This is a genomic window from Streptomyces sp. NPDC050508, from assembly GCF_040655155.1.
Taxonomy (GTDB): domain Bacteria; phylum Actinomycetota; class Actinomycetes; order Streptomycetales; family Streptomycetaceae; genus Streptomyces.
This window is the reverse complement of sequence record NZ_JBFAJJ010000020.1, coordinates 114,019-161,187: the sequence shown is the minus strand read 5'-3', so window position 1 is coordinate 161,187 and position 47,169 is coordinate 114,019. Positions and strand designations below refer to the sequence as shown.

40 protein-coding genes and 1 pseudogene (1 of these 41 only partly in view) are annotated in these 47,169 nt (G+C 71.2%); 20 read left to right on the top strand and 21 right to left on the bottom strand.

Features of this window, described 5'->3' with window-relative positions; all coding sequences use genetic code 11:
- Positions 1-141: 141 nt before the first annotated feature.
- Positions 142-1,236 (top strand): annotated as a pseudogene (locus AB0I69_RS40490) (GNAT family N-acetyltransferase); the annotation flags it as partial.
- Here the strand turns inward: AB0I69_RS40490 and AB0I69_RS40485 are convergent.
- Complete coding sequence (locus AB0I69_RS40485) at positions 1,205-2,476, bottom strand: PLP-dependent transferase (protein WP_363100783.1); 1,272 nt, start codon at positions 2,474-2,476, stop codon at positions 1,205-1,207. The pseudogene AB0I69_RS40490 and the gene AB0I69_RS40485 overlap by 32 nt on opposite strands.
- A gap of 60 nt (positions 2,477-2,536) precedes the next feature.
- Between AB0I69_RS40485 and AB0I69_RS40480 the strand changes: the two genes are divergently transcribed.
- Both AB0I69_RS40480 and AB0I69_RS40475 read left to right on the top strand, forming a co-directional pair.
- On the top strand, positions 2,537-3,031 hold the full coding sequence (locus AB0I69_RS40480) for an Lrp/AsnC family transcriptional regulator (RefSeq protein ID WP_363100782.1): 495 nt from the start codon (positions 2,537-2,539) through the stop codon (positions 3,029-3,031).
- Positions 3,032-3,064: 33 nt separating this feature from the next.
- Entirely contained in the window at positions 3,065-4,756 is a 1,692-nt protein-coding gene (locus AB0I69_RS40475; protein WP_363100781.1) for a DUF885 domain-containing protein, read from the top strand.
- 96 nt (positions 4,757-4,852) lie between these two features.
- On the opposite strand, the gene AB0I69_RS40470 is transcribed toward AB0I69_RS40475, so the two are convergent.
- Together AB0I69_RS40470 and AB0I69_RS40465 are read right to left on the bottom strand one after the other, a co-directional pair.
- Complete coding sequence (locus AB0I69_RS40470; protein WP_363100780.1) at positions 4,853-5,371, bottom strand: immunity 21 family protein; 519 nt, start codon at positions 5,369-5,371, stop codon at positions 4,853-4,855.
- Between the two features lie 118 nt (positions 5,372-5,489).
- Positions 5,490-5,987, bottom strand: a complete 498-nt coding sequence (locus AB0I69_RS40465) for a rhodanese-like domain-containing protein (RefSeq protein WP_363100779.1) — start codon at positions 5,985-5,987, stop codon at positions 5,490-5,492.
- A 125-nt stretch (positions 5,988-6,112) separates the two neighbouring features.
- Between AB0I69_RS40465 and AB0I69_RS40460 the strand changes: the two genes are divergently transcribed.
- Complete coding sequence (locus AB0I69_RS40460; protein ID WP_363100778.1) at positions 6,113-6,559, top strand: Lrp/AsnC family transcriptional regulator; 447 nt, start codon at positions 6,113-6,115, stop codon at positions 6,557-6,559.
- 11 nt (positions 6,560-6,570) lie between these two features.
- Here AB0I69_RS40460 and AB0I69_RS40455 read toward each other — a convergent pair whose 3' ends face one another.
- Complete coding sequence (locus AB0I69_RS40455; RefSeq protein ID WP_363100777.1) at positions 6,571-9,561, bottom strand: SMC family ATPase; 2,991 nt, start codon at positions 9,559-9,561, stop codon at positions 6,571-6,573.
- Between the two features lie 34 nt (positions 9,562-9,595).
- Entirely contained in the window at positions 9,596-10,759 is a 1,164-nt protein-coding gene (locus AB0I69_RS40450; RefSeq protein WP_363100776.1) for an exonuclease SbcCD subunit D, read from the bottom strand.
- A gap of 586 nt (positions 10,760-11,345) precedes the next feature.
- Here AB0I69_RS40450 and AB0I69_RS40445 point away from each other — a divergent pair.
- Positions 11,346-12,323 carry a hypothetical protein gene (locus AB0I69_RS40445; RefSeq protein WP_363100775.1) on the top strand — a complete coding sequence of 326 codons (978 nt, stop codon included), beginning with the start codon at positions 11,346-11,348 and terminating at the stop codon, positions 12,321-12,323.
- An 8-nt stretch (positions 12,324-12,331) separates the two neighbouring features.
- On the opposite strand, the gene AB0I69_RS40440 is transcribed toward AB0I69_RS40445, so the two are convergent.
- A complete protein-coding gene (locus AB0I69_RS40440; protein WP_363100774.1) occupies positions 12,332-13,726 on the bottom strand; it encodes an MATE family efflux transporter in 1,395 nt (464 codons plus the stop codon).
- Positions 13,727-13,808: 82 nt separating this feature from the next.
- Here AB0I69_RS40440 and AB0I69_RS40435 point away from each other — a divergent pair, with 82 nt between their 5' ends.
- On the top strand, positions 13,809-14,528 hold the full coding sequence (locus AB0I69_RS40435; protein ID WP_363100773.1) for an IclR family transcriptional regulator: 720 nt from the start codon (positions 13,809-13,811) through the stop codon (positions 14,526-14,528).
- 187 nt (positions 14,529-14,715) lie between these two features.
- The gene (locus tag AB0I69_RS40430) at positions 14,716-16,626 is read left to right on the top strand and encodes a protein kinase (protein WP_363100772.1); all 1,911 of its coding nucleotides are present in this window, start codon (positions 14,716-14,718) and stop codon (positions 16,624-16,626) included.
- A 24-nt stretch (positions 16,627-16,650) separates the two neighbouring features.
- Here the strand turns inward: AB0I69_RS40430 and AB0I69_RS40425 are convergent, their stop codons facing one another.
- Positions 16,651-17,277 carry a YigZ family protein gene (locus AB0I69_RS40425; protein ID WP_363100771.1) on the bottom strand — a complete coding sequence of 209 codons (627 nt, stop codon included), beginning with the start codon at positions 17,275-17,277 and terminating at the stop codon, positions 16,651-16,653.
- Positions 17,278-17,286: 9 nt separating this feature from the next.
- The gene (locus tag AB0I69_RS40420) at positions 17,287-17,580 is read right to left on the bottom strand and encodes a hypothetical protein (protein WP_363100770.1); all 294 of its coding nucleotides are present in this window, start codon (positions 17,578-17,580) and stop codon (positions 17,287-17,289) included.
- A 122-nt stretch (positions 17,581-17,702) separates the two neighbouring features.
- Here AB0I69_RS40420 and AB0I69_RS40415 point away from each other — a divergent pair, with 122 nt between their 5' ends.
- The gene (locus AB0I69_RS40415) at positions 17,703-19,688 is read left to right on the top strand and encodes an amino acid transporter (RefSeq protein ID WP_363100769.1); all 1,986 of its coding nucleotides are present in this window, start codon (positions 17,703-17,705) and stop codon (positions 19,686-19,688) included.
- Between the two features lie 20 nt (positions 19,689-19,708).
- On the opposite strand, the gene AB0I69_RS40410 is transcribed toward AB0I69_RS40415, so the two are convergent.
- The 5 genes from AB0I69_RS40410 to AB0I69_RS40390 form a co-directional block, all read right to left on the bottom strand.
- Complete coding sequence (locus tag AB0I69_RS40410) at positions 19,709-20,374, bottom strand: hypothetical protein (protein WP_363100768.1); 666 nt, start codon at positions 20,372-20,374, stop codon at positions 19,709-19,711.
- Positions 20,375-20,386: 12 nt separating this feature from the next.
- On the bottom strand, positions 20,387-20,929 hold the full coding sequence (locus AB0I69_RS40405) for a histidine phosphatase family protein (RefSeq protein ID WP_363100767.1): 543 nt from the start codon (positions 20,927-20,929) through the stop codon (positions 20,387-20,389).
- Entirely contained in the window at positions 20,926-21,690 is a 765-nt protein-coding gene (locus tag AB0I69_RS40400; protein WP_363100766.1) for a hypothetical protein, read from the bottom strand. Before AB0I69_RS40400 ends, AB0I69_RS40405 begins: the two co-directional genes overlap by 4 nt.
- A 31-nt stretch (positions 21,691-21,721) precedes the next feature.
- Positions 21,722-22,054: a DUF190 domain-containing protein gene (locus AB0I69_RS40395; RefSeq protein ID WP_363100765.1), complete on the bottom strand. Its 333-nt coding sequence runs from the start codon at positions 22,052-22,054 to the stop codon at positions 21,722-21,724.
- 78 nt (positions 22,055-22,132) lie between these two features.
- Positions 22,133-23,011 carry an alpha/beta hydrolase gene (locus AB0I69_RS40390; RefSeq protein ID WP_363100764.1) on the bottom strand — a complete coding sequence of 293 codons (879 nt, stop codon included), beginning with the start codon at positions 23,009-23,011 and terminating at the stop codon, positions 22,133-22,135.
- A 118-nt stretch (positions 23,012-23,129) separates the two neighbouring features.
- On the opposite strand from AB0I69_RS40390, the gene AB0I69_RS40385 reads away from it, so the two are divergent.
- Complete coding sequence (locus tag AB0I69_RS40385) at positions 23,130-25,121, top strand: AfsR/SARP family transcriptional regulator (protein ID WP_363100786.1); 1,992 nt, start codon at positions 23,130-23,132, stop codon at positions 25,119-25,121.
- Positions 25,122-25,130: 9 nt separating this feature from the next.
- Here AB0I69_RS40385 and AB0I69_RS40380 read toward each other — a convergent pair whose 3' ends face one another.
- Positions 25,131-27,089 (bottom strand): hypothetical protein, encoded by a 1,959-nt coding sequence (locus AB0I69_RS40380; protein ID WP_363100763.1) that lies wholly within the window; start codon positions 27,087-27,089, stop codon positions 25,131-25,133.
- Positions 27,090-27,280: 191 nt separating this feature from the next.
- On the opposite strand from AB0I69_RS40380, the gene AB0I69_RS40375 reads away from it, so the two are divergent.
- The 5 genes from AB0I69_RS40375 (at position 27,281) to AB0I69_RS40355 (ending at position 33,882) form a co-directional block, all read left to right on the top strand.
- The gene (locus AB0I69_RS40375) at positions 27,281-28,303 is read left to right on the top strand and encodes a LacI family DNA-binding transcriptional regulator (RefSeq protein WP_363100762.1); all 1,023 of its coding nucleotides are present in this window, start codon (positions 27,281-27,283) and stop codon (positions 28,301-28,303) included.
- A gap of 140 nt (positions 28,304-28,443) precedes the next feature.
- Positions 28,444-30,288 carry a right-handed parallel beta-helix repeat-containing protein gene (locus tag AB0I69_RS40370; RefSeq protein WP_363100761.1) on the top strand — a complete coding sequence of 615 codons (1,845 nt, stop codon included), beginning with the start codon at positions 28,444-28,446 and terminating at the stop codon, positions 30,286-30,288.
- An 81-nt stretch (positions 30,289-30,369) separates the two neighbouring features.
- Positions 30,370-30,789, top strand: a complete 420-nt coding sequence (locus AB0I69_RS40365; RefSeq protein ID WP_363100760.1) for a CoA-binding protein — start codon at positions 30,370-30,372, stop codon at positions 30,787-30,789.
- Between the two features lie 147 nt (positions 30,790-30,936).
- Positions 30,937-32,574 (top strand): APC family permease, encoded by a 1,638-nt coding sequence (locus AB0I69_RS40360; protein WP_363100759.1) that lies wholly within the window; start codon positions 30,937-30,939, stop codon positions 32,572-32,574.
- Between the two features lie 84 nt (positions 32,575-32,658).
- Positions 32,659-33,882 (top strand): 4-hydroxybenzoate 3-monooxygenase, encoded by a 1,224-nt coding sequence (locus AB0I69_RS40355; RefSeq protein WP_363100758.1) that lies wholly within the window; start codon positions 32,659-32,661, stop codon positions 33,880-33,882.
- Positions 33,883-33,889: 7 nt separating this feature from the next.
- On the opposite strand, the gene AB0I69_RS40350 is transcribed toward AB0I69_RS40355, so the two are convergent.
- Positions 33,890-34,249 carry a metalloregulator ArsR/SmtB family transcription factor gene (locus tag AB0I69_RS40350; RefSeq protein WP_363100757.1) on the bottom strand — a complete coding sequence of 120 codons (360 nt, stop codon included), beginning with the start codon at positions 34,247-34,249 and terminating at the stop codon, positions 33,890-33,892.
- Between the two features lie 59 nt (positions 34,250-34,308).
- Between AB0I69_RS40350 and AB0I69_RS40345 the strand changes: the two genes are divergently transcribed.
- Positions 34,309-35,385: a cation diffusion facilitator family transporter gene (locus AB0I69_RS40345; protein WP_363100756.1), complete on the top strand. Its 1,077-nt coding sequence runs from the start codon at positions 34,309-34,311 to the stop codon at positions 35,383-35,385.
- A 15-nt stretch (positions 35,386-35,400) separates the two neighbouring features.
- On the opposite strand, the gene AB0I69_RS40340 is transcribed toward AB0I69_RS40345, so the two are convergent.
- Together AB0I69_RS40340 and AB0I69_RS40335 are read right to left on the bottom strand one after the other, a co-directional pair.
- Complete coding sequence (locus AB0I69_RS40340) at positions 35,401-35,958, bottom strand: YbaK/EbsC family protein (RefSeq protein ID WP_363100755.1); 558 nt, start codon at positions 35,956-35,958, stop codon at positions 35,401-35,403.
- Between the two features lie 31 nt (positions 35,959-35,989).
- Complete coding sequence (locus AB0I69_RS40335; protein WP_363100754.1) at positions 35,990-36,574, bottom strand: XRE family transcriptional regulator; 585 nt, start codon at positions 36,572-36,574, stop codon at positions 35,990-35,992.
- 107 nt (positions 36,575-36,681) lie between these two features.
- Here AB0I69_RS40335 and AB0I69_RS40330 point away from each other — a divergent pair, with 107 nt between their 5' ends.
- The gene (locus AB0I69_RS40330) at positions 36,682-37,539 is read left to right on the top strand and encodes a DMT family transporter (protein ID WP_363100753.1); all 858 of its coding nucleotides are present in this window, start codon (positions 36,682-36,684) and stop codon (positions 37,537-37,539) included.
- A 4-nt stretch (positions 37,540-37,543) separates the two neighbouring features.
- Here the strand turns inward: AB0I69_RS40330 and AB0I69_RS40325 are convergent, their stop codons facing one another.
- The gene (locus AB0I69_RS40325; protein WP_363100752.1) at positions 37,544-38,341 is read right to left on the bottom strand and encodes an acyltransferase; all 798 of its coding nucleotides are present in this window, start codon (positions 38,339-38,341) and stop codon (positions 37,544-37,546) included.
- Positions 38,342-38,449: 108 nt separating this feature from the next.
- Here AB0I69_RS40325 and AB0I69_RS40320 point away from each other — a divergent pair, with 108 nt between their 5' ends.
- Positions 38,450-38,977: a gamma carbonic anhydrase family protein gene (locus tag AB0I69_RS40320; RefSeq protein ID WP_363100751.1), complete on the top strand. Its 528-nt coding sequence runs from the start codon at positions 38,450-38,452 to the stop codon at positions 38,975-38,977.
- A gap of 65 nt (positions 38,978-39,042) precedes the next feature.
- Here AB0I69_RS40320 and AB0I69_RS40315 read toward each other — a convergent pair whose 3' ends face one another.
- A complete protein-coding gene (locus tag AB0I69_RS40315; protein ID WP_363100750.1) occupies positions 39,043-39,687 on the bottom strand; it encodes a DedA family protein in 645 nt (214 codons plus the stop codon).
- A gap of 211 nt (positions 39,688-39,898) precedes the next feature.
- Between AB0I69_RS40315 and AB0I69_RS40310 the strand changes: the two genes are divergently transcribed.
- Genes AB0I69_RS40310 through AB0I69_RS40300 form a run of 3 tightly spaced genes read left to right on the top strand, consistent with a single transcriptional unit; the run spans position 39,899 to position 44,581 of the window.
- On the top strand, positions 39,899-41,656 hold the full coding sequence (locus AB0I69_RS40310; protein ID WP_363100749.1) for an ABC transporter ATP-binding protein: 1,758 nt from the start codon (positions 39,899-39,901) through the stop codon (positions 41,654-41,656).
- Complete coding sequence (locus tag AB0I69_RS40305) at positions 41,653-43,455, top strand: ABC transporter ATP-binding protein (RefSeq protein ID WP_363100748.1); 1,803 nt, start codon at positions 41,653-41,655, stop codon at positions 43,453-43,455. The genes AB0I69_RS40310 and AB0I69_RS40305 overlap by 4 nt, the downstream gene beginning before the upstream one ends.
- Before the next feature lie 49 nt (positions 43,456-43,504).
- Entirely contained in the window at positions 43,505-44,581 is a 1,077-nt protein-coding gene (locus tag AB0I69_RS40300; RefSeq protein WP_363100747.1) for an iron-siderophore ABC transporter substrate-binding protein, read from the top strand.
- 67 nt (positions 44,582-44,648) lie between these two features.
- Here the strand turns inward: AB0I69_RS40300 and AB0I69_RS40295 are convergent, their stop codons facing one another.
- Both AB0I69_RS40295 and AB0I69_RS40290 read right to left on the bottom strand, forming a co-directional pair.
- Entirely contained in the window at positions 44,649-44,852 is a 204-nt protein-coding gene (locus AB0I69_RS40295) for an MbtH family protein (protein ID WP_363100746.1), read from the bottom strand.
- Between the two features lie 63 nt (positions 44,853-44,915).
- Positions 44,916-47,169: the 3' portion of a non-ribosomal peptide synthase/polyketide synthase gene (locus tag AB0I69_RS40290; RefSeq protein WP_363100745.1), read on the bottom strand. It continues 19,685 nt past the right edge of the window; 2,254 of the gene's 21,939 nt are visible here — the last part of the coding sequence; its start codon lies off the right edge, out of view; it ends in the stop codon at positions 44,916-44,918.

Here is a 47,169-nt window from a genome sequence, read left to right as displayed (position 1 = left end):
TCTGCTGGCGCTGCTCTGCGTGGCGCAGTTCATGCTGATCCTGGACGTCACGGTTGTGAACGTCGCCCTGCCCGACATGGCCGCCGATCCGAATCAGGATCCGAGCAGGGATCCCCGGCGCCTGAGGCCGTCGCCGGGGTGGCCGCGCTGTGGCGGATGCGGACGACGGTGCAGGACGCGCCGGGATCGCTGGCGGCGCTGTGCACGGCGCTGGCCGGCTGCGAGGTCGACATCCTGAGTCTGCAGACGCATCCGCTGGCCGAGGGCACGGTGGACGAGTTCCTGCTGCGGGCGCCGGGCGGGGTCACGGCGTCCGAGATCACCCGGGCGGTGTCGCTGGCCGGCGGTTCGGGCACCTGGATCGAGCGGGCCGACGCCCACGACCTGGTGGACGCGCCGACCCGGGTCCTGGGCCTGGCCACACGCACGGCCCTGGACGCGGCGGAACTGCCGCTGGCGCTGCGGCAGTTGCTCGGCCGGTGCACCATCCGTTCGCTGCCCGCCGCCGTGGCGGGCAAGGGGCGCCGGCCGGAGTCGGTGCCGGTGGAGGGAGCGCTGGAGGACACCATCATGCGGCTGCGGGCGCCGGAAGGCGGAGTGATCACAGTGGAGCGGCCGTATCTGCCGTTCACGCCCACGGAGTTCGCCCGAGCGCGGGCGCTGGTCGAGCTGGACGCCCGGCTCGGTCCGCGCATCCCGCGCAGCCAGGACGTGCTGACGCTGCCCGAGGGCAACGCGATCACCGTACGGCGCGCGGACACCGGCGATCTGGACGCGGCGCGGGAGATGCACGAGCGCTGCTCCGCTCGGACGCTCGGCATGCGCTATCACGGACCGGTCGGTGACGCCGACCGCTACCTCAACCACCTGCTCTCTCCGCGGTTCGGGCGGACGCTCGCCGTGCAGACGGCGTCGGGGCGGATCGTCGGGCTCGGGCACCTGTTGTGGGACGGGGACGAGACGGAGGTGGCGCTGCTTGTCGAGGACGACTGGCAACGGCGCGGTATTGGGAGCGAGTTGTTGGGACGCCTCGTGGCGATGGCCGTCGAGGCCGGTTGCGAGAGCGTGTACGCCGTGACGCAGGCGTCCAACACGGGGATGGTTGCGGCGATGCGGGGGCTTGAGTTGCCGCTCGACTATCAGATCGAGGAGGGGACGTTGGTTGTCACCGCTCGGCTGGGTGCGGCTGTGGGAGCTGTAGAGGCTACGGAGTTCGGGAAGGCCGAAGCGCCGTAGCAGCTGCGATTTCGTCGGCGAGTGCGGGTGCGCTGTGGCTGGTCGCGCCCCGCGGCGAAGCCGCATATGAGCACAGCCCCGCGCCCCTTGGGAGGGGCGCTAGCGCCCCATCCAAGTCCGACCACAGGTCCTCTACATCCTCAAGGCCCACCGACAGCCTCAGCAAACGATCACTCACACCCGCACCCCTCCTGTCCTCCGCCTCCACCACCCGATGGCTGATCGACGCCGGGTGTTGGATCAGGCTGTCCACGCTGCCGAGGCTCACCGCCGGGGTGATGAGGCGGACGGCGGCGATGACCTCGTGGGGGTCGCCGTGGACCTCGAAGGCGATCATCGCGCCGCCGATGCGCGGGTAGTGGACGCGGGCCACGCGTGGGTCGACGGTGAGGCGGCGGGCGAGTTCGGCGGCGTTGGCGGACGCGGCCCGCACCCGTACCGGCAGGGTCGCGAGGCCGCGCAGCAGCAGATAGCCGGCCAGCGGATGCAGCACGCCGCCCGTGGCGAACCGGACTTGGCGCAGCCGTCCGGCGAACTCCTCGTCGCAGGCCACCACTCCCGCCATCACATCGCCGTGCCCGCCGAGGTATTTCGTGGCGCTGTGCAGGACGAGGCGCGCGCCGTGTTCGGCGGGGCGTTGCAGGACGGGTGTGGCGAAGGTGTTGTCCGCGAGGAGGGGGACCGAGCCGCACGCATGGGCGACGGCGCGCAGGTCGAGTTCGGCCAGGGTCGGGTTGGCCGGGGACTCGACGACGACAAGACCGGTGTCGGGGCGCAGCGCGTCGGCGATTCCGGCCGGATCGGTCCAGGTCACCTCGGAACCGAGCAGCCCGGCGGTGAGCAGGTGGTCGCTGCTGCCGTAGAGGGGTCGTACGGCCACGACGTGGCGCAGCCCGGTCGAGGCGCGCGCCAGCAGGACCGCCGTCAGGGCTGCCATGCCGCTGGCGAAGGCGACGGCGCTCTCGGTGCCTTCGAGGCGGGCGAGGGCGGTTTCGAAGCGGGCGACGGTGGGGTTGCCGAGGCGGCCGTAGACAGGCGGGCCGTCGGGTTCGGCGCCGGTGGCGGCGAAGGCGTCGATGCGGGCGGCCTCGCCACGGCTGTCGTACGACGGGTAGGTCGTCGACAGGTCGATCGGCGGGGCGTGCAGGCCCTGCCGGGCGAGGTCGTCACGGCCGGCGTGCACGGCTTCGGTGGCCAGTGCGCGCGGGACCGGGGAGTAGTGCGGGCTCGTGGTGTCCATGGCCGGAAGGATGAACATCGAGCGGGATCGATGGCCGATGGCCCGTGTTACGTTCGATGGATGACCGAATCTGTCGTACTGGATCCGGTGGATCTCCATCTGCTGCGGTTGCTGCAGAACGACGCCCGGGCGACGTATCGCGAGCTCGCGGCGCAGGTCGGGGTCGCGCCGTCGACGTGTCTTGACCGGGTGGCGAGGCTGCGCCGGGCCGGTGTGATCCTCGGGCATCAACTGCGGCTCGATCCGGCGAAGTTGGGGCGCGGGCTGGAGGCGCTGCTGTCGGTGCAGGTCAGGCCGCATCGGCGGGAGTTGGTGGGGCCGTTCGTGGAGCGGATCCGGGTGCTGCCGGAGTCGCGGACCGTGTTCCATCTGACCGGGCCCGACGACTATCTCGTCCATGTGGCCGTCGCGGACATGGCCGACCTGCAGCGGCTGGTGCTGGACGAGTTCACGTCGCAGCGTGAAGTGGCGCGGGTCGAGACCCGGTTGATCTTCCAGCAGTGGGACTGCGGGCCTTTGCTGCCGCCTGCCACGCCCGTAGCTGAATCGGGGTGACGGGGACGAGTTCCGCGTATGAGGATGGTTCTCATGTCGCAGACCAACACTCCGCTGCCCCGGCAGGTCGCCGACGCCTATGTCGACGACCTCATCGCCCTCAACCCGGTCATCGGTACGTATCTCGGCGTGAAGGAGAGTTCGAGCCGCCTGCCCGACCTCTCCCCCGCAGGTCAGGAAGGTCTCGCGGAGCTTCAGCGGGCGACCCTCGCGAAGCTCGACGAGGCCGAGCGCCGACCCGGCGCGGACAGCGATGTCGAGCGCCGGTGCGCGCGCCTGCTGCGTGAGCGGCTGACCGCCGCCCTCGGCGTGCACGACACCGAGGAGGGCCTGCGCGAGGTCGGCAACATGCACACGCCCGCGCACGCCGTGCGCGACGTGTTCACGGTGACACCGGCGCAGACCGACGAGGACTGGACGGCGATCGTCGAGCGGCTTCGCGCGGTGCCGACCGCGCTGTCCGGCTACCGCGAGTCCCTCCAACTGGGCCTGGACCGCAAGCTGTTCGCGGGTCCGCGCCCGACGGCCACCTTCATCGGCCAGCTCACCGAGTGGTCGGACACGGACGGCCAGGGGCTCGGCTGGTACGAGGACTTCGCCTCGGCCGGTCCCGACTCCCTGCGCGCCGAGCTGGACGAGGCCGCCCGCGCGGCGACCGCCGCCCTGGTGGAGCTGCGGGACTGGATGCGCGAGGTGTACGCGCCGGCGATCGAGGGCGCGCCGAACACGGTGGGCCGTGAGCGGTACGCGCGCTGGGCGCGCTACTACAACGGTACGGAGCTGGACCTCGACGAGGCGTACGCGTACGGCTGGTCCGAGTACCGTCGGCTGCTCGCCGAGATGGAGAAGGAGGCCGAGAAGATCCTGCCCGGCGCGACAACGCCGTGGGTGGCGCTCGCGCACCTGGACGAGCACGGCCGGCACATCGAGGGCGTCGACGAGGTCCGCGAGTGGCTCCAGGGTCTGATGGACAAGGCGATCGAGGAACTGGACGGCACGCACTTCGAACTCGCCGAGCGGGTAAGGCGGGTGGAGTCGCGCATCGCACCCGCGGGCAGCTCGGCGGCGCCGTACTACACGCAGCCTTCGCAGGACTTCTCCCGTCCGGGCCGCACCTGGCTGCCGACGATGGGACAGACCCGGTTCCCGGTCTACGACCTCGTCTCGACCTGGTACCACGAGGGCGTCCCCGGCCATCACCTCCAGCTCGCCCAGTGGACGCATGTCGCCGAAGACCTGTCCCGCTACCAGGCGTCCGTCGGCATGGTCAGTGCCAACGCCGAGGGCTGGGCGCTGTACGCGGAGCAACTGATGGACGAGCTGGGCTACTTGGAGGACGCGGAGGAGCGACTCGGCTTCCTCGACGGGCAGATGATGCGGGCCACCCGGATCATCGTCGACATCGGCATGCACCTGGAGCTGGAGATTCCGGCGGACTCGCCGTTCCATCCCGGTGAGCGGTGGACGCCCGAGCTGGCGCAGGAGTTCTTCGGGGCGCACAGCAGCCGTCCGGCGGACTTCGTGGAGAGCGAACTGACCCGCTACCTCACGATCCCGGGCCAGGCCATCGGCTACAAACTCGGCCAGCGGGCCTGGCTGTCGGGCCGGGAGAACGCGCGGCGGCGGCACGGCGACGCCTTCGATCTGAAAGCGTGGCACATGGCCGCGTTGTCGCAGGGTTCGCTGGGCCTGGACGACCTGGTGGACGAGTTGTCGCAGCTCTGACGCGGCGGGTGACGTGTCGGCGGCCGGGTCCGGGAGTCCGGGGCGCGGTCGCCGTCCGCGTACGGCGCCGGGTGCTGAAGTCCCGTCCGCCGTCCGTCAGTTGGAAAGTCGCCGCAGCTGGACGAGTCCGAGCCAGGTCTCCGGGCCCGGCTGGGCCTGGCCCGCGCGGACGGCGTAGCGTCCCGGCTCCAGGTCGACCTTCAGGTGCTCCGTGCCCTCGGAGTCCCGCCCGGGCCATGCCGGGTCGAACAGGACGACCGGTCCGGGTACGTCCCACTGCACCTCGTTCTCCCAGGTCGCGGTGGCGAGCGCGGCGGGCACGCCGGCCAGCACCTCGTCCTCGGAGCTCGCGGCACACCACCGTACGAACGTGCCGTGGTCCGGCAGGAAGGAGGTCGACGCGGGTTCGTCCCCCAGGACCAGGGCCGCGCTGTCCCCTACGGGCAGCAGGCCGACATAGCCGCCGACCTCGCACGCCCGGTCGTAGTCCGAGGCCAGTTCGTCGCCGTCGGCTCCCGTCCAGAACGGCAGCACCGTCTCCGGTACCGCTATGAGCGGCCCGCCGCCCGACTCCACCCACTGCACCGCCGTGTCCGGCTCCGCGTATCGCGCCATGGGCAGAACCTACACGCACAGCGATCCCACATGTTCATGGTTCGAGGGACCTGCGCGTCTGCGGTCGCTGTGTGAACTCACCTACTGGGGTGCCGAGTTGAAGGACACCGTGCGGAAATCAGCAGCCGCAGTCGCCCGCCCGCACCGGCGCCGTCAACGAATCGACCGCATGCCTCTCACGCCCCTCCCACGTCTCGAACTCGAAGCCCTCACGCACCCAGTACTCGAAGCCGCCGAGCATCTCCTTGACCTGGTAGCCGAGTTCGGCGAGCGCGAGGGCAGCGCGGGTGGCGCCGTTGCAGCCCGGGCCCCAGCAATACGTCACGACCGGCACGGACTTGTCGAGGATGCGCTCGGCCTGCTCGGGGACGAGTGCGGTGGGGAGGTGGACCGCTCCGGGGACGCGGCCCTGGTCCCAGGACTCGGTGGAGCGGGAGTCGAGGACGACGAAGCCGGGGTCGCCGTCCGTCGCGAGCGCGGCGGCGACGTCGGAGACATCGGCGTGGAAGGCGAGGCTTGCGCGGAAGTGGGCGGCGGCCGTCGAAGGAGCGGCGGGGGCGACCCGTAGAACAGGGTTGACGGCTGGAACAGGGTTGACGGCGGTGCTGCTGCTCATGGTCCGGCCTTTCACCGAGGGTGTGCGGTACGGCCAGAAATCTACGGTCCGCGATCGAGTCCCTGAAGGGGTGATTCCCGGCGTACCCCTTGATCGGCCGGTGATTCCCCTGCTATTCATCGGCCATGACCACGTATTCCCCGGACGCCACCGACTGGCGCATCCTCGATGTCCTGCAGCGGGAGGGCCGGGCCAGTTTCGCCGAGTTGGCCCGTGCCGTCTCCATGTCCGCGAGCGCGGTCACCGAGCGGGTGCGGCGGCTGGAGGAGGCGGGGGTGATCCAGGGGTACGCGGCCGTCGTGGACCCGGAGCGGCTGGGGCTGCCGATCCTGGCGTTCGTGCGGCTGCGCTATCCGAACGGCAACTACAAGCCCTTCCACGACCTGGTCGCGGCGACGCCGGAGATCCTGGAGGCGCATCACATCACGGGCGACGACTGCTTCATGATCAAGGTCGCGGCCCGCTCGATGCGCCACCTGGAGGAGGTGTCGGGGAAGATCGGCGCCCTGGGATCGGTCACCACCAGCGTCGTCTACTCCTCACCGCTCCCCCGCCGCCCGCTGGGTCACTGACCTCACGGGCGTCAGTGCCCGCGCTGCCGTACGGCCGACCCGTCCCTCCCCTTCACGACCTCCAGCTGCGCGTGGATGCGCCGCCGCAGGTCGGCGACATGGCTGACGATGCCGACGCTGCGGTCCCGTTCGCGCAGGGAGTCGAGGACGTCGAGGACCTCGTCGAGGGTCTGCTCGTCGAGGCTGCCGAAGCCCTCGTCGATGAAGAGGGTGTCGAGGCGGACCCCGCCGGCCTCGTCGGTGACGACGTCCGCGAGCCCGAGCGCGAGGGCGAGCGACGCGAAGAACGTCTCACCGCCGGACAGCGTCGCCGTGTCCCGCTCCCGCCCCGTCCACGCGTCGACGACATGCAGCCCGAGTCCGCTGCGCCCGCGCCCGGCCCGGTCGTCGGAGTGGACGAGGGTGTAGCGGCCGGACGACATGCGCTGCAACCGTACGGTCGCGGCGGCGGCCACCTGTTCCAGGCGGGCGGCGAGGACGTACGACTCCAGGCGCATCCGGCGTTCGTTGTCGGCCGAGGTGCCCGCGGTGAGGGCGGCGAGGCGGGCCACCCGGTCGTACTCCTCGCGCAGCGGGGCCAGTTGACGTGCTCCGGCGGCCGACCGGGCGGAGAGCCGGTCGAGTTCGGCGCAGCGCCGGGCCGCCGCGTCGCGCGCGGAGGCCGCCTCACGTGTCCGCTGCACGGCCGCGGTCGCGGTGCGCTCGGCCGTGTCCAGGTCGGCGGGCGGCTGCTGGGCGGCTGCCGCGGTGTCGGTCTCCGCCAGGACGGCCCGTACGGCGGCCTCCTCGGACTGCCAGGCGTCCAGGCGCCGTTGGAGTTCGCGATGGGCGGTGTCGTCCAGCAGGGCGGCGGCCGCGGCCTGCGGGGTGTCGAAGCCGGCCCGGAAGGCGGCGTCGGCGAGCCTGGCGTCGGCGTCCTTGAGGCGCTGCGCGGTGTCCTCGGCGCCACGGACGGCCTCGGCCGCGTCGGTGAGCAGCGCGGCCTGCCGTTCCAGCTGGGCGGCGCGCGTGGCCACGCTGTCGGCGGTGCCCCGGGTGTGCGCCAACTCCTCTTCCAGGGAGGTGCGTTCACGGTCCAGGGTGTCGCGCAGGGCCGTGCGGGAGGCGGCTCTGAGGGCGGCCTGCTGCTGGACGGTGGTCCGCCGCTCGTGCTCCTGCTCGGCCCGCCGCAGTTCCTCGGTCGCGGGGTGCAGCCAGGACGCGTCCCGGCGCGCCTGCTCGTACAGCCGCTCCAACTCCGCGAATTCGTCGGCGAGTTGATCGGTCGGCGTGTCACCCCCCTCGGCGGTGGCGGCGGCGAGCGCTTCCCTTACGACGCCCAGGCGGCGCTCGGCCTCGGTGCGCTGTTCCTCGGTGCGCTGGTGGGCGGCGAGGGCCTGTTCCTCGGCGGCGCGGTCGACGTGTTCGGCGGACTTGCGGGCGGGCGCGGGGTGTTCGGAGGCTCCGCAGACGGCGCAGGGCTCGCCGTCGGTGAGGTGGGCGGCGAGTTCGGCGGCGATGCCGTTCAGCCGCTGTTCCTTGAGGTCGAGCCAGTGGGTGCGGGCCTCGACGGCGCTTTCGGCGAGGGCGAGCACCTGCCGCTGGGCGTCCTCCGTGTCACCGGCGAACTGGTCCCGCTGCCGGGCGGCCCCGAGGCGTCGCTCGGCGGGTTCACGGCGCACGGCGAGCTGGTCGGCCCGGTTGGCGGCCTCCTGGGCCGACTCGATCCGCGTCCGCAGGTCCGCGCGGGTCGCGTCCCACTCGGCGAGCCAGGCCTCGGCCTCCTGCCGTACGTCCTCGTCGGCGCGTTCCTGCCGGTCCAAGTCGGCCCGCTCGACGGCGAGTTCGGCGATCCGCTGCTCGGCGCGGCGGGCCGACTCCAGGCCGCCCAGCTCCTCGGCGGCCCGGCGGGCGGCGGCGGCGAGGCCGGCCGCTCCGGCGCCCGCGAAGGTCTCCGGCAGCGGGTCACGCGCGCGTGCCTCGGCGCGGGCGGCCTCCCGGTGCTCGTGGTCGGCGGCGTCCCGCAGCTCCAGCGCCGGCGCCACCGCCTCCGCCTTGCGGGCCCGTTCCATGCGCGCCTGCGCCTGCCGGTAGCCCTCGACCCGCTCCTCCATGAGCGCGGCCCGCTCGCTCGCCTGCGTGAACCGCTGTTGCAGGCGCGCCAGTTCGCGGACGTCGGCCAGCGTTCGGTCGGCGGCGGCCTGGGCGGACTCGGCGGCCGTGAGCCCACTGTGCGCGATGGCCAGTTGTTCGCGTGCGGTGCTGCGCGCGACGGCCGCCGCGGTCAACACCTCGTCGGCGAGGCCCGGTTCACCCGGAGCGAGGTCCGGCAGCTCCATGGCGTTCCCGGCGGCCTGCTGCATGCGGTGCGCGTCGGCGAGCAACTCGGCGTCGCCCTGGCGGACTTGGGCCTCGGTGGCGCGTCGCCGCTCGGCGAGCCGTTTCTCGACCTCGGCGAAGCGGTGCGTGTCGAAGAGCCGGCCGAGCAGCTTGCCGCGTGCCTCGGCGTCGGAGCGCAGGAACCGCGCGAACTCGCCCTGGGGCAGCAGCACGACCTGGCAGAACTGCTCCCGGCTCATCCCGAGCAGCTGGGTGATCTCCTCGCCGATCTCCTGGTGCGAGCGGCTGAGGTCCTTCCAGACGCCTGCCGTCGCGTCGTACTCGCGCAGCCAGCTCTGCGCCTTGTCCAGAGTGCTGCCGGTGCCGCGCTTCTTGGGGCGCGCCCAGGGCGGCTGCCGGGTGAGCTCCAACCGCCGCCCGGCGACGGTCAGTTCGAGCCTGACCTCGGTGCGCGTACCGGCCGCCGCGTGGTCGCTGCGCAGGGTGAGGCCCTGGCCGCTCTGGCGGACGCCGGGGACAGAGCCGTAGAGCGCGTAGCAGACGGCGTCGAGGACGGAGGTCTTGCCGGCGCCGGTCGGTCCGTGCAGGAGGAAGAGGCCGGCGGACGACAGTTCGTCGAAGTCGACGGTCTGGGAGCCGCCGAAGGGACCGAAGGCGGTGATGTCGAGCCTGTGCAGTCTCACCGGCCGCCACTCCCTTCACGAGCACGCCACCCGCTCACGGCGCCACCTCCCGTACCACCGCGTCCGCGCGCACCGCGTCGAACGCGGCCTGCAGCACGGTCTGTTCGTCCTCGTCGGGCCCGGCGCCGCGCACATGGGCCACGAAGTCGTCGGCGATCTCCTGGTCGCTGCGGCCCGCGAGGCGCCGGGCGTAGGACACGTCGGGGTCGTCGGGAGCCCGCTCGGGGTCGAAGACGAGGCTGAGCGTGTGCGGGAAGCGCTCGGTGAGCCGGGCCATGGGGTCGGCCGGGCGCACCGGGTCGGTGAGGGTCGCCTCGACCCACGCCTCCTCGTGCGGTGCGAGGTCCGGATCGTCGAGGAGTTCCTCCAACGTGCCCCGGATCCGGGCCAGTTCGCGCGGCACCGGGCAGTCGACGCGCTCGGCGGTGACGGACCCGTCGGCGTCCAGGTCGACGAGCCACATGCTCTTGCGGTGCTCGGCCTCGGAGAAGGAGTAGGGCAGCGGGGAGCCCGAGTAGCGCACGCGCCCGGTGATCGTCTGGGAGCCGTGCAGGTGCCCCAGTGCCACGTAGTCGACCCCGTCGAAGACACCGGCCGGTACGGCGGCGACACCGCCGACGGTGATGTCGCGCTCGCTGTCGCTGGCCTCGCCGCCGGTGACGAAGGCATGCGCGAGGACCACGGAACGGGTGCCGGGCGCGCGGGTGGCGAGGTCGGCACGGACCCGGTCCATGGCGGCGGCGAGCACCGCTTTATGCCCGGCCTTCTCCACCTCGAACTCGGCCTTCACCAGGGCGGGTTCGAGATACGGCAGCCCGTAGAAGGCGACGTCCCCGAACGTGTCCGGAATGACCACGGGGGTCCCGCAGGCCGACGGTTCGGTCCGCAGGTGGATGCCGGCGCGGTCGATCAGACCGGCGCCCACACCGAGGCGGCGGGCCGAGTCGTGGTTCCCGGAGATCATCACCGTGGGCACGCCCAGGTCCGCGAGCCGGTGCAGGGTGTCGTCGAACAGTTCGACGGCGGCCAGCGGCGGCACCGCCCGGTCGTACACGTCTCCCGACACGACCACCGCGTCCACGGCGCGCTCGCGCACGGTGGTGTCGAGATGGCCCACGAAGTCGGCCTGGGCGTCGAGCATGTTCACGCGGTGGAACGCCCGGCCCAGGTGCCAGTCGGAAGTGTGCAGAATTCTCATGTAATCGCGTCGACCTGCACGTTTCCCCCTGTGATGTCCCTGGAACCAGCACCGACCAGCACGGAAACGCCGATCGGCACCCACCACGCTAGCGCCTGTCGGCACCTGATTCCCCACAGACCTCACACCGCAGCCCGGCACCGGCCGGCAGACCCCTACGGATATCCGTCACTCCATCGCCTGAAATGTCCCTGAATTCCGCTGTGGGGTCCGGGACCAGCCGGCCAGCAGGTTCAGGCGTTCCGTCGGACCTGGTCCGAGCCGGGAAGGTCCGTGCCGTCGGCGGCTCGTTCTTCTCGCAGCGCTACGGCATGGGTGTGCTGACGGTCCGCTCAACTCCGGCTGGCTCTCGGGCCGTTCGGATCCGACCGCCGGGCATCGCAGCGCCGCCGCCCGCTCGCCTCCCTGGCCGGACTTCCGTCGGCTGCCTCGCGCGAGCTGTATGCCTTACCGACAGCGGTCGACGCGTGCTGCGCTTCACATCGCAGAAGACCCGGGCGTTCACCGAGTCGCCGGCGACCGGCCCGAGCCGGTCGCCTGAAAAGCGTTCGTCGCCCTTCGTCCAGCGGCACTAGCCTCGCAGGTCATGGGAGCACGCGCGCAGTACGTGGTGGTCGAGGACGGGGCCTGGCAGCGGTACTACTCGCACTGGGCCGCCGGCCGGGTGGTCGACGATCTGCTGCCCGGTCCGGCCGCGGCGACCCGCTGCTTCCGCGCCAACCGGGAGATCGACGAATGGCTCGACGACGTGTGGTGCGAGGGCGCCGCACTCGTCGACCACGACCGCCGGATCCTGCTCTGGTTCGCCTTCGCGGACAGCTGGGCCGACCACATGGCCGCCCGTGCCGTACTGGCCCGGATCTGGCCCGGATGGGACGTCCGCTTCGCGCACGACGGCATGGGTGACCTGACCCACCACCTGGGGCTCGGCCGGGACCTGACCCGCCCGCCGGGCTGGTTCGAGATCTTCGAGCCTGCCGGGTTCGCGGACACCGAGTGCACCGAGCCCAGCACCGTCGTCTCCCTGCGCCTGCCCGACGGAAGCGTGCGCGCGTGGGGCAGTGACTGGGAACCCATCGAGCACCTCGCCGCCGGCCCCGGCCTGATCGACCGGATCGTCGCCTCGCCGGCCACCCCTGTGCCCACCGACATGCCCTCCGGCGGCGTCCATTTCGACCCGCGGGCCCGCACCGTCTCGCTCTGGGCAGTGGAGACCGTGGCCGGCATCCACGACTGGCCGTTGCCGCGCTGGCACAACTGGAGCCTGGACTTCCGCGGCGACGACCACACCCGGCAGGCCAAGCTGCTCCCCGCGGACTTCCCCTTCCCGCAACCCCCGCTCACGGCCGCACTGCGTCGGCTCGGCGACGGCCTGAGCACCCCGCTCCCCGACAACGGCCCGCTCCTTGCCCGTGCCATGGCTGCGCCCGGTCCGGAGGGCACCGCCCCCGTGGTCAACCCCGCTGCACTGACGCCGCACGAACCGGCCGACCCCAGCCCGGCCGAACTGACCGCGCTGCGTACGACCCTCGATGCGCTCATCGCCGGGGCGGAGGTCGACTGACCACCACTTCATGGGCTCCCCGTGGACGGTGTGAACCGCCTGGGGTCCTTGACGTACCGGCGTACGGCGAACGCGGTGTAGGCGAGGCCGACGAACCAGCCGACCGGCACCGCCCAGATGATGCCGTCCAGACCCAGTGGTCCCTTCAGGAGGGACGCCGTGGGGACCCGGACGACCAGGAACGACAGCATCGTGCACACCAGGGGGAAGACGGTCCGGCCGATGCCGTTCAGGAAGCCGTGGACGACCGCCATCGCCGAGTAGAGGAGGAAGAACGGATAGGTCATGACGATGTAGGAGCCGACGATCGCGCGGACCGACGCGTCGGTGGTGAACGCGCCGGCGATGCCGTGCCGCAGCAGGATCACCGACAGGGACTCCACCACCGTCACCCACAGGCAGATCCGCAGCGCTTCGAGCAGTACCCGCCGGGCCCGCTCGGCGTCGCCGGCGCCCGTGTGCCGGGCCACGAAGACGGTCACCGCGCCGGACAGGTCCAGGTAGAAGCGTCCGGCGAGGGCCTCCAGCCGGGCGGCGATGCTGAAGGCCGCTATCGCCGCCGTGCCGAACGGGGCGATCAGTGACGTCAGGACCATGGTGCCGAGGGAGAGCATGACGTGCTGGATGCCGACCGGGAAGCCGAGGCGCAGCGAGGAGCCCGCCTGCCGGGCCAGGTCGGAGAAGTTGCTGCGGTAGCGGTGGATGCCGTGCCGTCGGGCGACCAGTACGAGTCCGGCGACGAAGGCGAGCGAGGCGGCCGTCACCGTCCCGAGGGCCGCGCCGCGCAGCCCCAGTCCGAGCACGGCCACGAAGGTCCAGGCGAGGACGATGTTGAGCAGGCTGCTGAACACCATGATGTACATGACCGTGCGGGAGTCGCCGAGCCCCCGGAGGAAGCCGCCCAGGGCGCCGATGCCGAACATGCCGACGAATCCGAGGGACAGGGTCCGCAGATACGTCGCGCTTCCGGCGGCCACGCTGCCGTGGATGCCCATCGCGTCGAGGAAGAAGCCGGTGGCGGCGAAGACCAGTCCGACGCACAGCGCGGCCCAGACCACGGTGAAGGCCGCGAGGCCGATGACGGCGTCCTGCTGCCGCTCGGCACGGCCGGATCCGGTCATCCTCGCGAACCGGATGGCGAACCCGCCGACCAGTCCGAGGAAGACGGCGTTGACGAGGTAGAAGATCGGCTGCGCGGCACCGACGGCGGCCAGCCCGTCGATGCCGACGCAGTGGCCCACGATGATGCTGTCGGCCAACAGGTAGGACTGCTGGACGTAGTTGGCGACCGACATCGGAAGGCTGAATCCGAGAATCGCCCGCCGCTCGGAGTGGTCCTTCCCTTCCGGCCGTTGCGGCTCCTGCGGCTGTTCCGGTTGGCTCTTCAGTGCGTCCTCGGTCATCCGGCCCCCACCGTGTCTCGATCCCTCCGGCACCTCAAGTACCCGACTGCACAAGGGTATTGATGCATGGCACACTCACCTCATGCCAGGTCCCATCCAGTCCCTGTCCCGAGGCGCCGCGCTGCTGCGGCTGTTGGCCACCGGTGAGGGACGGTTCGGTCTCTCCGGCATCGCGTCCTCGCTGGGACTGCCGAAGGGAACGGTGTACGGCATCCTGCGCACCCTTCAGCAGGAGGGGCTCGTCGAGCAGGATCCGGTGTCCGGCAAGTACGGGTTGGGCGCCGAGTTGGCACGGCTGGGCGGCAGTTACCTCCAGACGCACGAGTTACGGACCCACGCCCTGGCCTGGGCCGACGACCTGGCCCGGGGTACCGGAGAGGCGGTGCACGTGGGCGTGCCGCACCGGTCGGGCGTACTGATCGTCCATCACGTCGTGCGGCCCGACAACTCCCGGCAGGTCCTGGAGACCGGCACGGTCGTGTCGTGCGAGGGCACCGCTCTGGGCGCGGTGCTGGAGGCCAACGCGCCGGAACCGTGCGGCAGTTCGGCGGAGCCCGGCAACAGCCCGGAGGCCGTGCGGGACCGCGGCTGGGCCTGCGTCCTCGACCCCGCCCGGGACGGTACGGCGTCGATAGCGGTACCGATCCGCGACAGGCGGAAGGCCGCCGTCGCGGCGGTGAGCGTCACGGGATCGGCCGACCGCGTCTGCACGGACGGCAGGGTGCGCGACGCGCTGGTCTCCGCGGTCAGGACCTGCGCCCGTTCGATCTCGCACAGCCTGGGCGACGTGGATCACCGATAGGGCGGCCGGGAACCGGGCTCACACTCCCAAGCAGGGCAGTAGTCGGTGGTGGGAAACACCCAACTCCCTTATCGCACACACGTGCTGCGCTAATCTCACGTCACACGCACCACGCGAGAGACACAGGGTTCCCATGCCAGTCGAGTTCCGCGGTCGGTCCGCATCATTGGCCTATGCGGCGGCGGGGATGGAACCGCCTCCCGTCGTCCAGTTGCGGAAGAGCGACCCCCGACAGGCGGGCCCCTACCGGTTGTTGTCGGTGCTCGGCAGTGGCGGGATGGGCCGGGTCTATCTGGGCCGCGACACCACCGGCGGCACGGGCCCGGCCGCCGTGAAGGTGATCCGGCCCGAGTACGCGGAGGACCCGCTGTTCCGCAAGCGCTTCGAGCGCGAGGTCGGCGCCCTGGACCGGATCCAAGGGGCGCACATCGTACGGCTGTTGGGCAGCGGCTGTGACGAGGACCTGGTCTGGGTCGCCACCGAGTACATACCGGGGCCCACGCTCTCCGAGCTGGTCGACGCGCGCGGGCCGGTCGACGCGGCGAGGGCCTGGCGGCTGCTGGCCGACGTGGGACGCGCGATCGAGGCGATCTGGCGCGCGGGGATCGTGCATCGCGACCTCAAGCCGTCCAACGTCATCCTGGGTGCCGACGGCGCCCGCGTCATCGACTTCGGTGTCGTCCAGGCCGGCGACGGCACCTCGATCACCGCCACGGGCCAGAACGTGGGCACTCCCGCCTACATGTCCCCGGAGCAGGTCCGCGGCCAGGAGGTGACCGCCGCCTCCGACGTCTTCTCGCTCGCCTCCACGCTCACCTACGCCGTCGCCGGGGAGGCGCCGTTCGGCGAGGGCACGGGAGTCGACGTGCTGCACCGGGTGGCGTTCGATCCGCCCCGGGAGGAAGTCCTCGACAAGGTCGCGGGCATCGACGCGGAGTTGGCCGCGTTCATCCGCACCTGCCTGGACAAGGACCCCGAGCTGCGGCCGTTACCCGAGGCGGTGTTCAGGACGGCCATCGGGCATCAGCTGTCCGCACCGGTCGGCAGCCCGCCACGAGTCTCCCCCGGGCGCAGGCCCTCCCCCGCCGAGCGACCCGCGGCCGGACCCGCCGCGGCACCCCCGGCCGCGCCTGCCGCGCCCGTCACCCCCGGGAAACACGCGAACACGCCCGGAAAACGCGGGAAGTTGATCGCAGGGTCGGTCGCCGCGGCGGCCGTCCTGGTCGCCGCCGGCATCACCGCGACGCTGCTGCTGCACCACGACGACACCGGGACGACGGCTGGTTCCGGGCCGGACACGTCCTCGGCTGCCGCTGCCGTACCGGAGAACTCGCCCTCGGCGCCGAACAGTTCGCCCAGCACGGCCACGACCGTACCCGCGGCCAAGGGCGGGGCGGCGCAGAGCCCGTCGAGTGCGTCGGTCTCCCACGACCCCGCGAAGCTCGACATCCGGAACTCCTCCTGTGCCGCCGAGCTCGCCTCGGGCGCCCACGGCGACTGTGTGAAGGCGCTCCAACTCCTCCTCGCCGGTTATGGGTTCCACATCGCGGTCGACGGCGAGTTCGGGGCGGCGACGGTCGACGCGGTGAAGGCGTTCCAGACCGAGGCCGGAACCGCCGTGAACGGCACGGTCGACGCGCAGACCAAGAAGCTGCTGTACAGCACGGCACGTGGACCGGTCCAGGCCGGTTCGGTGACCGTCACCGAGAGCGTCAACGCCGTCGGTGTCGCCCGGTGCCTCGACGCCCACGTCAGCGCCGTACAGGTGTGGGGGTGCAATGGCACGGCGCCCCAGAAGTGGGCGCTGTTCCGCGTGCCCGGGCACAACTCCCAGTATCTGGTGGTCAATCAGGGCAGCCACGACTGCCTGGACGCGGACGCCGACACGGTCGGCCAGAACTTCTCGAAGATCCGGGCCAGGAGCTGCGACGGGCTGAGCGCGCAGCGGTGGGAACTGGGCGGCGCCGGGACCCTGGTCAGCGCCCCGGACGGTTTCTGTCTGGACGCGGAGGCTTCCGAATCGGGCAAGGACGGTCAGCCGGTCCAGACCTTCGGCTGCGCGGGCAGCTCCAACCAGGTCTGGAACTGGCCCTCCTGACAGACCATCAGGAATCGTCGGGACTCATGCGTCCCCGTACGCCTCGCCGCCCAGTTCCAGCCCCGCCGTCCCCGCCGTGGCATCGGCCAGCCAGCCCCGGAAGGCGTCCACCTCGGCGTCCGGCAGGCCGATCTCGATGGTGACCTCCTCGCCGTAGCGGACGTCCCGTACCTCGCGGCCGGTGGCGCGCAGGTCGTTCTGTACCTTGCCGGCCCGCTGGTGGTCGACGGTCACCGTGGCGAGGCGGAAGCGGCGGCGGGTGATCGTGCCGAGGGTGTCGAGGGCTTCGCCGACCGAGCCGCCGTAGGCCCTGATGAGGCCGCCCGCGCCGAGCTTCACGCCGCCGTAGTAGCGGGTGACGACGGCGACGACGTACCGCATGTCGCGGCGCAGCAGCATCTGGAGCATGGGGACGCCCGCGGTGCCGCCGGGTTCGCCGTCGTCGCTCGCCTTCTGGATCGCGGCGTCGGCGCCGATGACGTAGGCGAAGCAGTTGTGGGTGGCGTCCGTGTGCTCCTTGCGGATGCGGGCGACGAAGGCCTGGGCCTCCTGTTCGGTGGCCGCCGGGGCGAGGGCGCACAGGAAGCGGGAGCGGTTGACCTCGGTCTCGTGCACGCCCGGGCGGGCCACTGTGCGGTACTCGTCCTGCATCCGGCCAGCCTAGTTCGCCGTCAACGGTCCGAGGGCCGCCCAGTAGTCGACGATGCTGTCCTCCGGACCGTTCGCGAAACGCTTCACCAGGCGCCGCACCGGCCACACGACAGACCCGTCGGGGAGACGGAGCCGGATGTTGATCTCGCCTCGCGGATCATCGTCGTCCGCTTCCCGGCGCCCGCCCAGGGCGATCCGGACCGTCTCACCCGCATAGCAGCCGAAGGCGAACAGCCGAGCCCCCAGGTCGGTGGCGAGAAGCCCGCCTTCCACTGCGGTCCCCTTGTCACTGTGTTCGCTCACCCAACTCCGGAACGGACCGTGGGTCGCCCCCGGTCCGGGTGCGGGTGACGATGTGATGGATACTCGCTCCTCGTTGCCCCGGGCACCCGGGCACGACCGTCCGATCGCAGGGGGTTCTCGGCATGACCGGCGCGCAGGTGGATCCGACGGAGAGCGCGGGGTCCGGGGGTCCCGAGTCCGCCGCGGAGCGCTGCCGGGCCTGGCTGCTGGACGGGCTGAGTGAGCAGAGCGCCCGGCATCCGGGTCCGCACGCCACCCCGGACCCGGAGCACGAGGGGCACCGGTGGTGGCGGGTCATGTGTCTGACCGGCGTCGACTACTTCTCCACGCTGGGCTATCAGCCGGGCATCGCCGCGCTCGCCGCCGGGCTGCTGTCCCCGCTTGCGACGGTCGTACTGATCGGGCTGACGCTGCTCGGGGCGTTGCCGGTCTACCGGCGGGTGGCGCACGAGTCTCCGCACGGCGAAGGGTCGATCGCCATGCTGGAGCGGCTGCTGCCGTGGTGGTCGGGGAAGATCTTCGTCCTGGTGCTGCTGGGCTTCGCGGCGACGGACTTCATGATCACGGTCACCCTGTCGGCGGCGGACGCGGCGGCGCATGTGGTGGAGAACCCGTTCGCGCCGGGCTGGCTGCACGGCGAGAACACCTGGATCACGCTGGTGCTGGTCGGCGCGCTGGGCGCGGTCTTCCTGAAGGGGTTCCGGGAGGCCATCGGGATCGCGGTGGTGCTGGTGGGCGTGTATCTCTCGCTCAACGTGGTGGTGCTCGCGGTGTCCGCCTGGGAGGTGCTGAGCCATCCGGTGAAGATCGGCGACTGGACCGACGCGATGACGGCCGCGCACTCCTCGCCGCTCGCGATGGTCGGCGTGGCGCTGCTCGTGTTCCCGAAACTCGCGCTCGGCATGTCCGGCTTCGAGACGGGTGTGGCGGTGATGCCGCAGGTGAAGGGTGATCCGACGGACACGTACGCGAAGCCGACGGGCCGTATCCGGGAGACCCGCAGGCTGCTCACCACGGCGGCCGTGATCATGTCCGGTTTCCTGCTGCTGTCCAGCCTGGCGACGACGATCCTGATCCCGCAGAGCGCGTTCAAGACGGGCGGCCCGGCGAACGGGCGCGCGCTCGCCTATCTCGCGCACGAGCATCTGGGCCAGGTCTTCGGCACGTTCTACGACGTCTCGACGATCGCGATCCTCTGGTTCGCGGGCGCCTCCGCGCTCGCCGGGCTGCTGAACCTCGTACCGCGTTATCTGCCGCGCTACGGCATGGCGCCGGAGTGGACGCGAGCCGTACGCCCCCTGGTGCTGGTCTTCATGGTGACGGCCGTCCTGATCACCCTGTGGTTCCACGCGAGCGTCGACGCGCAGAGCGGCGCATACGCCACCGGCGTCCTGGTGCTGATGCTCTCCGCGGCCTTCGCGTCCACGGTCACCGTGCACAAGCGGGGCCACCGGAAGGCGACGCTCGGGTTCGGCACGATCACCGCGGTGTTCGCGTACACGCTGGTCACGAATGTCATCGAGCGACCCGACGGCATCAAGATCGCGGGGATCTTCATCGTGCTGATCCTGGTGACGTCGTTCGGTTCGCGGGTGCACCGCGCCTTCGAACTGCGCGCCGCCCAGGTCACGTTCGACGACACGGCGGCCCGTTTCATCGACGAGGCGGCACGCAGCGGCCCGCTGCGGCTGATCGCGAACGAGCCGCAGGAGCACAGCCGTCGGGAGTACCGCGCCAAGGAGTTCAGCCAGCGCGATCACACCCACATGCCGGACCGTGGACCCGTGCTGTTCCTGGAGGTGATCGTCCGTGACTCCTCCGACTTCTCGGCGGACATCGCCGTGCAAGGTGACAAGAAGTACGGGGTACGTCGGCTCCGGGTCGAGGGTCCCACGGTGCCCAACTCGATCGCCGCGGTCCTGCTGGCCCTGCGGGACCGCACCGGCGAGGTCCCGCACGCCTATTTCGACTGGACCGAGGGCAACCCGGTCAGCCTCCTGATCCGTTTCCTGGTGTTCGGCGACGGCGAGGTCGCGCCGGTCACCCGCGAGGTACTGCGCCGCGCGGAGCCGGACCGGCACCGGCGGCCTCGCGTCCACGTCGGCTGACCGGGACTCGGACCGGGAGGTCAGGTGGTGGTGCCGGGGGCCGGGTTCCGGCCGACGAGGTAGATCCGCTCGCGGAGTTCCGTCTCGGCCCGGTCCAGGTCGGCTCTCAGGTCGAACCAGACCCGGTCCTTGCGTGTGCCGGGCTGGTCGAGTCGGACGGCGACCCAGGTGAACACACCCTGGAGGATGTCCCGGCCGCGTCCGGGGCTGGTCACGGAGAGCGCGAAGGGCAGGGCCATGCCGGCCCGGGTGACGATCATGTGCCTCTCGTCGTCCGGTGGGGTACGGCCACCGGTGAGGTAGCGCGGAACGTCGATGACCTTGATCCACTCCAGGACCGCCCCCGGGACCTGTTCTTCCAGGATCCCCGCGATGGAGTCGCGCACCGCGACGGCGGGCCGCTCACCGAGCCAGCCCAGCCAGTGCTCGGAATCCGTGAGCTTGGCGAAGTCGTCCTGGGGAGGGCCGTGGTTCGGATTCTCCACGAATTCACCGGTCAGCTTCCCGTCCTCGCCGACCCGCCAGACACCCAGGACCGCTTCCCCCGGGACGTAGCCGTTCGGGTCGCCGACGAGATCGGGATCGATCATCGCGACCGACCCGCCCGGGTTCGCGGCCGCCTCGGCGACGAGCCCGGGCGGAGGGGACTGCAGGATGCGGCGCCGCTCGGCGGACATGTCCCCCATGCAACCAGCCCTTCACTTCTTCTTGCCTCTCGGAACGGTCAGGCCCGTCAGCAGGGCCGTGCCCGGGGCGAGGTCCTGCCAGGTGCTGCCGTGCCAGGCCAGGACCGCGATCGCCGAGGTCGGGAACTTCACCCGGACCTCGTCCAGCGCGTCGTCGAGGCTGTCACCGGCGAGTTCGAGGACCAGCTCCTCCAGGCCGGGGTTGTGCCCGACGACGAGCAACGTCTCCACCTCGGGCGGCACTTGGTGAATGGCGTCGAGAAGGTCCGCTACGTCGGCCGCGTACAGCCGTGGTTCGTAGCGCACCGGCGGTGGAGTGCCCCACTCGGCGGAGGCCAACTCCCAGGTCTGGCGGGCCCGTACGGCCGTGGAGCAGAGCGCGAGGTCGGGCAGGGAGTCGGACTCGGCGAGCGCGATACCGGCCGCCGGGGCGTCCCGGCGGCCTCGTGGGGCCAAGTAACGCTGATGGTCGGGAACGCCTTCGGGCCAGGCCGACTTGGCGTGCCGCAGCACGACCAGGCGGCGCAGCGGGCGGGCCCCGGAACGGGCGCTCATGCCAACGACCCGATGTCACGGGTGAGTTCGAGCCCGAGGAGCCGGTCGGCGTAGGCGTACGTCTCGAAGCGGGCACCGTCCGGCAGGTCGGACCAGGTCTCCACGCGGCCCAACACCCCCAGGACATCAGGCACGTTGAGGTCCGTCTCCCAGGCGGTCCGCAGTTCGGCGCGCGCCTCGTCGGGGACCGGCCGCGAGGGCCGCCGCGCCCAGTCGGCGACCGACCCGCGCCAGTGCGCCAGAGTCCGCCGCGCCTCGTCGAGCGCGTCCGCGTCGAGCCGTACCGGCAGGTCCCGGGGGTGCGAGAGCAGGGCGAGGCGCAGCGCGCCCGGGTCGGAGAGGTCCGGGACGACAGCCGTGGGCGACTCGACGGGGGCTACGGCGACCAGGACTCCCCCGGTTGTCGCGGCGTCCCCGGCCGCCACGTGGAGGACCTGGGCCTCGCCGAGTCCGGAGCCGAGGTCTCCGCCGTCCTCGAAGGGCCGTATGCCCAAGGTCCTTGCGGCGGTGCGGAGTTCGGCCTGCTCGTGCTCGCCGGTGAGCAGCGCCCACACGGGGGTGCCGCCGAGTTCCAGGGCGCGTACGAGGAGGTCGGCGACGAGGAGTACGCGTAGTGCGGTGGGGTCGAGGCCCGACGCGTGCGCCTCGACCCTGGTCAGGCCACGGCGGGCGGGGGCGGCGTCGACGGACTCGCCGGTTCGGGCGTCGATGATGCGCAGCACGGCCTGAGCGTAGGCGGGCGCAGCGCCGTACGCATGCATGTTCGCTCTGTACCGGCTGAAGTGGCGCGATTCACCCGGGTCTGTCCGGGACATGGATCCGCACCCGGTCCAGGACCGCGACGGCCGCGGTCTCCCCCAACACGTCGGCCACGTGCGACAGAAAGGCACGCAGCCGCCGTTCCTCGTCCACGATGATCACGACGCACGGGCCGTGGCCGCCGAGGTGCGAGTGCCTGGAGTCGGCGGAGCCGAAGCCGGTCACGCCGTGGAAGACGCTCGCTCCGGCGAGGCCCTCGCGGTGGGCCCGGTGGACGAGTTCGGCGTAGGCCGGCCTGTGGTGCCACACCGCCGCCGCGGCGAGATGGACGGTGAGGCGTGCGGCGAGCGGGTCGGGCGCGGGCATCGGGAACCCCCTGCCGTGGGGACTGTCCCGACGGTACTGCGCCCGCGCCCGCAAGGGCCCGGCACGGGATCCGCGGATTCAGCCGGCGACGAGGTCCCGGAGTGTCCTGGCCACGGTGGCGGGTGCCTCCTCCGCCATGAAGTGGCCGCAGGTGACGGTGGTGTGCCGTAGGTCCGGTGCCCAGGCGCGCCACAGGGCCGCCGCGTCGAAGCCGAGGGCGGCGCCCCAGTCCTGCTGGAGTACGGCGACCGGCATCCGCAGCTGGTTGCCGGCGTCCTGGTCGGCCCGGTCGTGGGTGACGTCGATGCCGGCGGAGGCGCGGTAGTCGGCGACGATCGAGGGGACCGCGGCGCGGCAGGCGTCGAGGTAGGCGGTGCGGACGTCGGCGGGGATCGCCTGTGGGTCGTCGGTCCAGATGTCGAGGAAGTGGCCGAAGAAGGCGTCGGGTGCGGCGGCGATCAACTGCTCGGGCAGGCCCGGGGGTTGGGCCATCAGGTAGAGGTGGAAGCCCACGGCGGCGGTGACGCCGTGCAGCACGTCCCACATGTCCAGTGTGGGGAGCACGTCGAGGCAGGCCAGGTGAGTGATCGTCTCCGGGTGGTCGAGTCCGGCGCGGAAGGCGACCAGGGCTCCGCGATCGTGGCCCGCCAGCGCGAAGCGGTCGTGGCCCAGGGCGCGGGCGAGGGCGACGATGTCCGCGGCCATGGTGCGCTTGGCGTAGCCGGAGCCGTCGGTCTCGGCGGGCTTGTCGCTCGCGCCGTAGCCGCGCAGGTCGGGGCAGATCACGGTGTGGTCGGCCGCGAGGTCGGCGGCGACATGGCGCCACATGAGGTGGGTCTGCGGGAAGCCGTGCAGCAGCACGATCGGGCTGCCCGCACCGGAGACGGCCGCGTTCAGGGACACGCCGTCCGCGACGGGGACGCGGTGGTAGGTGAAGCCGGGGATGACAGACGGCACGGTGCGCTCTTCCTTCGTACGTGCGTGAGTGATGCCGTCGAGCCTGCCGCGCGCCGATGAGCAACGAGTGAGCGCGCTACCGTGACCTGGGGCGATGCTCCGGAAAGGGTGGTCGGCGATGGAGGTGGCGTTCGGGGTGCTGGGGCCGGTGACGGCCTGGGACGGTGCCGGGGACGTGATCGCTCTGAAGGGGCCGCGGCACCGGGCCGTGCTGGCCCGGCTGCTCGTCGCCCGGCGTCGGGTCGTCCCGGTCGGGCGGCTGGTCGAGGATCTGTGGGCGGGCCAGGAGGAGCCGCCCGTCGACGCGGTGAGCGCGGTGCGCACCTTCGTGGCCGCGCTGCGTCGCGCGCTGGAGCCGGAGCGACCGCCGCGGGCTCCGGCCCGGCTGCTGGTCACCGAGGGTCCGGGGTATGCGCTGCGCGCAGGGTCGGAGGCCGTGGACGCGTGGCGGTTCGAACGGGCGGTGACCGCCGCCGGAACCCTGCCGGACCCGCACGCACTCGCCCAGTTGGAGGAGGCGCTGAGCTGGTGGCGCGGTCCGGCCTACGCAGACTTCGGCGAGGAGAGCTGGGCCCGCGCGGAACGCTCCCGCCTCGCCGAGCTGCGGCTGCACGCCGTCGAACGCCGGGCCGAGGCCCAACTCGCCCTGGGACAGGCCGCGGAGGCGGTACCGGACCTGGACGCGCACGTGGCCGAGCACCCGTGGCGCGAGGACGCCTGGCGACTGCTGGCGCTGGCCCTCTACCGCACCGGCCGCCAGGGCGACGCGCTCGCGGTACTGCGCCGGGCACGCACCCTCCTCGTGGAACAGCTGGGGGCGGACCCGGGCCCGGCCCTGCGCCGCCTGGAGGCGGACGTCCTCGCCCACGCCCCGCATCTGGACCCCGGCCCTCTACGAGATGCGAGCGGTCCGGCCGAGCGCGTGTGGGCGCAGGCGGCCGCCGCCTACGACCGGACCGTGCCGTCCGGCGCCCGTGCGCGGCTGGAGTCGACGGTGGGCCTGCTGCGCGATCTCGCGGTGACCGGGGGCAGCGGCTTGGAGGCGGCCCGCCGGCACCGTCCGACGACGATCACGGCGGCGGCGGAACTGGGCGACACGGAGCTCACCGCCCGCGTGATCGGCGCCTACGACGTCCCCGCGATCTGGACCCGCGCCGATGACCCGCGACAGGCGGCGGACACGGTGGCCGCCGCCGAGCGTACCCTTGCCGCACTCCCGCCGGACGCCCATCTCGCCACGCGCGCCCGCCTGTTGGCCACGATCGCCCTGGAGTCACGCGGCACCCGCTCGGCATGCGGACCCCAGGCAGCCCGCCAGGCGGAGGAGATCGCCCGCCGGTTGAACGACCCCGCACTGCTGGCCTTCGCCCTCAACGGCACGTTCATGCAGACCTTCCACCGCGCAGGCCTGGCCCCGCAACGGGACGGGATCGGCGCCGAGTTGGTCGCCCTGTCCGCCCGGCACGGCATGGTCACGTACGAAGTGCTCGGACATCTCGTCCGGCTCCAGTCCCGCAGCGCGCTCGCGGACTTCACCGGAGCCGACGCTCACGCGACGGCGGCCGACCACCTGGCGGACCGTCATGAACTCCCGCTGGTAGGCGTGTTCACGACCTGGTACCGGGTCCTACGGCTCACCGCGACCGGCAACCCTCAGCCGACCGAGGCGGCAACTGCCTACCGGGACGCGGCACTTCGGCTGGACGGAGCCGGTATGCCCGGGCTGGAGGGCGGGCTGCTGCCGCTGGCCCTGTTGTGCCTGCGGCTGCGGCACGGGCGGCCCGCCCCGAGCGACGAGCACATCGACTGGGGACCGTACGAACCGTGGGCCCGGCCCCTGGTGTTGCTGGCCCGCGACCGCCCCACCGAGGCCCGGGCGGCGCTGCGTTCGCTCCCGGACCCGCCCCGCGACCTGCTGTTCGAGGCCCTGTGGTGCCTGGCCGCCCGCGCGGCATTCGCCGTTGACGACCGGGAGACGATGGAGCGCGCTCACGCCGAACTGACGCCCGCCGCGGCCGAGTTGGCCGGGGCGGGCAGTGGCCTGCTCACCCTGGGCCCGGTCGCGCGCCACCTCGACGACCTCGCCGCGGCGCTACGACACCCTCGGTGAGCCTGCGCGTCAGTCGCTCACCTGCACCACCGCGGTCGCCCCCGCCCGCACCGTCGGCGTCGCGTACGTGTAGGTCACGCCGTTGACCACCTCGGTGCGCACGCGCTGCGGAACGCCGTTGACCTTGATCTTCTTGTGGACGCCGGGGAAACGGGCTTCCCAACTGTAGGAGCCCTTGCGGGCGTTGTTCGTCAGCGTGGTCTTCGTGGCACCGTCGTGCCGCACGGTGACCGTGCCCGTGCCGATGGGGACGTCCGCCACCTGGAGCCACTTCATGCCGGACGGCAGCTGCGACTGGGTGGTCACCTTGTGGGCGGGCGCGTCCGGCGTGATGCCCATCAGGCCCTGAACGGTCTGACTGACCAGGGTGAACGACACCTCGGGGTAGTCGCCGTCGGGTCCCTGGCTGGAGTTGACGTGCTGGATCTCCCGCTCGCCGTAGATCTTCCGCATCCACTGCCAGGCGGTGTCGGCGCGGTTGTTCTTGAAGAACATGTCGGGCAGGTACGTCGTCGACTCGATGTTGGGCGAGCCGTCCGGGCCCAGCTCCTGTGCCTCGATGTAGTCGAGGTAGGCGTCGTTGCGCGGGCCGGGGTCGATGATCTGCTTCATCGGCATGAAGACGCTGTTCTCCTTGCCCCAGCCGGTGACCGGGGTGCCGGACAGGGTGTACGCGCGGACCATGTCGGCGCCGCTTCCGGTGCCGCTCCAGTCGTCGTTGAAGTACGTCTTCAGGTCGGCGGCCTTCTTGTCGTACGTCTTGGCAAGTTCGGTGTCGCCCTTGCCGCGTGCGAGGACGGCCATCGCCAGGTACGCCTGGTACTCGGAGGCGATGCCGTCCCCGGCCTCGGCCAGGCCGTCGCCGTCCTGTTCGTTGTAGCTGGCGGCGCCCGCGAAGATGCCCTGGCCCGTGCCCTCGGCGACCTTCACCTTGCCGTTGTCCTTGGCCGAGTTGTGCAGGTCGATGAACTGCTCGGTGGCGTGCCGGTAGAAGTCCCACAGCACCGGGTCGTCGACGTATCTGCGGTCGCCTGTCCACAGGTACGCCTGGGCCGCCTTCTCGACGAGTTCGAAGGTGGCCGGCACCTCGCGGACGAAATTGTCCGGGCTCTTGTAGTCGATGCTCAGGTAGGTCTTGGCGTCGAAGTTGAGGGACCACACCGGGAAGTACTTGTGCTCGGCGGTGGCCGATGCCGCGTACGAGCGGAGCATCGTCTCGTTCTCGGCGTCGAGCCCGATGAGATGGGCGCCGGCGAGCTGGTGGGTCATGTCACGGGAGTAGTAGGCGCTGCGGTTGGCGTATCCGGCCCAGTAGGTGGGCTCGTACGACGCGGTGCCGGTGCCGCCGGTCTGGTATTCGTCGACGTTGACCGGGCCTACGGTGCCAGGGAGTTGGACCCAGCTGTTGGCCTTCTTCTGGGCCCAGTCGAACATCGCGACGACCTCGGGGTCGGACGAGGTGACCTTGGGGTCGGCGGGCGCGGCGGGTGAGATCATCAGGTCGTCGGCGTTGACCCAGGCGGTGCCGGAGCCGAATTCGATCTGGAGCCGGTCGCCGGTCTTCAACGTGACGTTGCTGATGGTGTAGCGGGCGTACCCGGGGTGCTGCGGCAGGGTGATGGTCTGCACGGTCTCGCCGTTGCGCCGGACCGTGTACGTGCCGCCGGTGCCGGCGCTGCCGATCCAGGCGGAGAAGTCGTAACTGCCGTCGCGGGGCGCGACGATGGTCGTTTCCCCGCTCTTGCCGGCTCCGGCGTCGAGGTAGAGGAAGCGTTCGCCGCCGTGCCTGTTGCCGGTGCCGACGCCGGCCCCCGAGGTGAAGGTCCAGCCCGTGCCACCGTTCTCGAACCCGGGGTCCGGGATGGCGAGTTGGGGGCGGGGGGCGGCGGACGCGGTGGCCGACAGAGCGGGAGCCATCGGGGCGAGCAGGGCAACAGCGGTGAGCAGCATGAGCCTTGAGGGCTTCATCGGGTCTCCCGGTCTTCGGTCACTGCGGGATGGGGCCGCGTGGTGGCCGGAAAGCTAGCAGGGGCCGAAGTGGCGATTCAATGGTCATGCGCAAGAAACATGGAAGACATGCAGTCTCGCTGCTATGTTGCGTGGGAGGTTGGACTGAAAGTTTTCGTCCAACCATTGCAAGTCGGGGTGGAGGGAAGCGGATGAAGGTCGGCATCACCGAGGTCGCGGACCGGGCGCAGGTGAGCGAGGCCACGGTCAGCCGGGTCATCAACCGGCGCCAGGGCGTGTCCCGCAGGACCCGCGAGGCCGTCGAGCAGGCGATGGCCGACCTCGGCTACGAGCGCCAGACGCGAGGGCAACTCGTCGCGGTCGTCACCGAGTTGGTCTCCAACCCGTTCTTCGCCGATGTCGCCGAGCGCATCGAGTCCGTCCTCGCCCCGCACGGCCTGAAGACGGTCCTGTGCCCCTGCTTCCCGGGCGGAGTACAGGAGTTGGACTTCGTGACCTCCCTCGCCGACCGGGGCGTGGCCGCCGTCGTCTTCCTCTCGGCCAGCAACACGATCGAGGGCGCCGACCCGCAGGCGTACGAACTGCTGCGCTCCCGCAGGATCCCGTTCGTCGGGATCAACGGCCGGTTCGAGGGGGTGAGCGAGGCGCCGGTCTTCTCCACCGACGACCTGCTGGCCGCCGAACTCGCCGTCGACCACCTCCACCGGCTCGGGCACCGCCGTATCGGCATGGCGTCGGGCCCGGTCGGCAACCGCCCGGCCGACCTGCGTGTCAGCGGCTTCGTCAACTCGCTCGCCAGGCGTGGTGTCGAGGACGCCGAACAGTGGGTGGTCCGACAGTCCTACACCGTGGAGGGCGGCCAGTCCGCCGCGATCTCGCTGCTCGGCCGCGGCGCCACGGCGATCGTCGCCGCCAGCGACTACATGGCGCTGGGCGCGATCCGCGGCGCGCGCCGACAGGGGTACGACGTCCCGGGGGACGTGTCGGTCGTCGGCTACGACGGCTCCATGATCATGGACTTCGTCGATCCGCCGCTCACCACGGTCCGCCAGCCGGCCGACCGGCTGGCCTCGGAGGCGGGCCGCAGCGTCCTCGCCCTGGTCGGCAACCGCGATGTCCCGGTCGGGGAACTCCTCTTCGACCCCGAACTGGTGATCCGCGCGAGCACGGCATCGCCGAAGCAATCAACTCCCCCGATTCGTCCGGACCATTGACCCAGAGGTCGGATCTAAGGACACTCCAGTCGGAGATCCGACCGGGCGATCGGCGGCAACTCCCCCTATTCATCGGGTGTTTTGTGACTCATGAATGCTCCGGAGGGGCTATGTCTCGGTCTCGGTTCATATTTGTCGGGGTGGCGCTCGCGCTGCTCGTGGGCGGCGGCGGTCCTGTCGCCGCGGCGCAGAGAGCGACGCCGGTCGCGGTGGTCGACGTGGACGCGTACGGCGCCGACCCCTCGGGCCGGACGGACTCGACGCCCGCCGTCGTCGCGGCTATACGGCACGCCAAGAGCGTCGATCACGGCCGGCCGGTCAGGATCGTCTTCTCCAAGGGGACCTATCAGCTCTACCCCGAGCGGGCCGAGACGCGGGAGCTGTACGTCTCCAACACCGTTGGCGCCGACCAGCGTTACCGGGACAAGAAGATCGGGCTGCTCATCGAGGACATGCACGACGTCACCGTCGACGGCGGCGGGGCGAAGCTCGTCTACCACGGTCTGCAGACGGCGTTCGCGTCGATCCGCTCGACCAATGTGACGTTCCAGAACTTCTCGTTCGACTACGCGGCCCCCGAGGTCATCGACGCGACCGTCGCGACCGCCGGTGTCACCGACGGCGCCGACGCGCACGCCTACCGCGTCCTGAAGATCCCGGCCGGCAGCCCGTACGAGGTGAACGGCACGCACATCACCTGGCTCGGCGAGAAGAGCCCGGCCACCGGACAGCCGTACTGGTCGGGCACGGACGGACTGCAGTACACCCAGATCCACGACCCCAAGGCACAGAAGACCTGGCGCGGGGACAACCCGCTCTTCAACAACGTCTCCTCCGTCACCGATCTTGGCGACCGCCGGATCCGGATCGACTACATGACCGCGACGCAGCCGTCGGACGCCGGGCTCGTCTACCAGATGCGCCTGATCGAGCGGACGGAACCGGGCGCCTTCATCTGGCAGTCCAAGAACGTCACGATGCGCTCGATGAACGCCTACTACCTCCAATCCTTCGGTGTGGTGGGGCAGTTCAGCGAGAACATCTCCATCGACAAGGTGAACTTCGCGCCCGATCCGAAGTCCGGCCGGTCGACGGCGTCGTTCGCGGACTTCGTGCAGATGTCCGGCGTCAAGGGCAGGGTCTCCATCACCCGGAGCCTCTTCGACGGCCCGCACGACGACCCGATCAACATCCACGGCACGTATCTCGAAGTCGTAGGACAGCCGGGCCCGAACACCCTCACCCTCGCCTACGAACACCCGCAGACCGCGGGCTTCCCGCAGTTCGCGCCCGGTGACGAGGTCGAGTTCACGACGCAGCGCACGATGACTCCGGTGGCGGACCCGCATGCGAAGGTCACGGCGGTGGACGGCCCCAGCGGCATGGACCACACCAAGTCCCTCACCACCATGAACGTCACCTTCGACCGGCCGGTGCCCGCCGGGGTCGAGATCGGCGGCACGGTCGTCGAGAACATCACGGCCACCCCGTCGGTCGTCATCACCGGCAACACGTTCCGCAACGTGCCGACGCGCGGAATCCTGGTCACCACCCGCAAGCCCGTCCTGATCGCCGGCAACCGCTTCGACGCGATGTCCATGGCCAGCATCTACGTCTCCGCCGACGCCTACCAGTGGTACGAGTCCGGCCCGGTCGCCGACCTCACGATCCGCGACAACTCCTTCACGCGCCCCACCGGCCCCGTCATCTTCGTCGAGCCGACCAACCAGGTGGTCGACCCGGCGAACCCGGTGCACCACAACATCAAGGTCGAGCACAACTCCTTCGACATCAGCGACGTGACGGTCGTCAACGCCAAGAGCGTCGGCGGCTTCACCTTCACCGGCAACACGGTCCGCCGCCTCGCCGGACCGGGCGAACCGCCGTACACCTCCCCGCTGTTCGTCTTCCACGGCAGCACGGGCATCAAGATCGCCGACAACCACTACGACAAGGGCCTCAACACGTCCGTGGTCGAGGACTGAGGAACGGACTGAGGAATCACGGCACTCCGCCCACTGTTGTCGCACACAGCAGCGGGCGGACGATCCCTAAGGAGGCCGAGCGTGTACGGCGACTCAGCAACGATCCGCAAGATCCTCACCGAGCTGGGCGACACCTGGGCGATCGTGGGCCTGTCGGCGAACGAACGGCGTGCGGCACACGGCGTCGCCGACGTCCTCCAGCTCTACGGCAAGCGCATCGTGCCCGTCCATCCGAAGGCGGAGACGGTGCACGGCGAGCAGGGCTACGCCTCCCTCTCCGACATCCCCTTCGAGGTGGACGTCGTCGATGTGTTCGTCAACAGCGACCTCGCCGGAGCGGTCGCCGACGAGGCGGTCGCCAAGGGCGCGAAGGCCGTCTGGTTCCAGCTCGGCGTGATCGACGAGACCGCGTACGAGCGGACCCGGGCGGCGGGCCTGGAGATGGTGATGGACCGCTGCCCGGCGATCGAGATCCCGAGGCTCGGCCGCAGCTCCGGCTGACAGGGTAAGAAATCTGTGAACATGCCAAAGAAGCCCTAGAAGTCGAGTCAAATTTCAGGCAACAGACTTCTGTAAATATTCATTCATTCCTAGCCTGAGGCCTCTTGCCCGTTAAGCATGCGTGCTGACTTCGAGAGGCCCCTTGACATGGTGAGTGTTGACGAACTCGTCCCGGAGGCCTCCAAGGATCCGAGCGGGTTGCGGCGGGACGTCGGCCTGATCGGGCTGACATGGGCATCGGTCGGTTCGATCATCGGCTCCGGATGGCTGTACGGCGCGCACGACGCCGCCATCCAGGCCGGTCCCTCGGCGATCATCTCGTGGGTGATCGGTGCGGTCGCGATCGTACTGCTGGCCCTGGTGCACGCCGAGCTCGGCGGCATGTTCCCGGTGGCGGGCGGTACGGCCCGCTACCCGCACTACGCGTTCGGCGGACTGGCCGGCATGTCGTTCGGCTGGTTCTCCTGGCTCCAGGCCGCGACCGTGGCGCCGATCGAGGTCGAGGCCATGATCGGCTACGCCGGTCACTGGTCGTGGGCCAAGCACTTCCAGCACCACGACAAGACCCTGACGACCAGCGGTCTGCTGGTGGCGGTCGTGCTCATGGCGGTCTTCGTCGGTGTGAACTTCTTCGGTGTACGGGTGCTGGCGCACACCAACAGCGCCGCGACCTGGTGGAAGATCGCCGTTCCGCTGGGCGCGATCTTCGTCGTCGCCGTGGGCAACTTCCACCCGGCCAACTTCCACTCGGAGAGCTTCGCGCCGTTCGGCGCCAAGGGCGTGCTCACCGCGATCAGCACCAGCGGCATCATCTTCGCGCTGCTCGGCTTCGAGCAGGCCATCCAGCTGGCGGGCGAGAGCCGCAACCCCAAGCGGGACCTGCCGCGCGCCACGCTCGGCTCGGTCGCGATCGGTGCCGTCATCTACGTCCTGCTCCAGGTGGTGTTCATCGCCGCACTGCCGCACGCCGCCTTCGCGAACGGCTGGGCCCACCTCGCGTTCAAGGGCGACAGCGGCCCGTGGGCCGGCCTCGCGACCGTGGTGGGCCTCGGCTGGCTGGCCGTGGTCCTCTACGTCGACGCGATCATCTCCCCCGGCGGCACCGGCCTGATCTACACCACGGCCACCTCGCGGGTCTCCTACGGCCTGGCGAAGAACGGTTACGCCCCCAAGATCTTCGCGAAGACCGACAAGCGCGGTGTGCCGTGGTTCGGCCTCATCATGTCCTTCGTGACCGGCGTGATCTGCTTCCTGCCGTTCCCCAGCTGGCACAAGCTGGTGGGTTTCATCACCTCGGCGAGCGTGCTGATGTACGCGGGCGCCCCGCTGGCCTACGGCGTCTTCGCCGACAAGCTGCCGCGCCTGGAGCGCCCGTACCGGCTGCCGGCCGGCAAGGTGATCTCCCCGCTGTCGTTCGTGGTCGCCAACCTGATCATCTACTGGGCCGGCTGGGACACCCTGTGGCGGCTCGGCATCGCCATCATCCTCGGCTACCTGCTGCTCGGCTCCTACGCCTGGTACGCCACGGCCGGCGGGCGGCCCGACGCACCCCGGCTGGACTTCCGCGCCGCGCAGTGGCTGCCGGTCTACCTGCTGGGCATGGGCGTGATCTCCTGGCAGGGCGGCTTCGGCGGCCAGGGCAACATCCCGCTGTGGTGGGACATCCTGCTCATCGCCGTCTTCTCGATCGGCATCTACTACTGGGCCAGGGCGACGTCGTCCACGGTCGAGGACATCGAGCGCAGCATCGACGAGGTCGTGGTCACGGACGCGCCCGCGCACTGACCCGAACCGTCCCCAGCGAAATCCGAACCGGCCGCCGTCCAGGTGGCCGGTTTTCGGTTGTCCGGACACCGTCATAATGGCCGGGTGACCTTCACCTCCCCCCACCCCAACTCCGCGTCCCCACAACGCTTTCCGGTTGTCGTCGTGGGCGCCGGTCCCGCCGGGCTCACCGTCGGCAACATCCTGCGCGCGGCCGGGATCGACTGCCTGGTGCTGGAGACCGAGACCAGGGAGTTCATCGAGCGGCGGCCCCGGGCCGGCGTCATCGAGGAGTGGGCCGTGCGCGGGCTGGAGCAACGGGGGCTCGCCGAGAACCTGTTGGCGCGTGCGCAGCGGCACACCGAGTGCGAGTTCCGCTTCGGCGGGCAGCGGCACCGGCTGCCGTACACCGATCTGACGGGGCATCACCACTTCGTCTATCCGCAGCCGTTGCTGGTGACCGACCTGGTGCGGGAGTACGCGGACGTGCGGGGCGGCGAGATCCGTTTCGGCGTCCAGGACGTCGAGCTGCACGACCTCGACACCGACCGCCCGGCGGTGTCGTACACCGACCCGGAGACCGGTCAACGGCAGCTCGTGCACTGCGACTTCGTGGCGGGCTGCGACGGCGCGCGCGGGGTGACCCGGGCCGCGCTGCCGCCGGAGCGGGCCCGTGTCGCGCGGCACGACTACGGCATCGGCTGGCTCGCGCTGCTGGCCGAGGCGCCGCCGTCCTCGGACTGCGTGCTGTTCGGCGTCCATCCGCGCGGGTTCGCCGGGCACATGGCGCGCAGTCCCGAAGTCACCCGCTACTACCTGGAGTGCCCGCCCGGCGACGACCCCGACAACTGGTCGCACGACCGCGTCTGGTCCGAGCTCCAGCACCGGCTCGCCGCGACCGGCGCCCCGCCGCTCACCGAGGGCCGGCTGATCGAGAAACGCGTGCTCGACATGCACAACTACGTGGTCGAACCGATGGTTTTCGGCCGCCTCTTCCTCGCGGGCGACGCAGCCCATCTCACCGCGCCGATCGCCGCGAAGGGCATGAACCTCGCCCTGCACGACGCGTTCCTGCTCGGCGACGCACTCGTCGCGTATGCCACGAAGGGCGACTCCGCGGGCCTGGGCGGCTATTCGGAGGCCTGTCTGGGCCGCGTGTGGGAGTACCAGGAGTTCTCCCAGTGGCTCTCCGAGGTGTACCACGGCGCCTCGTCCGGCGACCCGTACCGCGCGGGCACCACCCTCGCCCGGCTGCGCCGCGTCTTCGCGTCCCCTTCCGCCGGGCTCGCGTTCGCGGAGTCGTACCTGGGCAAGGACCCCGCCTGCTGACGAACCGTCAGGCGTGCGGCGGGCGGTCGGTGAGCCGGTGGTCCGCCACGTTCAACGCCTCGTCGACCAGCCGTCGTAGATGACCGTCGCTCAGTGAGTAGATCACCCGACGGCCCTCCTTGCGCGTGGTCACCAGTCCCGCGAGGCGCAGCCTCGCCAGGTGCTGGCTGACGGCCGGGCGGGCCGCTTCGCACGCCTCCGTGAGCGTGCTGACGTCGGACTCCCCTGCCGTCAGCGCGTGCAGGAGAGTCAGCCGCGTGCGGTCGCCGAGGAGCGCGAGGAGTTCGGCGGCCAGCGCGAACTGCTCCTCGCCGGGGGTACGCGGGTGCGCATCATGCGCAGTTGATAGGTGCATGCGTGCGCTCATACGCACATAATGGCCCTGTGGGCGCCGTACGTCCACCCACGCACCGGAAGGGGACCAACGTGAGCGGCCAGCACCACCACGAGCACGAGCACGCACACCCGCACGACGACCACGGACACGACCACCCGCATCCCCATGACCACTCCCCCAAGGGAATCCGTCGCCGCCTCGGCCACCTCCTCACCCCCCACTCCCACGAGACCGCCGACAAGCTCGACTCCGCGCTGGAGTCCTCGGCCCGTGGCATGCGCGCGCTCTGGGTTTCGCTCGCGGTGCTGGGTGCGACGGCGCTGGTGCAGGCGGTCGTGGTGGTCATGTCCGGGTCTGTGGCGCTGCTCGGCGACACGGTGCACAACGCGGCGGACGCGCTGACCGCCGTACCGCTCGGCATCGCGTTCGTACTCGGCCGCCGGGCCGCCACCCGCCGTTTCACGTACGGCTACGGGCGCGCCGAGGATCTGGCCGGTATCGCGATCGTGCTGACGATCGCCGCGTCCGCGGCCTTCGCGGCCTGGGCCGCGGTGGACCGGCTGCTCGATCCGCGTCCCATGTCACACGTCCCGGTGGTCGCCGTCGCGGCGCTCGTCGGGTTCGTGGGCAACGAGTGGGTGGCCCGCTACCGGATGCGGGTCGGCCGGGAGATCGGGTCGGCCGCGTTGGTCGCCGACGGACTGCACGCCCGTACGGACGGGTTCACCTCGCTGGCCGTGCTCGTCGGGGCCGGTGGTTCGGCGCTGGGCTGGCAACTCGCCGATCCGATAGTGGGGTTGGCGATCACGGCAGCGATCGTGCTGGTGCTGCGGGACGCGGCGCGCGAGGTGTTCCGGCGCGTGATGGACGCCGTCGATCCGGCCCTGGTGGACCGGGCCGAGCACGCCTTGCGGAAGGTCGAAGGGGTGCGCGGGGTGGGCGAGTTGAGGCTCCGCTGGATCGGGCACCGGCTGCGCGCCGAGGTGGCGGTGGTCGTGGACGGGGAGGCGACGGTACGGCAGGCCCACGCCATCGCCGTGGCGGCCGAACACGCGCTGCTGCACACGGTGCCGCGGCTCACCGCTGCCCTGGTGCACGCCGACCCGGCGCCGGTGCCGGGCGAGGCGGACCCGCATGGGGAGTTGGCCCACCACAGCATGACCTGAGTTCGAGAAGTCGGGTCAGGCGACGCCCAGTCCCTCCAGTACCACCGCGCCCGGAAGCTCGGCGAACGCCTTGCCGGGGACGAGGAGTTTGCCGCGTCGGCGTCCGCTGCCGACCAGGACGTACGGCAGGTCGACGACGGCGGAGTCCACCAACACCGGCCAGTCGTCGGGGAGTCCGACGGGGGTGATGCCGCCGTACTCCATGCCGCTCTCGCCGGTCGCCGTGTCCATCGACGCGAACGAGGCCTTGCGGGCGCCGAGTTGGCGGCGGACCACGCCGTTCACGTCGACGCGGGTGGTGGACAGGACCACGCAGGCGGCGAGCATGGTCTCGCCGCCGCGCTTTCCGGCCACCACCACGCAGTTCGCTGACTGGTCCAGGAGTTCACGGCCGTAGTGCTCGACGAAGGTGGCGGTGTCGGCCCACTCCGGGTCGGTGTCGACGTAGACGATCTGCTCGGCGGGGACGCTGCCGCGCCAGGCGCGCACGGCGTCGGCGACCGGGCGGGTCAGTTCGTCGAGGCAGTCCGGGGCGGGGGTGGCGTGGTCGAAGTGTCCGATCGGTGCGCGCATGACGGCACGCTAACAGTCGTACGGCGGCTGCTCACGGGGTGTCTCCGCGGACGGGCGGGACCGACACCGTCATCATCATCTCCATCGGCACCTCGCCCCGATTCCCGTACGTGTGCGGGGTGTTGGCCTCGAAGGTGGCGCTCGCCCCGGCCGGGACGAGGTGGTCCTCGCCGTCCACGGTGAGGGTCAGCTCGCCGGTGGTGACATGGACCAGTTCGACCGTGCCGGTGGGATGCGGCTCGGAGGGGCTGCTCTCCCCCGGCATCAGCCGCCAGTCCCACAGCTCCAGCGGTCCGGGCGCCTCGGTGCCGGCGAGGAGGCGGTTGTAGCTGCCGGCGTCGGTGTGCCAGAGCCGCACGGCGCGCTCGGCGGGGACGACTCGGACCTTCGGCCCCTGCTCGTAGTCGAGCAGGGTGGTGACGCTGACGCCGAGGGCGTCGCCGATCTTGACGACCGTGCCGATGCTGGGATTCGTGCGGGCCTGCTCGATCTGGATGAGCATGCCCCGGCTGACGGCGGCCCGGGCGGCGAGCACGTCCAGGGTGAAGCCACGCACCGAGCGCCAGTGCTTGACGTTGCGCGCCAGGGACTGGGTCAGCAGGTCGAGGTCCGACACATTCCGTCCAATACCTTCAGGCCAATATTCTGAATGACAGAGTGCAATGCAGTGAACTACGGTGTGGTGCACCCGATCGTTCACCGAACTGTACTGCGAGGCGACCCGTGACAGCATTCTTCGCCCTGGCCACCAGCCTCCTGTGGGGGTTGGCCGACTTCGGCGGCGGTCTGCTGACCCGACGATCCCCTGCGCTGACGGTGGTCGTGGTGTCCCAGGGGATCGCGGCGGCCGTGCTCGGCGCGGTCGTGGTGGCCACCGGCGGCTGGAGCGAGGCCGGCCCGCGGCTGTGGTTCGCGTTCGCGGCGGGACTGGTGGGACCGGTCGCCCTCCTCTCCTTCTACAAGGCGCTCGCGCTGGGCCCGATGGGCGTCGTCTCGCCGCTCGCGACACTGAGCGTGGCCGTCCCGGTCGGCGTGGGGCTCTTCCTCGGGGAGCGGCCCGGGCTGATGCAGGTGGCGGGGATCGCGGTCGCCGTCACCGGGGTCGTCCTGGCCGGCGGCCCGCAGCTGCGCGGTGCGCCCGTGCAACGGCGGGCGATCCTGCTGACGTTGATCGCGGCGCTCGGCTTCGGCACGGTGTTCGCGCTGATCGCGGAGGCGTCCACCAGCGTCACCGGCCTCTTCCTCGCACTGTTCGTGCAGCGCGTGACGAACGTGGCCACGGGCGGTGCCGCGCTCTACGTCTCCGTGCGGCGGGGCGGGGCCGCGGTCCCGGAGGGCGGGTTCCGCTGGGGTTCGCTGCCGGCGCTGGCCTTCGTGGGGCTGGCCGATGTGGCGGCCAACGGGACGTACTCGGTCGCCGCGCAGCATGGGCCGGTGACCGTGGCGGCAGTGCTCGCGTCGCTGTATCCGGTGGTGACCTCGCTGGCCGCGCGCGGGTTCCTGAGTGAGCGCTTGCGCATGGTTCAGGCCGCGGGAGCGGGACTTGCGCTGGTGGGGACCTTGCTGCTGGCGACGGGGTGAGGGGTCAGGCTTCGGCGTCCAGCTCGGCGAGGTGGGCGATCGTGCTCTCGTCCAGCTCGGCGAGCCGCGCCGCGCCCGCACCGTCCAGGCCCGCGAGCGCCCGCAGCTGATCCGGTGTCACATCCGCGGGGATCGGCACCGGTGCGGGAGTGCGCAGCGGCGGCTGCCAGCCCTCCGTCTGCGTCCAGCGCCGTACGACCCGTGCGGGCGCCCCCGCCACCACGGCATGGTCGGGCACCGCGCCGCGGACCACGGCACCGGCCGCCACCACCACGTTCCGGCCGATCCGCGCGCCCGGCAGGATCACCGCGCCGGTGCCGATCCAGCAGCCCGAGCCGATCTCGACGGGTTCCATGCGCGGCCACTGCTTGCCGATGGGCTGGTGCGGATCGTCGTAGGAATGGTTCGTGGACGTGACGTAGACGTACGGCCCGAAGTAGCAGTCGCTGCCGATGGTGACCGTCGTGTCGGCGATCACGTGGCTGCCGCGGCCGAGGACGACGCCGTCGCCGAGGCGCAGGATGGGGTCGGGGCCGAGGTCGAGGTCGGGCATCAGGCCGGCGGTGAGGGTGACCTGTTCGCCGACGATGCAGTGGGCGCCGAGATGGATCCAGGGCTCGCCGAAGACCGTGCCCAGCGGGAAGGCGAGTCTGGTACCTGTTCCCATCGCGCCGAAGCGGAACCGTCCCGGGTGTGCGGCGGTGACGGAGCCCGTGCGCTGCACCCAGGCCCAGCCCGCGTGGACGGCGCGCTGCGCGAGGTGGCGCCGCCATTCTGAGAACGTGTTCTTGCGCTTGGGCACCCGGCCACGGTACTCAGCGAGAGCCGGGGCCATGAGGTCCGGCCGCTGTGATCTTCGCCCTACCCGATGACGTACGGTGCGGGTGTCTCCGACGGTTGGGAGGGTCTTATGACGCACAGGGCGTTGATCGTGGGTATTGGTGGCAGGGAGCCGGAGGTCGATGAGTCGGCATTCGTGGCTCCTACGGCGTCTGTGATCGGGGACGTCTCGTTGGGGGCGGGGGCGAGTGTCTGGTACGGGGCCGTGTTGCGGGGTGACGTCGAGCGGATCTCGGTGGGGGCGAGCAGCAATATTCAGGACAACTGCACGCTGCACGCCGATCCGGGGTTTCCGGTCAGTGTCGGGGAGCGGGTTTCCGTCGGGCACAACGCCGTTGTGCATGGGGCGACCGTTGAGGACGACTGCCTGATCGGGATGGGGGCTACGGTGCTCAACGGGGCGGTGATCGGGGCGGGTTCGCTGGTTGCGGCTCAGGCGTTGGTGCCGCAGGGGATGGTTGTGCCGCCGGGATCGCTGGTCGCGGGTGTGCCTGCGAAGGTGCGGCGGGAGCTGAGCGGTGAGGAGCGGGAGGGGTTGACCCTTAACGGCACCATGTATGCGGAGTTGGCCAAGGCGCATCGCGGGGTGCATGAGTAGGTCGTTTGGCGGGTGCGGGTCGGATGTGGCTGGTCGCGCCGTTCCCCGCGCCCCTTTGGGGCGCCTTACTCGGCGGCGTTTACCGGTTCGGGCTCGTTTTTCTTGGCTGTCATCTTTTGCGCCTTTCGGCGCACGATCAGCATTGAGGCGAGGCCGACCAGGACCGCTGCCGCCAGGCCGAAGTACGAGAAGCGCTTGAGCCAGTCCTCGGCGACGATTCCCACGTAGTAGACGACCGCTGTGGTGCCGCCCGCCCAGATGACTCCGCCGAGGACGTTGGCGATCAGGAACTTCCAGTACGGCATGCGGAGTACGCCCGCGAGGGGGCCGGCGAAGATGCGGAGCAGGGCGATGAAGCGGCCGAAGAAGACGGCCCACATGCCCCATTTTTCGAAGGACCGCTCGGCGGTGGCGACATGGCCCTCGCTGAAGTGTCTGGGGAACTTGTTCGCGAGCCAGGCGAGCAGGGGGCGTCCGCCCTTGCGGCCGATCGCGTAGCCGATGGAGTCGCCGATGACGGCACCGAGGCTGGCGCAGGCACCGAGGACGATCGGGTTGATGTCCGAGTGCTGGGAGGAGAGCAGTGCCGCCGAGACCAGGACGATCTCGCCCGGCAGCGGAATACCCAGGCTCTCCACCCCGATGACGAGTGCCACCAGGGCGTAGACGGCCACCGCGGGCACCGTGTCGAGCCATTCCTGGACGTGCAACGCCGGTCCTCCCGAGTTCGCGTACTGCCGTGCGCCGCAAAAAAGGGCCCACTCCGGGAAGGGTACCGCCCGGCATCACGCGCCGACGCCCCGCGCGACGACCGCATCGGGACCGCTCCGTTACGTGCCGGACGGGCCGAAAGCGCATGGACTGCCGGAGATTCACTTAAGGTAGCCTTGCCTAAGTTGGCCGGTTTCCGGAGGGTGGCTGGTGGGAGCAGGGGAACTGTCGGGACGGGACGTCCTGACGCGCTCGGTCAGGGGACAGATACGGCGCGTCGCTCTCGGCTCGGCGCTCGGAAGCGTGCACCAACTGGGGGAAGCCCTGGTGCCGGTGCTCATCGGTGTCGTGATCGACCAGGCCGTCGCCGGGCAGGACGCCGGACGTCTGGCCTTGTGGCTCGGCGTGCTGGCCGTCATGTACGTGACTCTCTCGTGGAGTTTCCGGCTGGGCGCCAAGGCCGGTGAACGTGGTGCCGAAGAGGCCGCGCACACACTGCGGTTGGCGATCGTGAGCCGGGTGCTCGACGCCCGTGGCGGTGCCGAGGAGGGACGGCTGCCCGGTGAGCTGGCCAACGTCGCCACAGAGGACGCCAAACGGGTCGGCGCGGTCAACATGGCGCTCATGGCGGGCATTTGGGCCGTCGCAGGCGTCGTCGTGAGCGCCGTGGCACTGCTGCTGACGTCCGTGACGCTCGGGCTGATCGTGCTGCTGGGCACGCCCGTGCTGCTGTGGCTGGGGCATCTGCTGAGCAAGCCGCTGGAGCGTCGCAGCGAGGCCGAGCAGGACAAGGCCGCTCATGCGTCGGGCGTGGCCGCAGACCTGGTGGCCGGGCTGCGCGTGCTGAAGGGGCTCGGTGCGCAGCAGGCCGCCGTCGAGCGGTATCGCCGGAGGAGTCGCATCTCCCTTGCCGCCACGCTGCGTTCGGCTCGTGCCGAGTCCTGGCAGACCGGGCTCGTGCTGGCCCTGACGGGTGGGTTCATCGCGCTGATCGCCCTCGTCGGCGGCCGGCTGGCACTCAACGGGACTCTCACTCTGGGCCAGTTGGTGTCGGCGGTGGGGCTCGCGCTGTTCCTGCTGGGGCCGTTGGAGACGTTCGCGTGGGTCAACGCCGAGCTGGCGCAGGGCCGTGCCTCGGCCGCGCGGGTCGCGGAGGTGCTCGCCACCGGGCCCGCCGTCGTGGACGGCGACGACCCGGTCGCCGAGCCCGTGCGCGGGGAACTCCGCTTGCGCGGCGTACGGCTCGACGGCCTCGACGGCCTCGATCTCGACCTGCCCGCCGGGCAGTTGACCGGCATCGCGGTGACCGACCCTGCTGGTGCCGAGGCCCTGTTGCGCTGCCTGGGCCGGGAGACGGACCCCGAGTCGGGTTCGGTGGAACTGGACGGCGTACCGCTGACCCGGCTGGATCCGACGGGACTTCGGGCGGCGGTGCTGGTCGCCGCGCACGACGCGGCCCTGTTCGACGGCTCGTTGGCGGCGAACGTGATTCCGGAGGACGACGCGGAGGACGACGAGGAGGACGACTCCGGGCGCGGTCCTGCGGACGGCACGGCGGACCTGGAGCCCGACCTCCGTACCGAGCGCGCCATGGCCGCCGCCCGCGCCGACGAGGTGGCCCACTCCCTGCCGTACGGCGCCGCCACCGGTGTCGGCGAGGGCGGCCGGTCCCTGTCGGGCGGGCAGCGTCAACGCGTCCTGCTGGCAAGGGCGTTGCGCGCGGGTCCGCCCGTCCTGGTCGTGCACGATCCGACGACGGCTGTCGACACGGTGACCGAGGCCCGCATCGCGGAGGGCCTGCGTGAGTTCCGGCGGGGCCGCACCACGGTCGTGGTGACCAACAGCCCCGCGCTCCTCGCCGTCACCGACCGCGTGATCCTCCTCGACGGCGGCCGGGTCGGCGCCGAGGGCACCCACGCGGAACTCGTACGGACCGACGCGACCTACCGGACGGCGGTGCTGGCATGACGACGGAAGCCGAGGGGACAGGGGCAGGGCGGGTGGACGCCGAGCGCGCTCTCCTCCCCACCGCCACCGCCGCCCGCACCCGCGCCGCGGTCCGTGAACTGCTACGCCCTCAGCGGGGGTTGGCCGCCGCTGGGTTCGGGCTGATGGTGGTCGCCACCGCGATCGGGCTGCTCACCCAGCCGCTGCTGGGACACATCGTCGACGTGGTCACCGAGCACCGCTCCGCCGACGCGCTCACCCTGCCGGTGGTCGCCCTGGCCGGCGTCGCCGTGGTCCAGGGCGTGACGACCGCGCTCGGCATGTCACTCGTGTCCCGGCTCGGCGAGACCGCGCTCGCCCGGCTGCGCGAACTGTTCGTGGAACGTGCCCTGTCGCTGCCGCTGGACCGGGTCGAGAAGGCCGGCTCCGGGGATCTCAACTCCCGTGTCACACGCGACGTTTCGCGGGTCGCCGACGCGGTGCGTGGCGCGCTGCCCGAACTGGCGCGGTCCGCGCTGTCGATCGTATTGACACTGGGCGCCCTCGCCCTGCTGGACTGGCGGTTCCTGCTCGCGGCCCTCATCGCGGTGCCCGTGCAGGCGCACACCGCCCGCTGGTACGTGCGCAACGCCGTGCCGCTGTACGCCAAGGAGCGCATCGCCACCGGGACACAGCAGCAGCAGCTCCTGGACACCATCGGCGGCGCCCGGACCGTGCGGGCGTACCGGCTGCAGAAGGGCCACACCCGGCGGGTCACCGAGCGCTCCCGCTCGGCGGTCGAACTGACCATGAGCGGCGTGCAGTTGATGCTCCGCTTCTACAGTCGGCTGCACATCGCCGAGTACCTGGGGCTGTCCGCCGTCCTGGCCACCGGGTTCCTGCTGGTGCGCGACGGTTCCGCCTCGGTCGGCACGGCCACCGCCGCCGCGCTCTACTTCCACACTCTCTTCGGCCCGGTCAACACCGCGCTGGTGCTCCTCGACGACGCCCAGTCGGCAACTGCCGGACTGGCACGGCTCGTTGGGGTGGTGGACGAACCCGCGCCCGTGGTCGCCGACCGTACGACCGCCGGCGGACCCCCGTCCGTGACACTGACCGGTGTCTCCCACGCGTATGTCCCGGGCCGCCCGGTGCTGCACGACGTCGACCTGGAGATCCGGCCCAAGGAGCGGGTCGCGCTGGTCGGTACGACCGGTGCGGGCAAGACGACCCTGGCCAAGCTGGTCGCGGGGCTGCACCGCCCGCAGTCGGGCCGGATCGACGTCGGTGGCCAGGAGCCGGACGAGGCAGGGCAGTTGGTCGGGCTCGTCACGCAGGAGGTCCATGTCTTCGCCGGGCCGCTCGCCGACGATCTGCGGCTGGCCCGCCCGGACGCGCATGTCGAGGAACTGCGCGAGGCGCTCGCCACGGTGGGCGCGCTCGGCTGGGCCGAGGCGTTGCCGGAGGGCCTGGACACGGTCGTCGGTGACGGTGGTCACCGGCTGACCGCGGACCGTGCGCAGCAACTCGCCCTGGCCCGGCTGTTGTTGGCCGACCCGCCGGTCGTCGTCCTCGACGAGGCGACGGCGGAGGCGGGGAGTTCGGGTGCCCGGCAGCTCGACGAGGCCGCCGAACAGGCCCTGCGCGGCCGGACGGCACTGGTCGTGGCGCACCGGCTCAGCCAGGCCGCCTCCGCGGACCGGGTGGTCGTCCTGAGCGACGGCCGGGTCGTGGAGAACGGCACGCACGACGAACTCCTCGCCGCCCAGGGCCCGTACGCGACCCTGTGGCACGCCTGGTCCGACAGCCGTTCCGCCGGGGCCACCCCCGACGCCCACTAGACCTGTCACCCCCCGCCGACCCCATCGCGACGAACAGAAGGATCATCCGATGCCCCGCGTCACCAGAGCCTCCCGGCTGTCCGGCCTGCTCGCCTCCGTACTCCTGCTGGCCGTCACGGCGGTCGGCTGCGGTTCCTCCAACACCGGCTCCGATGCGTCCAGTTCGGATACGGCGGGGTCGGATGCGAAGGCCTCCGCGGACGCCTTCCCCGTGACGATCGCCCACAAGTTCGGCAGTACGACGATCAAGTCCGAGCCCAAGCGCATCGTCACCGTCGGTCTCACCGACCAGGACGCCGTCCTCGCCCTGGGCAAGGTGCCGGTCGGTACGACCGAGTGGCTCGGCGGCTACAAGGGTGCCATCGGCCCTTGGGCCACAGACAAGTTGGGCAGTGCGGCGGCGCCGACCGTCCTCAAGGACACCGGCACCGGCCCGCAGGTGGAGAAGATCGCCGCCCTGAAGCCGGATCTGATCCTCGCCGTGTACTCGGGCCTGACCAAGGCGCAGTACCAGAGCCTGTCGCAGTTCGCGCCGGTCGTCGCCCAGCCGAAGGCCTACAACGACTACGGCGTGCCGTGGCAGCAGCAGACCGAGGAGATAGGCAAGGCGCTCGGCAAGGCCGACGAGGCCAAGACCCTGGTGTCGGGCGTCGAGGCCAAGTTCGCGGCGGCCAAGAAGGCCAACCCCGCCTTCGCCGGTGCCTCGGCCGTCATGGCGACACCGTACGAGGGCGTGTTCGTCTACGGCAGCCAGGACCCGCGCTCCCGGCTCCTGTCCGACCTGGGCTTCTCGCTCCCCAAGGACCTCGACAAGGTCATCGGGGACACGTTCGGCGCCAATATCAGCAAGGAGCGCTACGACCTGCTCGACCAGAAGGTCGCCGTGTGGATCGTGCCGGACACCACCACGGCCGTCACCAAGCTGCACAGCGACAAGATCTACGGCGACCTGAACGTGGTGAAGCAGGGCCGCGAGGTCTTCATCAAGGAGACCAGTGACTACGGCAACGCCGTATCCCTGTCTACGGTGTTGAGCATCCCCTACGTCCTGGACCGCATGGTGCCGCAGCTCGCGGCGGCGGTGGACGGCAAGACGTCGACGAAGGTGGAACAGCCGGCGTCCTGACCCACGGATATGTGAAAGGGGGGCGGGTCCATGGTAGTTCGGACCCGCCCCCCTTTTTTTCGTGTGCTCAGGCCCCGTCGACCAGGCTCTTCGGCCTCATGTCCGTCCAGTTGGTCTCGATGTGGTCGAGGCACTCCTGCCGTGCGGCCGGTCCGTAGGCGACCGTCCAGCCCGCCGGTACGTCCACGAAGTCGGGCCAGAGGCTGTGCTGGCCCTCGTCGTTGACTAGGACGGAGTAGACGCCTTCGGGGTTCTCGAACGGGTTGCTCATGTCGGGGGTTCCTTGCCTCTCTGATGCGGACGGGTGAGTAAGTGGGGTGCGGTCAGGGCTTGTTCAGGGCTTGTTCAGTACGGCCGCTCGTCGTACGACCGCCTCCAGCGCGCGGAACCAGGTGCGGGCCAGGTCCTGCACCTGCTCCTCGGTGAGGAGTTCGGCCGCGTACGCCCAGTGCGCGCTGAGTTCCGGGCCCTCGGGGCGGTTCTCGGTGATGGCGTTGAGGGTCAGGGCGTGCGACATCGGCTGACCGGGGTCGGCGTCGAGGTCGGCGGCGTCGTCCTCGGCGGCGTAGGACCAGTCGGCTGCCTCCGGGCGGTCGAAGCGACCCATGTAGTTGAACTCGATCTGCGGCTCGCCGAGTTGGGCGAGTCGCGGACCCGTCTCGGCGTTGAGGTGGCGCAGCAGGCCGTGTCCGATCCCGGCCGTGGGCAGGGCGGTGAGGTGGGCGCGGACCCGGGCCACGGCCGCGTCGAGCGCGGGGCCGCCCGCGAAGACGTCCGCCGGGTCGGCCGCACCCGGGTCGAGTCGTACGGGCACGACGCTGGTGAACCAGCCGACCGTACGCGACAGGTCGGCGTCGCCCGCGAGTTGCTCCTCGCGGCCGTGCCCCTCCAGGTCGACCAGGACGGGCCCGCCGGGTTGTTCCGCGCCCGGCGTCCGGGTCCGCCAGTCCCCCACCGCCAGTGCGAACGCGGTGAGCAGGACGTCGTTGACGGTGGCGCCGAAGGCAGCCGGGGCCCGGCTCAACAGGGGGCCGGTGACATCGGCGGGCAGGGTCAGGGAGAGGTAGCGGGTGGTGGCGACGGTGTCCCGGGCCGGGTCGAGCGGCCGGGCCAGCGGGAGTTCGGCGCCCTCGGCGAGGGCGGAGGTCCACCACGGCAGCTCGTCCTCGGCGGCGGGGTCGGTGGCGCGGGTCCCGAGGAGCTTGGCCCAGCGGGCGAACGACAGCTCCACGGGGGCGAGTTCGGCCGTACGGCCGCCCCTGACCGCGGCCCAGGCGGTGGCCAGGTCGGGCAGCAGGACGCGCCAGGAGACGCCGTCGATCACCAAGTGGTGGACGAGGATCAGCAGCCGGCCGGGCTGTCCGGGTCCGGCGTCGAACCAGACCGCGCGCACCATCGCCCCGGCGTCCGGGTCGAGCCCGGCCCGGGCCGTCTCGGCGTGGCGGGAGACGGCAGCGCGCAGTTCGTCGGTGTCCGCCCCGCGCACGTCGGCGCGGGTGAGCCAGGTGCTGACGTCGGTGTCCTGTGCGGCCGGCACCCGCAGCAACCACTCGGGCTCGCGGACTAGTTGGGCCCGCAGCATGTCGTGCCGGTCGGCGAGTGCCTTGAGTACGGTCAGCAGTCCGGGTTCGGTGAGGTCGGCCGGGGTCTGGACCAGGGCCGCCTGGTGGTAGGCAGCGATGGGGCCGCCGCGTTCCAGCAGGGCGCGCATGATCGGGGTGAGCGGGACGGTGCCAGTGCCGTCGTCGTGGACGGCGTGCCGTTCGGCGGTGCCGAGGGGGACGGCAACGGCCGCGAGGGCGGCCACAGTTCGGTGCTGGAAGACCTGCCGAGGCGTGACCCGCAGCCCACCGGCGCGCGCCCGGGCGACGAGTTGCATGGCCACGATGCTGTCACCGCCGAAGGTGAAGAAGTCGTCGTCGGTGCCGACGGCCTCGACGGGCAGCCCGAGAGCGTCCGCGAACAGGTCACGCAGGCTGCGCTCGGTGTCGTTCTCGGGGACCCGGCCGCCGCCCTGCGCGGTGAAGTCCGGTGCAGGCAGGGCGGATCGGTCGAGCTTGCCATTGGACATCAGCGGCAGCCTGTCGAGGACGACCACGGCCGCCGGGACCATGTAGTCGGGCAGCGCGGCGGCGGCGTGGGCGCGGAGAGCGGCCCCGTCCGCCTCGTCGGCGACCACGTAGGCGATCAACCGCCGTACACCGGGCCGGTGTTCGCGGGCCACGACGACGGTGTGCGCGACGGCCGGGTGGGTGTCCAACGCGGCCTCGATCTCGGCGAGTTCGATGCGGTAGCCGCGGATCTTCACCTGGTCGTCGGTGCGGCCGGCGAACTCCAGCAGGCCGTCCTCGGTCCAGCGGGCCAGGTCGCCGGTCCGGTACATGCGCTCACCGGGACGGTTGGCGTACGGGTCGGCGACGAAGCGTTCGGCGGTGAGTGCGGGGCGGTCGAGGTAACCCCGGGCCAGGCCGGGGCCGGACAGGTACAACTCGCCGGTGACACCGGGCGGGACGGGGCGCAGGGCGGTGTCGAGGACGTACGCGCGCGACTCGTGGACGGGCCGTCCGACGACCGGGGTTGCGCTGTCG

Coding starts and splice junctions, on each gene's coding strand:
- AB0I69_RS40440 (WP_363100774.1), bottom strand. CDS start 13,726: ATGACCGAGGACGCACTGAAGAGCCAACCGGAACAGCCGCAGGAGCCG.
- AB0I69_RS40480 (WP_363100782.1), top strand. CDS start 2,537: ATGACCGAATCTGTCGTACTGGATCCGGTGGATCTCCATCTGCTGCGG.
- AB0I69_RS40475 (WP_363100781.1), top strand. CDS start 3,065: ATGTCGCAGACCAACACTCCGCTGCCCCGGCAGGTCGCCGACGCCTAT.
- AB0I69_RS40450 (WP_363100776.1), bottom strand. CDS start 10,759: ATGAGAATTCTGCACACTTCCGACTGGCACCTGGGCCGGGCGTTCCAC.
- AB0I69_RS40295 (WP_363100746.1), bottom strand. CDS start 44,852: ATGAGCAACCCGTTCGAGAACCCCGAAGGCGTCTACTCCGTCCTAGTC.
- AB0I69_RS40395 (WP_363100765.1), bottom strand. CDS start 22,054: ATGCCCGCGCCCGACCCGCTCGCCGCACGCCTCACCGTCCATCTCGCC.
- AB0I69_RS40360 (WP_363100759.1), top strand. CDS start 30,937: ATGGTGAGTGTTGACGAACTCGTCCCGGAGGCCTCCAAGGATCCGAGC.
- AB0I69_RS40320 (WP_363100751.1), top strand. CDS start 38,450: ATGACGCACAGGGCGTTGATCGTGGGTATTGGTGGCAGGGAGCCGGAG.
- AB0I69_RS40410 (WP_363100768.1), bottom strand. CDS start 20,374: ATGGGGGACATGTCCGCCGAGCGGCGCCGCATCCTGCAGTCCCCTCCG.
- AB0I69_RS40400 (WP_363100766.1), bottom strand. CDS start 21,690: ATGCATGCGTACGGCGCTGCGCCCGCCTACGCTCAGGCCGTGCTGCGC.
- AB0I69_RS40445 (WP_363100775.1), top strand. CDS start 11,346: ATGGGAGCACGCGCGCAGTACGTGGTGGTCGAGGACGGGGCCTGGCAG.
- AB0I69_RS40305 (WP_363100748.1), top strand. CDS start 41,653: ATGACGACGGAAGCCGAGGGGACAGGGGCAGGGCGGGTGGACGCCGAG.
- AB0I69_RS40350 (WP_363100757.1), bottom strand. CDS start 34,249: ATGAGCGCACGCATGCACCTATCAACTGCGCATGATGCGCACCCGCGT.
- AB0I69_RS40430 (WP_363100772.1), top strand. CDS start 14,716: ATGGAACCGCCTCCCGTCGTCCAGTTGCGGAAGAGCGACCCCCGACAG.
- AB0I69_RS40405 (WP_363100767.1), bottom strand. CDS start 20,929: ATGAGCGCCCGTTCCGGGGCCCGCCCGCTGCGCCGCCTGGTCGTGCTG.
- AB0I69_RS40470 (WP_363100780.1), bottom strand. CDS start 5,371: ATGGCGCGATACGCGGAGCCGGACACGGCGGTGCAGTGGGTGGAGTCG.
- AB0I69_RS40340 (WP_363100755.1), bottom strand. CDS start 35,958: ATGCGCGCACCGATCGGACACTTCGACCACGCCACCCCCGCCCCGGAC.
- AB0I69_RS40485 (WP_363100783.1), bottom strand. CDS start 2,476: ATGGACACCACGAGCCCGCACTACTCCCCGGTCCCGCGCGCACTGGCC.
- AB0I69_RS40435 (WP_363100773.1), top strand. CDS start 13,809: ATGCCAGGTCCCATCCAGTCCCTGTCCCGAGGCGCCGCGCTGCTGCGG.
- AB0I69_RS40380 (WP_363100763.1), bottom strand. CDS start 27,089: ATGAAGCCCTCAAGGCTCATGCTGCTCACCGCTGTTGCCCTGCTCGCC.
- AB0I69_RS40415 (WP_363100769.1), top strand. CDS start 17,703: ATGACCGGCGCGCAGGTGGATCCGACGGAGAGCGCGGGGTCCGGGGGT.
- AB0I69_RS40460 (WP_363100778.1), top strand. CDS start 6,113: ATGACCACGTATTCCCCGGACGCCACCGACTGGCGCATCCTCGATGTC.
- AB0I69_RS40375 (WP_363100762.1), top strand. CDS start 27,281: ATGAAGGTCGGCATCACCGAGGTCGCGGACCGGGCGCAGGTGAGCGAG.
- AB0I69_RS40300 (WP_363100747.1), top strand. CDS start 43,505: ATGCCCCGCGTCACCAGAGCCTCCCGGCTGTCCGGCCTGCTCGCCTCC.
- AB0I69_RS40465 (WP_363100779.1), bottom strand. CDS start 5,987: ATGAGCAGCAGCACCGCCGTCAACCCTGTTCCAGCCGTCAACCCTGTT.
- AB0I69_RS40385 (WP_363100786.1), top strand. CDS start 23,130: ATGGAGGTGGCGTTCGGGGTGCTGGGGCCGGTGACGGCCTGGGACGGT.
- AB0I69_RS40425 (WP_363100771.1), bottom strand. CDS start 17,277: ATGCAGGACGAGTACCGCACAGTGGCCCGCCCGGGCGTGCACGAGACC.